Annotated in this window: 51 protein-coding genes (1 of these 51 only partly in view); 41 read left to right on the top strand and 10 right to left on the bottom strand. The window is 54.7% G+C overall.

What is annotated here, in order from left to right; genetic code table 11:
• The 9 genes from BUA44_RS12710 to BUA44_RS12670 all read left to right on the top strand — a co-directional run.
• On the top strand, nucleotides 1-444 hold the 3' portion of the coding sequence (locus BUA44_RS12710) for a hypothetical protein (protein WP_083535534.1). The gene continues 171 nt to the left of window position 1, outside the view; the window shows 444 of its 615 coding nt (coding positions 172-615); its start codon lies off the left edge, out of view; it ends in the stop codon at nucleotides 442-444.
• Between the two features lie 14 nt (nucleotides 445-458).
• Nucleotides 459-1,088 carry a nicotinate-nicotinamide nucleotide adenylyltransferase gene (locus tag BUA44_RS12705; RefSeq protein WP_072812668.1) on the top strand — a complete coding sequence of 210 codons (630 nt, stop codon included), beginning with the start codon at nucleotides 459-461 and terminating at the stop codon, nucleotides 1,086-1,088.
• A 15-nt stretch (nucleotides 1,089-1,103) separates the two neighbouring features.
• Nucleotides 1,104-2,561, top strand: a complete 1,458-nt coding sequence (locus BUA44_RS12700; protein ID WP_072812665.1) for a DUF2914 domain-containing protein — start codon at nucleotides 1,104-1,106, stop codon at nucleotides 2,559-2,561.
• Complete coding sequence (locus BUA44_RS12695) at nucleotides 2,561-3,523, top strand: pseudouridine synthase (protein ID WP_255370558.1); 963 nt, start codon at nucleotides 2,561-2,563, stop codon at nucleotides 3,521-3,523. The genes BUA44_RS12700 and BUA44_RS12695 overlap by 1 nt, the downstream gene beginning before the upstream one ends.
• A 118-nt stretch (nucleotides 3,524-3,641) precedes the next feature.
• Nucleotides 3,642-4,955 (top strand): FKBP-type peptidyl-prolyl cis-trans isomerase N-terminal domain-containing protein, encoded by a 1,314-nt coding sequence (locus BUA44_RS12690; RefSeq protein WP_083579617.1) that lies wholly within the window; start codon nucleotides 3,642-3,644, stop codon nucleotides 4,953-4,955.
• Nucleotides 4,955-6,874 carry a tRNA uridine-5-carboxymethylaminomethyl(34) synthesis enzyme MnmG gene (mnmG, locus tag BUA44_RS12685; RefSeq protein WP_072812659.1) on the top strand — a complete coding sequence of 640 codons (1,920 nt, stop codon included), beginning with the start codon at nucleotides 4,955-4,957 and terminating at the stop codon, nucleotides 6,872-6,874. Before BUA44_RS12690 ends, mnmG begins: the two co-directional genes overlap by 1 nt.
• Before the next feature lie 126 nt (nucleotides 6,875-7,000).
• Nucleotides 7,001-7,306, top strand: a complete 306-nt coding sequence (locus BUA44_RS12680; protein WP_072812656.1) for a hypothetical protein — start codon at nucleotides 7,001-7,003, stop codon at nucleotides 7,304-7,306.
• Nucleotides 7,307-7,369: 63 nt separating this feature from the next.
• Nucleotides 7,370-8,542, top strand: coding sequence for a putative heme d1 biosynthesis radical SAM protein NirJ1 (nirJ1, locus tag BUA44_RS12675; RefSeq protein WP_072812654.1), 1,173 nt, complete (start codon nucleotides 7,370-7,372; stop codon nucleotides 8,540-8,542).
• 73 nt (nucleotides 8,543-8,615) lie between these two features.
• Complete coding sequence (locus BUA44_RS12670) at nucleotides 8,616-9,653, top strand: Lrp/AsnC family transcriptional regulator (protein WP_072812652.1); 1,038 nt, start codon at nucleotides 8,616-8,618, stop codon at nucleotides 9,651-9,653.
• 7 nt (nucleotides 9,654-9,660) lie between these two features.
• Here BUA44_RS12670 and BUA44_RS12665 read toward each other — a convergent pair whose 3' ends face one another.
• Both BUA44_RS12665 and BUA44_RS12660 read right to left on the bottom strand, forming a co-directional pair.
• Complete coding sequence (locus BUA44_RS12665; protein WP_143152001.1) at nucleotides 9,661-10,221, bottom strand: hypothetical protein; 561 nt, start codon at nucleotides 10,219-10,221, stop codon at nucleotides 9,661-9,663.
• An 8-nt stretch (nucleotides 10,222-10,229) separates the two neighbouring features.
• Nucleotides 10,230-11,042: a hypothetical protein gene (locus tag BUA44_RS12660; protein WP_143152000.1), complete on the bottom strand. Its 813-nt coding sequence runs from the start codon at nucleotides 11,040-11,042 to the stop codon at nucleotides 10,230-10,232.
• A gap of 237 nt (nucleotides 11,043-11,279) precedes the next feature.
• On the opposite strand from BUA44_RS12660, the gene BUA44_RS12655 reads away from it, so the two are divergent.
• The 10 genes from BUA44_RS12655 to hemL all read left to right on the top strand — a co-directional run bounded on the left by BUA44_RS12655 (nucleotide 11,280) and on the right by hemL (nucleotide 23,543).
• Nucleotides 11,280-12,431 carry a CotH kinase family protein gene (locus BUA44_RS12655; protein WP_072812646.1) on the top strand — a complete coding sequence of 384 codons (1,152 nt, stop codon included), beginning with the start codon at nucleotides 11,280-11,282 and terminating at the stop codon, nucleotides 12,429-12,431.
• Nucleotides 12,432-12,526: 95 nt separating this feature from the next.
• Entirely contained in the window at nucleotides 12,527-13,957 is a 1,431-nt protein-coding gene (locus BUA44_RS12650; protein WP_143151998.1) for a hypothetical protein, read from the top strand.
• A 21-nt stretch (nucleotides 13,958-13,978) separates the two neighbouring features.
• Nucleotides 13,979-15,157, top strand: coding sequence for a hypothetical protein (locus BUA44_RS12645; RefSeq protein WP_143151997.1), 1,179 nt, complete (start codon nucleotides 13,979-13,981; stop codon nucleotides 15,155-15,157).
• A 27-nt stretch (nucleotides 15,158-15,184) separates the two neighbouring features.
• Nucleotides 15,185-16,471, top strand: a complete 1,287-nt coding sequence (gene hemA / locus BUA44_RS12640) for a glutamyl-tRNA reductase (RefSeq protein WP_072812640.1) — start codon at nucleotides 15,185-15,187, stop codon at nucleotides 16,469-16,471.
• Nucleotides 16,464-17,528: a hydroxymethylbilane synthase gene (hemC, locus tag BUA44_RS12635; RefSeq protein WP_072812638.1), complete on the top strand. Its 1,065-nt coding sequence runs from the start codon at nucleotides 16,464-16,466 to the stop codon at nucleotides 17,526-17,528. Before hemA ends, hemC begins: the two co-directional genes overlap by 8 nt.
• A 29-nt stretch (nucleotides 17,529-17,557) precedes the next feature.
• Nucleotides 17,558-19,303 (top strand): uroporphyrinogen-III C-methyltransferase, encoded by a 1,746-nt coding sequence (gene cobA, locus BUA44_RS12630; RefSeq protein WP_255370557.1) that lies wholly within the window; start codon nucleotides 17,558-17,560, stop codon nucleotides 19,301-19,303.
• 32 nt (nucleotides 19,304-19,335) lie between these two features.
• The gene (locus BUA44_RS12625; RefSeq protein WP_072812636.1) at nucleotides 19,336-20,223 is read left to right on the top strand and encodes an NAD(P)-dependent oxidoreductase; all 888 of its coding nucleotides are present in this window, start codon (nucleotides 19,336-19,338) and stop codon (nucleotides 20,221-20,223) included.
• 32 nt (nucleotides 20,224-20,255) lie between these two features.
• Nucleotides 20,256-21,272, top strand: coding sequence for a hypothetical protein (locus BUA44_RS12620; protein WP_072812634.1), 1,017 nt, complete (start codon nucleotides 20,256-20,258; stop codon nucleotides 21,270-21,272).
• A gap of 22 nt (nucleotides 21,273-21,294) precedes the next feature.
• Nucleotides 21,295-22,260, top strand: coding sequence for a porphobilinogen synthase (hemB, locus tag BUA44_RS12615; RefSeq protein WP_072812632.1), 966 nt, complete (start codon nucleotides 21,295-21,297; stop codon nucleotides 22,258-22,260).
• Nucleotides 22,257-23,543: a glutamate-1-semialdehyde 2,1-aminomutase gene (gene hemL, locus BUA44_RS12610; RefSeq protein ID WP_072812630.1), complete on the top strand. Its 1,287-nt coding sequence runs from the start codon at nucleotides 22,257-22,259 to the stop codon at nucleotides 23,541-23,543. The genes hemB and hemL overlap by 4 nt, the downstream gene beginning before the upstream one ends.
• A gap of 110 nt (nucleotides 23,544-23,653) precedes the next feature.
• Here the strand turns inward: hemL and BUA44_RS12605 are convergent, their stop codons facing one another.
• The 4 genes from BUA44_RS12605 to fabF form a co-directional block, all read right to left on the bottom strand.
• The gene (locus BUA44_RS12605; RefSeq protein WP_072812628.1) at nucleotides 23,654-25,399 is read right to left on the bottom strand and encodes an AMP-binding protein; all 1,746 of its coding nucleotides are present in this window, start codon (nucleotides 25,397-25,399) and stop codon (nucleotides 23,654-23,656) included.
• 23 nt (nucleotides 25,400-25,422) lie between these two features.
• Nucleotides 25,423-26,193, bottom strand: a complete 771-nt coding sequence (locus tag BUA44_RS12600) for a polysaccharide deacetylase family protein (protein ID WP_072812626.1) — start codon at nucleotides 26,191-26,193, stop codon at nucleotides 25,423-25,425.
• An 8-nt stretch (nucleotides 26,194-26,201) separates the two neighbouring features.
• On the bottom strand, nucleotides 26,202-26,330 hold the full coding sequence (locus BUA44_RS16005) for a hypothetical protein (RefSeq protein ID WP_255252241.1): 129 nt from the start codon (nucleotides 26,328-26,330) through the stop codon (nucleotides 26,202-26,204).
• Nucleotides 26,331-26,416: 86 nt separating this feature from the next.
• Complete coding sequence (gene fabF, locus BUA44_RS12595) at nucleotides 26,417-27,664, bottom strand: beta-ketoacyl-ACP synthase II (RefSeq protein WP_072812624.1); 1,248 nt, start codon at nucleotides 27,662-27,664, stop codon at nucleotides 26,417-26,419.
• 327 nt (nucleotides 27,665-27,991) lie between these two features.
• Here fabF and BUA44_RS12590 point away from each other — a divergent pair, with 327 nt between their 5' ends.
• From BUA44_RS12590 to BUA44_RS12540, 11 genes are all read left to right on the top strand, one after another.
• Nucleotides 27,992-28,258, top strand: coding sequence for a hypothetical protein (locus BUA44_RS12590; RefSeq protein WP_143151996.1), 267 nt, complete (start codon nucleotides 27,992-27,994; stop codon nucleotides 28,256-28,258).
• An 83-nt stretch (nucleotides 28,259-28,341) separates the two neighbouring features.
• The gene (locus BUA44_RS12585; protein ID WP_072812620.1) at nucleotides 28,342-28,728 is read left to right on the top strand and encodes a hypothetical protein; all 387 of its coding nucleotides are present in this window, start codon (nucleotides 28,342-28,344) and stop codon (nucleotides 28,726-28,728) included.
• Between the two features lie 41 nt (nucleotides 28,729-28,769).
• On the top strand, nucleotides 28,770-29,759 hold the full coding sequence (gene nirJ2, locus BUA44_RS12580; RefSeq protein WP_072812617.1) for a putative heme d1 biosynthesis radical SAM protein NirJ2: 990 nt from the start codon (nucleotides 28,770-28,772) through the stop codon (nucleotides 29,757-29,759).
• A gap of 40 nt (nucleotides 29,760-29,799) precedes the next feature.
• Nucleotides 29,800-30,333, top strand: coding sequence for a tRNA adenosine(34) deaminase TadA (gene tadA / locus BUA44_RS12575; RefSeq protein WP_072812731.1), 534 nt, complete (start codon nucleotides 29,800-29,802; stop codon nucleotides 30,331-30,333).
• A gap of 44 nt (nucleotides 30,334-30,377) precedes the next feature.
• Nucleotides 30,378-31,208 carry a hypothetical protein gene (locus BUA44_RS12570; protein WP_072812615.1) on the top strand — a complete coding sequence of 277 codons (831 nt, stop codon included), beginning with the start codon at nucleotides 30,378-30,380 and terminating at the stop codon, nucleotides 31,206-31,208.
• Nucleotides 31,208-31,927: a right-handed parallel beta-helix repeat-containing protein gene (locus BUA44_RS12565; protein ID WP_072812612.1), complete on the top strand. Its 720-nt coding sequence runs from the start codon at nucleotides 31,208-31,210 to the stop codon at nucleotides 31,925-31,927. Before BUA44_RS12570 ends, BUA44_RS12565 begins: the two co-directional genes overlap by 1 nt.
• A gap of 9 nt (nucleotides 31,928-31,936) precedes the next feature.
• Nucleotides 31,937-32,851 (top strand): hypothetical protein, encoded by a 915-nt coding sequence (locus BUA44_RS12560; RefSeq protein WP_072812610.1) that lies wholly within the window; start codon nucleotides 31,937-31,939, stop codon nucleotides 32,849-32,851.
• Nucleotides 32,852-32,859: 8 nt separating this feature from the next.
• On the top strand, nucleotides 32,860-34,566 hold the full coding sequence (locus BUA44_RS12555) for a fimbrial protein (RefSeq protein ID WP_072812607.1): 1,707 nt from the start codon (nucleotides 32,860-32,862) through the stop codon (nucleotides 34,564-34,566).
• A gap of 3 nt (nucleotides 34,567-34,569) precedes the next feature.
• Complete coding sequence (locus BUA44_RS12550) at nucleotides 34,570-35,205, top strand: OmpA/MotB family protein (RefSeq protein WP_072812605.1); 636 nt, start codon at nucleotides 34,570-34,572, stop codon at nucleotides 35,203-35,205.
• Nucleotides 35,205-35,861 (top strand): hypothetical protein, encoded by a 657-nt coding sequence (locus BUA44_RS12545; protein ID WP_072812603.1) that lies wholly within the window; start codon nucleotides 35,205-35,207, stop codon nucleotides 35,859-35,861. The genes BUA44_RS12550 and BUA44_RS12545 overlap by 1 nt, the downstream gene beginning before the upstream one ends.
• Before the next feature lie 40 nt (nucleotides 35,862-35,901).
• A complete protein-coding gene (locus BUA44_RS12540; RefSeq protein WP_072812600.1) occupies nucleotides 35,902-36,312 on the top strand; it encodes a hypothetical protein in 411 nt (136 codons plus the stop codon).
• Between the two features lie 211 nt (nucleotides 36,313-36,523).
• Here BUA44_RS12540 and ilvN read toward each other — a convergent pair whose 3' ends face one another.
• Nucleotides 36,524-37,018 (bottom strand): acetolactate synthase small subunit, encoded by a 495-nt coding sequence (ilvN, locus tag BUA44_RS12535; protein ID WP_072812598.1) that lies wholly within the window; start codon nucleotides 37,016-37,018, stop codon nucleotides 36,524-36,526.
• A 15-nt stretch (nucleotides 37,019-37,033) separates the two neighbouring features.
• Nucleotides 37,034-38,752: a biosynthetic-type acetolactate synthase large subunit gene (gene ilvB / locus BUA44_RS12530; RefSeq protein WP_072812597.1), complete on the bottom strand. Its 1,719-nt coding sequence runs from the start codon at nucleotides 38,750-38,752 to the stop codon at nucleotides 37,034-37,036.
• A gap of 449 nt (nucleotides 38,753-39,201) precedes the next feature.
• On the opposite strand from ilvB, the gene radC reads away from it, so the two are divergent.
• The 6 genes from radC (at nucleotide 39,202) to BUA44_RS12500 (ending at nucleotide 46,604) form a co-directional block, all read left to right on the top strand.
• Nucleotides 39,202-39,909, top strand: a complete 708-nt coding sequence (gene radC, locus BUA44_RS12525) for a RadC family protein (protein WP_072812595.1) — start codon at nucleotides 39,202-39,204, stop codon at nucleotides 39,907-39,909.
• A 180-nt stretch (nucleotides 39,910-40,089) separates the two neighbouring features.
• Entirely contained in the window at nucleotides 40,090-43,065 is a 2,976-nt protein-coding gene (locus BUA44_RS12520; RefSeq protein ID WP_143151995.1) for an OmpA family protein, read from the top strand.
• A 378-nt stretch (nucleotides 43,066-43,443) separates the two neighbouring features.
• Entirely contained in the window at nucleotides 43,444-43,683 is a 240-nt protein-coding gene (locus BUA44_RS12515; protein ID WP_072812729.1) for a hypothetical protein, read from the top strand.
• Nucleotides 43,684-43,782: 99 nt separating this feature from the next.
• Nucleotides 43,783-44,595, top strand: coding sequence for a thymidylate synthase (locus tag BUA44_RS12510; protein ID WP_072812591.1), 813 nt, complete (start codon nucleotides 43,783-43,785; stop codon nucleotides 44,593-44,595).
• Nucleotides 44,596-44,669: 74 nt separating this feature from the next.
• A complete protein-coding gene (locus BUA44_RS12505) occupies nucleotides 44,670-45,158 on the top strand; it encodes a dihydrofolate reductase (protein ID WP_072812589.1) in 489 nt (162 codons plus the stop codon).
• Between the two features lie 153 nt (nucleotides 45,159-45,311).
• Nucleotides 45,312-46,604, top strand: coding sequence for an MgtC/SapB family protein (locus tag BUA44_RS12500; protein ID WP_072812586.1), 1,293 nt, complete (start codon nucleotides 45,312-45,314; stop codon nucleotides 46,602-46,604).
• A gap of 120 nt (nucleotides 46,605-46,724) precedes the next feature.
• Here BUA44_RS12500 and BUA44_RS12495 read toward each other — a convergent pair whose 3' ends face one another.
• Nucleotides 46,725-48,389 carry a diphosphate--fructose-6-phosphate 1-phosphotransferase gene (locus BUA44_RS12495; protein ID WP_072812584.1) on the bottom strand — a complete coding sequence of 555 codons (1,665 nt, stop codon included), beginning with the start codon at nucleotides 48,387-48,389 and terminating at the stop codon, nucleotides 46,725-46,727.
• Nucleotides 48,390-48,560: 171 nt separating this feature from the next.
• Nucleotides 48,561-50,813 (bottom strand): CotH kinase family protein, encoded by a 2,253-nt coding sequence (locus tag BUA44_RS12490; RefSeq protein ID WP_072812581.1) that lies wholly within the window; start codon nucleotides 50,811-50,813, stop codon nucleotides 48,561-48,563.
• 219 nt (nucleotides 50,814-51,032) lie between these two features.
• Between BUA44_RS12490 and BUA44_RS12485 the strand changes: the two genes are divergently transcribed.
• The 5 genes from BUA44_RS12485 to BUA44_RS12465 all read left to right on the top strand — a co-directional run bounded on the left by BUA44_RS12485 (nucleotide 51,033) and on the right by BUA44_RS12465 (nucleotide 57,556).
• Nucleotides 51,033-52,976 (top strand): polysaccharide biosynthesis protein, encoded by a 1,944-nt coding sequence (locus BUA44_RS12485; RefSeq protein ID WP_083579615.1) that lies wholly within the window; start codon nucleotides 51,033-51,035, stop codon nucleotides 52,974-52,976.
• Between the two features lie 11 nt (nucleotides 52,977-52,987).
• Entirely contained in the window at nucleotides 52,988-54,217 is a 1,230-nt protein-coding gene (locus BUA44_RS12480) for a DegT/DnrJ/EryC1/StrS family aminotransferase (RefSeq protein ID WP_072812579.1), read from the top strand.
• Between the two features lie 246 nt (nucleotides 54,218-54,463).
• Nucleotides 54,464-55,192 carry a sugar transferase gene (locus tag BUA44_RS12475; RefSeq protein WP_304456033.1) on the top strand — a complete coding sequence of 243 codons (729 nt, stop codon included), beginning with the start codon at nucleotides 54,464-54,466 and terminating at the stop codon, nucleotides 55,190-55,192.
• Between the two features lie 5 nt (nucleotides 55,193-55,197).
• On the top strand, nucleotides 55,198-56,118 hold the full coding sequence (locus BUA44_RS12470) for a glycosyltransferase family 2 protein (protein WP_072812574.1): 921 nt from the start codon (nucleotides 55,198-55,200) through the stop codon (nucleotides 56,116-56,118).
• 79 nt (nucleotides 56,119-56,197) lie between these two features.
• The gene (locus tag BUA44_RS12465) at nucleotides 56,198-57,556 is read left to right on the top strand and encodes an RNA-binding domain-containing protein (RefSeq protein WP_072812571.1); all 1,359 of its coding nucleotides are present in this window, start codon (nucleotides 56,198-56,200) and stop codon (nucleotides 57,554-57,556) included.
• Nucleotides 57,557-57,671: the final 115 nt, after the last annotated feature.

Below are 57,671 nucleotides of genomic sequence, written 5' to 3'. Positions count from 1 at the left end.
GGTTTCGGTACGGGTACGGGCGTGGGGTCCGAGAGGGGTGTTGGCCTCAGACAGATTGAGCCCATGTTCGGGATATGGTTCCCGCACGTGGCGTTCTTCCGCGCAGGTTACGGATTCTTTGATTTTGATGGCGAAGGCGAAGACGGTTCCGAAACGGAAATCGAGCATTACAACCTCGACGTGGAACTGGGCGTTCACGTGTTTGGCGACTTGTACGTAGTCGGCAATTTCTCGAGGGCAAAGGAACTCTCCGATGTGGGCGATGTCTCGTGGAACGAATGGGGCGCCGGTTTCGGGACAATCTTCAGCATATTCTCGAAGACGATGCTCTTTGCCGATGTGGGCTACCGTTGGGTGCTTGACCACTACGACCCCTTCTTGAACAAGAATGTTTCGGGCAGCCGCCTGCAGATGAACCTGGGTTTCATCACTTACATTTACTAGGGCAAGGTTCCGCGATGAAGAATGTTGCCATTATGGGTGGTGCGTTTGATCCGGTTCACATGGACCATGTTGCGGTTGCGAGGCTCTGCCTGAAGCACGGGCTTTGCGACGAAGTGTGGTTTGTGCCAAGCCCTGACAGGTGGGACAAGACGCTCAACGCCTCTCCCGAAGACCGCTTCGCGATGCTTGAACTTGTAACCTCCGACGAACCGCGTTTTGTGCTTTCGGACGAAGAAATCCGGCAGGGAGATTTTCGCGGGTCTTACGTGTTTTTGAAGGGCCTTGCGGAAAAGTACCCCGAGGTGAACTTTCGCCTGCTTGTAGGGGCGGACAGTTACGAGAATATTCCGCACTGGCGCGACCCCCTGCATTTTTATGGCACGGAGTACAACGGCCACCTGCTGTTGCGCGACTTCAGCCTGATTGTTTTTGCGAGGAGCGGCTACCCGCAGATTGATATCGATGCGCATCTCGCTAAGGGGTATGCCCCGCTGTTCTGGCTCGGGGAAAAAGAAGGCTTTGTGGGAAAGTTCTCGAGTACGGCGATACGCAGGGAGTTGCTCTACAACAGGGGCGTAAGGCCTACGGGATTAGCCCCTGCGGTGTACGACTACATTCTGAAAAACGATTTGTATAGCGAATAATTTGGGGTAGGTCAAATGAAGTTTGTAGATAACTTGAGGCAGAAGCCCTTCGTGCAGAAGGTGGAGAAGTTTTTCCCGGCGATTGCTTTCCTCGGCGGTTTCGGCTGGGATTCCATAACGCTCGGGCGGCAAATAGACAATACCGACCTGCTGTTCCTGCTGGCATACTACACGGGTGCGTTTATACTCGTGATTCTGCTTTCGGCACACCTGGAGCATCCGGAGGGCTGGACCCGCGAACGCATTATGGCGGCGAAGGCATCAACGGGCGGTAACGCTCCGGCGAAACCCGCGGCTCCGCAAACGGCAGCACCTGCAAAGCCTGCCGCCCAGCCTGCGACGGCAAAGCAGCCTGCGGTTCAGGAGGCGAAGGCCCCGTCTCCGACGAACGCGAAACTTGCTGCCGTGGCGGGGAAGATGGCGAATATCGCAAAGCCCGCGACGACTGTGGTGGCCTCGAAAATCAAGAACGTGGCCGACGCATCGGCGACGAAAATCAAGAATGCTGCGGATGCCTCGACCGCCGAGGCGAAGAAACTTGCCGACAAGATTGGGTATGAATCCATGGCGGTTCCCAAGAACGCCATTGTGGTGGAACACCGCTTTTTGGACCGCGAGTGGAGCGAAGTGTGGAAGGACCGTTTCTCGTGGATGTTGCAGTTCCTGTTCGGCGGCATGTTCAGCGCGCTCGTGGTTTGCTACTTCAAGAGCAGCGGCTCGCTTGCGTCGCTCCTGCTCGTGATTGTCCTCGCGGCCCTTCTGGTGGGTAACGAATTCCTGAAGAAGAAATATGAAAGTTTCGGCGTGAGCCTCGCGTTTTTCTGCCTGCTGGGCACGATGTTCATGAACTTCACTATCCCGCACGTGGTCCACAGGATTGGCTTTATCTGGTTCCTTTTGAGTACCGTGGTCTCGTTCCTCATCTGCGTGGGAATCCAGAGGCTCTCGCACCACAAGAAGCGCGTGCTCATCGCCCCCGCAATCATCAGTTCTCTCCTGGTTATTGCCTATGTAATGAACTGGGTCCCGCCGGTCCCGCTCGTGCTCAAGCAGCAGATGGTGTGCCAGAACTTCGACCGCAAGACATATTCCTGCGATATCGACGCCCCGACATTCTTGCAGACATTGGGCATCAAGTTGCCTTCCGTTCACCGCACGGACAGTTCCGAGGTGTATTTCCTGTCGTCGGTCTACGCTCCTGCTGATTTGAAGGCCGAACTCGAATACCGCTGGTACTATATGGACCCCGCTACGGGCAAGTACAGCCTTACCGACAAGATATCCTCGGGCAGGATGACCATCGTGGGCGGGCGCGAGTCTGGCTACCGCAGCTTCACGAAGAAAAAGAACATTCCTGCGGGCCGCTACAATGTGGAGGTCGCCTACAAGAACGGCGCCGTCATCGGTTCGCAGAAGTTCGAAGTGTTTGAGGGCGAACCTCCGAAAGGCTTTGCCCGCGATACGTTGAGGTAGTGGCGTTCGTCATGAAGGCTCCCCGCGACATGTACTTCGAGAGCGTCGTCCGGCCCGAACACGACCGGATGCTCCTGCTCGATAGCCTCTGCTACCGCTTTACCTACCATAGCCGCGAGCAGTGGAAAGAAAACCTGGAGCGCGGGCTCGTTACCGTCAATGGGGAGGTCGCGGGGCCCGAAACGGTTGCCCGCAAGGGCGACAAGGTCGTGTACCATGTGGAAAATTACGACGAGCCCGAGGTGCCGACTGATTTTAGCACCGTGTTCGAGGACGAGGAATTCATGCTGGTCGCAAAGCCTGCGGGAATCCCGGTCCACCATACCGCCCGCATATTCTACAACACGTTTGTTTCCGTAGTGCGGCGCGAGACCGGCTACGAGACGGCGACCCCGATGCACCGCCTGGACCGCGATACGGGCGGGCTCATGCTATTTGCAAAATATGCGGAGTCGGCGGCGCGCTTCCAGAAGAACCTCGACCGCATACTGCTCCGCAAGTTCTACATGGCGGTGGTGCGCGGGGAATTCCCTCACGAGGAATACCGCTGCGACACGCCCCTTCGCGAAGACCCCGCAAGCAGAATCCGGCTCAAGATGTACCCGTTCGATGACGGCAAGCCCTGCACGACCATATTCCGGAAGGTGCGCTCGGTTGTTCGCGACGGCGAAACGTTCACGGCCATCGAATGCGAACTCCTGACCGGCCGCAAGCACCAGATACGAGCCCACCTCGCGAGCCTCGGGTTCCCGATTGTGGGGGACCGCCTTTATGCCTTCGATGGCCTGTACTACGAAAAGATGGCGGAAGGCGCCCTTACGGAAGACGATTTCCGCGTTTTAGGCGCGCATAGCCATATGCTCTATGCGTACAAGGTAGAACTCCTGCTCCCGTACTGGGATACACCGCGTACGTTTGTGTGCGAGAATTTCCCGACTGAAATGAAGGACTTAATCCGCTAAATTCGCTCAAAAACGTCTTTTGTGGAGGCTGAACCCGCGCAAATTCATGCTCCGGGCTCCCTGTTTTTTGTATCTTTTATGCGTAAAATTTTGAACCTACGGTTCAAGGAGTTGAAAAATGAAATCTAGAGTCCTGTTGGGCCTGGCCTGTGTCTCCATGATGATGGCCGCCTGTGATTTACAGAAAAACGATGCTCAGAATGCCGAAGCCAAGGTGACTGGTACCTCTACGGACGACCAGAAGTTCGCCTACATGCTGGGTGTGCAGTTCGGTATGCAGAATTTCAAGATGCTCCCGCTCCAGATGGGTGAGGAACTCGACGAGGACGTGGTCGTGCAGGGTGTTCTCGATGCCATGAAGGCTGAAAAGGACACGAACTTTAAACTGCAGATTCCCGTTGATACTTTGAGGCAGGTCAGTTTTGACTACAATTCCGTGGCTCGTACCCGTATGGAATCCATTCGCCCCGATAGCGCGACGAACGCTTCCTTCAACGGCGACCAGTCGAAGTTCCGTGCCTACATGGATTCTGCGATGAAGGCCCTTCCGGTGGTTCCTGCTCCTGCTCCGAAGAAGGCTCCGGTGACGATTGGTGAAACCCCGACCAAGAACCAGAAGCTCTCCTACTTTATCGGCGTGCAGTTCCAGAACCAGTTCAGCGCGATTGGTGGCCAGTTCCAGACGGAATTCGACGTGAACTACTTCGTGCTCGGTATCCGCGATGCCGGCGCCAAGACCCGCGATACCACGCTCACGAACGCCTTGCCGGATGATTCCCTCAGGGCTGTTGGCGAACGCTACAACGAGAAGATGAAGGTTCTCCGTGAAGAAGCTATCAAGAAGGCCCAGGAAGAAGAAGCCAAGCTGAAGGAAGAGGTGAAGGGCCTCCGTGGCGATACGCTTGCGAACGGCATGCCTGCCAAGATGAACTACAAGGTGAAGGTTACTGGCATCACGAACAAGGCCGAAAACCTCGAGACCTGGGCTGGCAAGCCTCTCCTGATTTTCTACTTCTCCGCGACCTGTGGCCACTGTGCACACGCCGCTCCGCAGATTCTCGACATCGCGAAGGAATTTGCCCCGAAGGGCCTGACCACGGTTGCCGTTGCCAGCGGTGGAAACAACAAGAGCGGCATCCGCAAGTTTGCCGACAATGCGAAGTTCGACGACACCATCAACATCGTGTGGGATGAAGCCCGCCAGTTCGGTGAACTCTACAGCGATGGCTATGTGCCGAAGGTCTACCTCGTGAACCCGGATGCATCGTACAAGGAATACGTTGCCTTCGAGGGCGAGAAGGAAACCCTCAAGGCCGAAATTGCCGCCCTCATGGATGGCAAGCAGGTTGTATGGAATCCGGAACCGCCGAAGCCGGCCGTGGTTGACACGCTCAAGCCCGCTGCCGCTACTGCACCGGCTGCCAAGAAGTAGTGTCTACAAACGCACAATTTGATGTCGTCGTAGTCGGTGGCGGCCATGCCGGCATTGAGGCGACGCATGCCGCCTGGAAGCTCGGCGTTAAGACCGCCATGCTCACGATGGATATTAACGCCATCGGGCGCATGAGCTGTAACCCGGCCGTAGGCGGGGTGGCGAAGGGCCAGATTGTGCGCGATATCGATGCGCTCGGTGGCCTGATGGGCCTTTTGACCGACAAGGCCGGGATCCAGTTCCGCATGCTCAACATGAGCAAGGGGCCCGCCGTGTGGGGCCCGCGCGCCCAGTGCGACATGAAGTATTATAGCGAGATTGCCCGAGAGGTCATTACGAACCTTCCCGGGCTTTCCGTTATCCAGGGGGAACTCGCCGCGTTCGAGCGCATGCCCGATGGCCGCCTGGAACTCACGCTTTTGAATGGCGAACGCTACGTGACCCGCGCGCTCGTGATTACGAGTGGAACCTTCCTTGCCTCCAAGATGTTCACCGGGCTTGAGACGAGCATCGGTGGGCGAGTGGGCGAGCCGAGTGCAGACAAACTTTCGGAATGCCTTGCGGCTAACGGCATTGCGCTGCGCAGGCTCAAGACGGGTACGCCGAGTCGACTCGACCCGGATACCATCGACTTTAATGAATGCGACGTGCAGCACGGCGACGATGTGGCCTGGCCCATGAGTGACCGCCATGTTGCAGAAACGGTCCCCGGTCGCGATGCGGATTATTTCTGGGGCGACGCTACGAACAAGTTTGTGCGTAACGATTGCGTGTGCTGGATTACACGTACGAATTTAAAGACTCACGATATATTGCGGAGTGGCTTCAAGGACAGCCCGATGTTCAGCGGTCGTATCCACGGCAAGGGCCCGCGCTACTGCCCGAGTATCGAGGACAAGATTAACCGCTTTGGCGACCGCGACGGTCACCAGCTGTTCCTTGAACCGGAACAGGCGGACATCGGTCGCGTGTACATCAACGGTTTCAGTTCCAGCCTCCCTGCAGATATCCAGCTTGCTGCAATCCACACGATTCCTGGCCTCACGCGCGCTCGCGTGTTGCAGATTGGCTATGCGGTGGAATACGATTCCGTAGATGCCACGCAGCTTTTCCCGACGTTTGAATGCAAGAAGGTTCCGGGCCTGTATTTTGCGGGCCAGGTCTGCGGTACGAGCGGCTACGAAGAGGCTGCGGGTCAGGGTCTTTTGGCCGGCATCAACGCGGCTCTGAAAATAAAGGGCGATGCGCCCTTTATTTTAGGTCGTTCCGACAGTTACCTCGGGGTGATGGCGGACGACCTTACGAACATCCTGCTCGACGAGCCGTACAGGATGTTCACGAGCCGCGCCGAATACAGGCTCTTCCTCCGGAGCGACAATGCGGAAACCCGCCTGAAGGAGCGCGCGCACGCAATCGGGATGATTTCGGACAGCGACTACACTGACTGGAAGCGCCGCTGCTCCCTTGTGGAAACGGCCCGCATGCGCCTCGCCGAAGAATCCGCGCTCCCCGAGCAGGCGAACCGCATTCTTGAGGCCGGTGGCCAGGCGCCCGCGACTGAGCGCACCCGCTGGATTAACGTGCTCCGTCGCCCGGGTATTGACCCCGAGCAGTTGTTCAATGTCGCCCTTCCGGATTTGCCGCTCACGCGCCGTGACCAGTGGTTTATGTACGCCGAGGAAATCTATGCGGGCTTCTTCGACAGGCAGGCCCGCGAAATCGAGGACCAGAAGAAGATGGAATCCGTGCGCCTGCCCGAAGATTTCGACTACATGCAGGTGACCGCCGTAAGTATCGAGAGCCGCCAGCGCCTGAACGCCCACAAGCCGCTCACGCTGGGGCAGGCAAGCCGCATTCCCGGTGTACGCCCTGCCGATATTACCGTGCTTGCGCACTGGCTCGAGAACAAGTCCTGCTAACTGCGGGCTTGTGTCTCAGAATTGCCAACTCGAGACACGCTCACTTGATAATTTCGGCAAAAATTGCTATCTTTGCGCCGTCAAATTAACATAATTGTCTAAAGACAAAATTCCAAGAGGTATATCATGGCAGAAGAAAAAGAAGTCAAATCCACAGAAGAAGTCAAGCCTCAGGAACCGAAATCTACAGAAAAATCTCAAGAAAAGAAGGCTCCGGCCAAGAAGAAACGCCCGATGAACGCAAAGCGCAAGGGTGCCGCTCCTGCTGCCAAGAAGCCCGCCATCTTCAGTGATTCCCTGGAAGACCGTTTCCCCAACCTCGCTGCTAAGCTCAAGAAGTCCATCGAGGACGGCATCAAGCAGAAAATCAAGGAAGCCCAGAACGACCCGAAGGTCAAGGCCGCATCCAAGAAGTTCGCTGCTGAAAAGTAATCTGACTTTTTAGACTTTAGAACACCCTCGGTTCGCCGAGGGTGTTTTTCTATATTTGCGCTCATGATTAGCATTACCAAGCTCTTGATGGATACCCCGAATTACGGGGATCAGCTGCGTTACGAACCTCGTGCCCACGAAAGCAAGAATGGCGTGGCGCCGGGACGCGGTCCCGTGGTGGTATGGAACTGCACCAAGACGTGCAACCTGAGTTGCGTGCACTGTTACGCCCGCTCCGAAGCCATCAAGTACCAGAATGAACTGACGCACGAAGAAGGCTTGGCGCTTATCGACCAGCTTGCCGATTTCAAGGTGCCGGTAATCCTCTTTAGCGGTGGCGAACCGCTGCTTCGCCCCGACTTTTTTGAACTTGCGAACTATGCGGCAAGCAAGGGAATTCGCCCGACCATCAGCACGAACGGCACCTGCATTACGCCCGACGTTGCAAAGAAGTTGAAAGACATGGGCGTGGGCTACGTGGGCATCAGCCTGGACGGCTGTGAGGCGACGCACGACAAGTTTCGCGGCAAGGAGGGCGCCTACAAGCTTGCGCTCCGCGGTATCCGTAACTGCGTGGCGACCGGCCAGAAGGTGGGGCTGCGCTTTACGATTACGCGCTACAACGTGCAGGATTTGAACGCTATTTTCGACCTGCTCGAAAGCGAGAATATTGACCGCGTGTGCTTCTACCACCTGGTCTATAGCGGGCGCGGTTCCGCGATGGTCGCAAATGACCTGAACCACGAAGAGAGCCGCAAGGCGATGGACCTGATTATTGACCGCACGCTCGACTTCAAGAAGCGCGGGATAAACAAGGAAATTCTGACCGTCGATAACCACGCCGATGCAGTCTACCTTTACTTGCGCATGAAACGCGAGGACCCTGCCCGAGCAGAGAAGGTGCTGGAACTTATCCAGCGTAATGGCGGTAACCGCAGCGGTATGGCCTTCGGGAACATCGACAGCATCGGGAATGTTCACCCCGACCAGTTCACGCAGTACATTACCCTCGGGAACGTGCGCGAAAGGAACTTCGGAGAAATCTGGAGCGACGAAAGCAACCCGATTATGGCGGGGCTCAAGAACAGGAAGCCGATTTTGAAGGGACGCTGCCCCAAGTGCGCCTACCTGAACCTGTGTAATGGCAACTTCCGCACCCGCGCCGAGGCCGTGACCGGAGATTTCTGGGAACAGGATCCGGCCTGCTACCTGACGGACGAGGAGATTAATGGATAATTGATAATGGATGATGTGAAATTATCAATTATCAATCATCAATCAGTTTTTCACTCCTCACTTCACATTGAATATGACTGAACTTGAACAGCGTCTTCTCTCTGTCATTCAGGACGCCTTCCCGCTGGAAGAACGCCCGTACAGGCGTTTGGCGGAGATGCTGAACGCGCAGGAAGCGTGTGCTGGCGGCGATGCTCGCGGGCATCTCACGGAACAAGCGGTCTTCGATGCTGTCGAGAACCTGCGACGCTCGGGCGTTATTCGCCGTATCGGTGGCATCTACGATTCCCGCAGGCTCGGGTTTATTTCGCGGCTCTGTGCGGGCAAGGTTACCGACCTCGACAAGTTCGCCTCTGCAGTTAACGAGATTCCCGCGATTACGCACAACTACGTGCGCTCCCACGAATACAACGTGTGGTTTACCGCCATTGCGGAGTCGGAAGGCGAAATCCGCGCAATCGTTGACGGGCTCTGCGCAAGTACGGGCCTGCACGACGTGCATATCCTTACCGCGACAAAGAAGTTCAAGATAAACACGGTAATGCGCGTCTTGAAAGAAAATGAAGATTCCCGCCTACGCGGGAATGACGATCAAGGCGCGCAATTCAAAACCGCCTTATCGTTGTCCGACAAGGCACGCATCCGCATCGCCTGTGACGATATCCCGCACACGCTCACGCCGTTTGCGGATTGGGGTGTTTCATGCGAAGCACTCCGCGACGACCTCGTGCAAAAGAGAATGCGCCGCTTCGGGGCAATCCTCCGGCATCAGGACGCCGGCTTCGCGTATAATGCTATGGTCTGCTTTAAATTAGACGAGAGACTAGAGACGAAAGACGAGAGAAGTGTTATCCTGAGCGACCCCTGGAAGGGGGAGTCGAAGGATCTTGCTGGTGCAATCCTTGCAAACAAGCCATACATTTCGCACTGCTACGAGCGCCCAGCCTTCGAAGGCTTCCCGTACACACTCTATGTGATGATGCACGCGCAGTCCGCCGAAGAACTGGATGCGTTCATAAAGGATGCCGCTGTCTCTATCGGCAATCCCGAATACGCAGTGCTCCATTCCGTCAGGGAACTCAAGAAGACGAGTTTCAGGTTCTTCGCGTGATTCCTGACTAGAACTTGCAGCCGAGCGAGGCGTAGAATATGCCTCGCTGCCCGAAACTCAGCAAGTTTAGGGTCAGGGGTAGAGTCTTTCCCAGTTCAAGCCCGAGCAGGGTCGCATGGAACATGGGGGCAGCGCCATTCCCGTTGAAGGCAACGCCCGCATCCAGTTCCATAAACGGATTCACGAACCCGTTTACGTTGAAATTCAGTTTTGCCCTTGGCATGATGGTGTAGAGCGACTCGTCCTTGATAGGCATGGAGTAGTTGAAGACGAGGCCTGTTTCAAATATTTCATTGACCTTGTAGCCGTAGTCTATGGAAACTGCGCCCAGGATTCCAAAGGAGTCTTCTTCGCCGAATATGCTTATGATTGCTGAGCCAACTATGCCGACAAAGTCCGAAATGGTCAAGATGCCGTAGCCGATGCTTATGGAATGGCGCTTGAATTCGGGTTCATTTTTGACGGACTTTTCTGTGTCGGGCTGTACGTCGGTATAGTTCTCCGGTTCCTGTGCGAAAGACATTGCAGCGGAAAGCATGAGTGACAAGAGAATGACTTTAAGTTTCATATATCCTCCTAATACAATTTAGTTTCTATTGCGATGCGGTGGCCGGCCTCGAAGCCAAAAATCGTGCCGTCGTGAATCTCGTAGTTTATACCGAACCCGACGGAGCGCCCGAACATGCGGAAAAACCGCGTGACGTCGAACTTCATCTTGTAACCGTGGTACTTGTCGTCCATCTTGCGGTACGCGCGGGCGAGGTTCCTGTTTTCGGATTCCTCGATGCGCGCCTGGTACAGGAATACCTCGCTGAGTTGCCAACCCGTATGGAGGGTGTCGTTCCAGCCGAGTTTCCACACGAGCGATGCCTTGAACCCGATTTCGTCACCGGGCTTGTAGTTCTTGTCTTCGAGGAAGGCATTGTACCGGAACGCCGTCCCGAGCGAAAGCGTTCTCGAAAATTGCAAATAACTGAACGGTTCGATATTCAGGCGGTGGAAGCGGTTCTTTTGCGAGCCCTCGCCGGGAGGGGACCGCCAGCCCGCATTGAGCCCCAGGAAAGATACGGGTAGGACCCTTATTCCGGCGTATGTCTCGTTGAACCCGTTTACGTGCAGGTTGCAGTAGTTGTGGAGATACCCTTCTGTTGAATACTCGTAACTCACGCCCAGGAATCTGAATGCCCCGTCCACATAGAGGCTCAGGTATCGCGGGATTATCGCGTATTCCGCCGCAACGTCCATATCGAGGCTGTACACGTCTTCGTCGAGCTCAAACGCCCCCTGCACGGCAATTCCCGTTGTAGGCGGCAAAATCGGGTGCAGGTTCTCTGTGGCCAAGGCAGCCACACAGAGAAACGGTAATATGCATCCGAAAACTTTGCTCATGTATGGAAATATATCAAATTTTTGTTGCAGTGCATCTTGTATATATTATATTTCTTGCAGATGCTTTCATTTATCCTGCATAGGGCGGCCGCGCATTTTAAACCTGCGTTACAATCGCGTTTTAAACCCGCGTTGCATGCGCATTTTTATCCCGCGCAACTCGTCGTAGTCACGGCGTTATTTTGTCTGTGCGCCTGCCTGGACGAGCCCACCGAATCATCGCCGGATTTTCTCCCGATGGACGATTCCGTGTACCCGTATGCGAATCTGCCCCGCATTGTCATCGAGACGGAGAATTTCGCCGGAATCCGTGACCGCGAAACGGAAATCCCTTCACGCCTGCAGATATACGGCAAGGACGCCCCCGAAAGCGAAGTCTACGAACTCACCGTGCGCGGGCGCGGCAATTCCAGTTTCAAGATGCCCAAGTACGGCATGAAACTTGAATTTAAGGACAAAGTAAGCTTGTTCGGGATGCCCAAGAATCGTGATTGGGCGCTCGTGGCGAATTTCGGTGACAAGAGTCACCTGCGGAACTATATGGCGACCCGCCTTTCGGAATGGCTGGGCATGCCCTATACCCCGCGATGCAAGTTTGTCGAGGTGTACCTGAACCGCAATTATGTGGGCCTCTACCTTCTCATGGAAACTGTGAAGGTGGCTCGCGAACGCGTGAATATTCCCGAAAACGATACCACTTTCCTCTTCGAGAAGGAAAACGACAAGAAAATCGATGAACCGTTTATCCGCTCGAGCATCGGGTATGCGTTCCATGTAAAGTCCCCGAAGAATCCTTCCGAGGAATCGCTTGAACTCTTGCGCAGCCATCTCGCCGATTTCGAGGATGTCTTGCTGCATTTCAGTACCTCCGATACGGGGGCTATCGCGCGGTGGATTGACATGGACGACTTCAAGCCTTACTACTGGGTGCAGGAATTTTCCAAGAACGAGGATGCCATTTTTGCCAGGAGCATTTTTATGACTTGGCAGAAGGGGAGCCCGATCCATTTTGGCCCCATCTGGGATTTTGACATTTCGTTCGGCAACGAGTCTCGTGAGCTCAATCGCAAGTTTGAAAACTGGCATATCCGCAGTTATCGCTGGTTCTACTATTTCTTCAGGGACGATGCTATCCGTTCGCAAATAAGGGAGTACTGGTTCGAACACCGCGAAACCTTCCGTGCCCTGGTAGATAGCGTGCCGTTGTACAGGTCTATTATCGAGGATGCCGTAAAGAACGAGTACCGGCGCTGGCCTATCATGAGTAATACCGAGAACTGGGCGCTCAAGGACCCCTACGAGGATTACGACGAGGCCATCGATGTCATGGTCCGGTGGATGAAGGACCGCTTTGACTGGATAGAAACGACACTGAAAGAGGAAAAATAAAGAAAAAGTCGGAAATTTTTAAGAAAAAAGTAGGCCCTAATCTGAGCGGTTATGGAAATAAATTAGTTTTATGCTATAACAATATGGAGCAATTTATGCTTTTTAAACGTTTGTCCCTTCTCGTTTCATTCTTTGCCGTTATGGTGTTTGCGCAGGAGCCAGCCTCCTTCACGGAAGTGCCCCTGCAGGCTTCGGCCAACGTCGAAAAGAAGGACGATAATTCCTCCACGATATCGGTGTTCGTCAAGAACCCCGAAGAAATCCGTGCATTGCAGGAGGACTTGAAGAACTTGCAGACCATGGTGGGGGATTCGAACCCCGAGGTCGCGGCTCTTTTGAAGAGGGCGAACCGCGTAGCGGAGATGAACGACCGATGCGCCTCCATTTCGCTGAACGACCTCCTGGATACGACATGTGCCCGCTTCTATGAAGTGGAACTCCCCGCGTTCGAAAACGAGTACATGGAAGTGACGGGCGAGGTCAGGCTCGGTTCCATGCGCATGGCGACCACCCTTGAGGAACGTACCCGCCAGTTGGCGAGCTGCTCCGAAGCGTTGACCAGCATTATCATTAGCCGTGAACAGTTGCTCCGCCTTCGCGGTAACGTGTACCTGGAACCCATCAACTTCGATGGCGATTTTGATGCCGAATACATCTTCTCGCTTTCCTATGACCCGGCGCGTGTGGAACAGCAACAGCGCCTAGCGAGCCTCTGGATTGAAAAGTGCGGCCCTATCGTGGTTCGCCAGTCCGGGTCGGAATTTGCCCCGATGTTTATCGCCACGTTGAAGGTAAAGAACGATTCCTTGAAGAAGGCGGGCTCGAACGTGAAATTCATGCTGAACAAGAAGACGCTTATGCTCCGCATAGATATGCGTAGGCCGGTGAGTGGCGCTTACTACCTGAACGGCGTGCGCCTTTTCGAAAAGACCATCGACGCTGACCAGAAGCAGTCGAACCTCCTCTTCGATATCAAGAACAAGAAGGCCGTTCTGAACCAGCCCAAGGATGCCGAAATCCAGAAGTTCCATGGCAAGGAAGTCTTCAAGAAGTTGAAGAAGATGGAAATGGTTGGCCGCTGGGCTTGGGACGAGGAAAAGTTGCCCGATGAAGTTGTCAAGACGGAAGTTCACGAAGAATCCGAAGTCATGACGGCCGAAGACTCCCTTACGTACAAGCAGGGAATTGCTGAACTTGAACGTGCCATCGCCGAAGAAAACAATGAAACAGCCGCTGCCGAGGCTTCTGCTGCCGAGGCGGCAAGTGATGCCGCTGGAGGTGAAGGCAAGAAGAAGTCTATCCACTGGATTCCGCTTGCGATTTCGGGAGCCGTACTTGCGGGCGGTGTCGCCATTGCGTACGTGTTCAACAAGAAGGCGAAGGATGAAAGGGATGCGTTTGAAAATGGTAGCACCGGCTATGAAGAAAGCAAGAAGGCCGTGCAGGATTACCAACGAAATCGTACAATCGGTGTGAGCTTCGCGATTATCGGTGCAGTCGGTGTTGGTCTTTCATTTGTTTTCTAAGGCAGGAGTGTCGAGGTGAATATGAAAAAGATTCGTTTGTCTGTTGTGATGCTCTCCGCAGCCATGATGACTGCCTGTACGGACTATGTGGCTGAAATTGAGGATATTCAGCAAGAACGCGCGGATAATCTAAATGCTATGTACGAAAATAGTCAAACAAATGATCCGTCGGAACTCATTTTCTTCTCGGGATGTACCTGTGAAGTGAACAGGGGAAACCTTATCGAGGTGGGTGGGCGGCTGTATTACAATACGGCGTCCAATTTCCCAACGATTTCCTACGCTCTCGTAAATTGTGCAAACATGCCGGATAAGGTTGAACGCCTAACGGGATACTACGAAAACATGTTCATAGAATCCTACAGTGTTTATCAAAAGGAGGGTGTCTGGTGGGCGGAGCTTCAACTGAACGGAACTGCACAGAACGCTTTACTTGGTGGTACGGTTTCCACAGCTTTGAGTACGTATGGTAATAGTAAGCCTATGGCTAGCTCTGTTGAATGTCCCTCGGTAAGTTTCGGATACAAGAATACGGTTGAAGAAACTGCTCCGGTACAGAACCCGTCGTCAGTTCAACCATCTTTATCCAGTAAAATTCCCTGTGGTGACCTGTGGTGCGGACCTACGGATACGGAAGGCAAGGTTGAAACAGGCTCTGATGATGAAACAGCCGGTTACTGGTTTGAATTCAATGATGCTAACGACTACGGTACGTCTTCTATCTCTTATCCGCCCGATGTCTCGGTGAATGAATATGATAATTTCTTCGGCCCACTCACTGAAGCGTATCAAGGAATCAAGGGTACTGTTATGATAGGTGCTGGCTATGATTACCCTTATGTCGGCTTGGGCTTTAATCTTGTGAGCGGAGATCAGGAGGGCACGAATATCTCCCGTTGGGACGGAATCTGCCTGGTCTATTCATCCAACTTGAATTTTGCAATAGAATTGCAAGTAGAAGATGAGGCCACAGTTACGGAATACAATAACTATAAGGCATCCGTTGCACGCTCGGCAAATATGACTACCATTGACTACCCTTGGTCTAAATTTAAGCAAGAGGTCGGTTGGGGTAAAACGGTTGTAATTGATTCTGTACTTAGAAAGACAGCTGCAATCAAGCTAAAGTACCAAGGCGTAGCCGGTTCTACGGGTGATTTCGTATTCTATTCCATCGGCCGCTTGGGAACCTGCAAATAGTCTAGCCTCTTTTTCTATCTTTGGGCCATGCGCAAAATCTACATGGCAGGCATGAGCCACAAGGTGGCCGAAATCGCAGTCCGCGAAAAGTTCTACATCCCGATGGATGTGAAGACGGAAGCGCTCGGCCATTCTCCGTTTGACGAACTCCTGATTCTTGCGACGTGCAACCGTACCGAAGTCTACGTGGCATCGGACAGGGAAATTGCCGAGGCGGAACTCGTGCAGTACGTGTGCAAGCTTGCGGGGCAAAGGTTCGAGGATTTTGCGAAGTTCTTTTACTTCAAGGCGGGTGATGACGTTGCGCATCATGTGATGAACGTGTGTGCGGGGCTCGATTCGGTAGCGGTGGGCGAGGACCAGATTCTGCACCAGATTGGCCGTGCCTACGAGACGGCGCACAGCCTGCATGCGACGGGCAACAGCCTCAACAAGTTGTTCCAGGGTGCAATCCACACAACCAAGCGCATCAAGACAGAAACAAACCTGAGCAAGCTCAGCTGCAACATCCCGTTTTTGGCGATGAAGCAGGTGCAGCGCACGTTCGATGACCTCGAAAACCGCTCCGTGTATATCGTGGGTCTAGGCGAGATGGGTTCCCTGATGCTCAAATACGTGCAGGAATACACCACGAACATCTTCGCGAGCAGCAGGACTTTCGCGAATGCCGAAAAGTTTGCGGACGTGCTCACCCCCGTAAAACTCGAGGACCGCTACAAGGTGCTGGGCAAGTGCGATGTTGTCGTACTGTGCAGCATCTGCCAGGAACCCCTTATCACGAAGGATGAATTCGAGAACGCTTTGTCAGAGTGTCATTCTGAGCCCTTCGGCAAGCTCAGGGCAGGCTCCGCAGCTAGCGGAGCGATAGAATCCAAGCGTCTAATCATTGACCTCGGTAGCCCGCGCAATGCGGAAGCCTCCATTGGCGAAATTCCCGGTGTGCAGTACGTGTGCGTCGATGACCTCGAAAAGATTGTTTCGGAGAATCGCCGCCTGCGCATGGTGGAACTTGAGGCCGCACAGAAAATTTTGAAGGAAGGTCTGGACGAGTTCTTGCAGTGGTACCGCATGGACGAGGTTTCGAAGGATATCCGCGTGCATGCCGACAGGATGGTTGCAACCGCGAACGAGGAATCCGAAAAGCTGTTGCGCTCGATGCCCGACTTGCCGGAAAATGAACGCGAACGCATCCGCATGATGTACGAACGCTTTGCGAAGAAGATGGCGAACGATTACCTGTACAAGGTAAAGGCGGGCAATTCTCCCGAAGACGTGAAGGTGTTCCTCAAGTGTCTGGAGGCAAGCGATGAATAATGCCGTTTTTTCGCAGGGCGGAGATGTGCGCCCGCTGCGGATTGCGACGCGCAAGAGCGCCCTTGCCGTGGCGCAGACTACGCTTGCCGCCAACGCCCTCGTGTCGGCGAACCCGGACCTTACTTACGAACTCGTGACGATGACGACCGAGGGCGACCGAAGGCTCGACAAGTCCCTTGCGAGTTTCGGTGGCAAGGGCGTGTTCATCAAGGAACTCGAAGTCGCCCTGCTTGAAGGTCGTGCCGATATTGCGGTCCACAGCCTGAAGGACATGCCGGCAGAAGTCTTGCCGGAATTCAGGCTGGCCGCTGTCCTCAAGCGCGAAGACCCGCGCGATGCGTTTATTGCCCGCGAGGGTGCAGACGGCGTGCACTTTATGGACTTGCCCTCGGGTGCCCGCGTCGGTACGGGCAGCATCCGCAGGGTGGTGCAGCTCAAGGCGCTCCGTCCGGACTTGGAATACGTGCCCATCCGCGGGAATATCCAGACGCGCCTCTCGAAACTTGATGAACTTGACGGAGTCGTGCTGGCGGCTGCAGGCCTCAAGCGCATGGGCCTTGCAGACCAGGTGACGGAATACTTCGATACCGATAAAGTTTTGCCTGCATCTGGCCAGGGAATCCTCGCGATTGAGACTTTGTCCGATTGTCATTCTGGAGGGAGCCTTGCGACCGATAGAATCCAGACAATCCTCTCCCGTGTGAACGACGTTCCCACCTATTGTATCGCGGTTGCCGAGATGGCCTTCCTCAAGGCGCTCAATGCGGGCTGCCAGTTCCCGGTGGCGAGTTTCGCCGAATTCGTTTCTCCGGCAGGGAAAGACGAATTTGCGAACGATTCGCAAATCCATGGCGGGGAGGAAGGCTGCCAGCAGGTTATGAAAATCCACGGCATCTACTGGGACGAATCTCCACAGCGGTTGCTTCGTGCGGAACATGGCGTGCAGTTTGGCGCGCTTGAATCCGGTATGGGCGATTCGTTTGAAAATGCTGTGACGCAGGCCCGCGAGGCGGGAATTGCTCTTGCGGGTAAAATCCGCGAACAGCTTGCGCGCTGATTCCCTGTAACTTTCTATTTTTACACTCGATGAAAGGAACCGTTTATTTAATCGGTGCAGGTCCCGGCGATCCCGGGCTATTGACGCTCCGTGGCAAGGAAATTCTGGAAAAGGCCGACGTGGTGGTCTATGACCGCCTGGTTTCGCCTGCAATTCTTGGCATGTGCAATCCGAAGGCCAAGATGGTGGACGTGGGCAAGATGCCGACGCACCATAAGGTCAAGCAGTCCGAAATCAACAGACTCCTGGTGCAATTTGCTTGCGAATTTCCCGGCGGTGTGATAGCGCGCCTCAAGGGCGGCGACCCGTTCGTGTTCGGGCGTGGCGGCGAGGAGGCTTTGGAACTTGTTGCTGCCGGTGTCGAATTCGAGGTGGTTCCGGGCATTACGTCTGCTATCTCCGTGCCTGCGTATGCGGGCATACCTGTAAGCCATCGCGGGATTGCGACGAGTTTTCACATCATCACCGGGCATGAGCGTGCAGATAAAGTGGACCGTATTGCTGCGCTCCAGAGTGACAGTCATTCTGGAGCCGAAGGCGATAGAATCCATGGCAATCTCTCTCTTGACTTCGAGACTCTCGCGAAGTGCCCCGGCACGCTCATATTCCTGATGGGCGTCGCCAACATGGATTTTATTGCCCGCCGGCTTATGGAATGCGGGAAGGACCCGAAAACTCCGCTCGCCTTTATCGAGAAGGGCACGACCCCGTACCAGCGCACCGTCATGGCGACGCTCGAGACTGCGGGGGAGACGATTGCCCGCGAAAACGTGACTGCCCCCGCGATTACGATTATGGGTGGCGTCGTGGAACTCGGGAACACGCTTGCGTGGAAAAAGAACTTGCCTCTTGCCGGCAAGCGCCTCGTGGTGACCCGTGCCGCAAAGCAGGCCAGCGGGATTACCGCACGCCTCACGGCCCTCGGCGCCGAAGTCATCGAAACTCCGATGATTGAAACCAGGGATGTCATCCCCGCGACTTCATCTGTCATCCCCGCGAAGGCGGGGATCTCCTCAGCCGATTTCAATGCCCTCGCGAATTTCGACATCCTCGCCTTCACGAGCACGAACGGCGTGGAAAGTTTCTTCAGGCAGCTGTTCGCCGCAGGTTACGACGTGCGCGTGCTTGCCGGCAAGAAGATTGCGAGCGTCGGCAAAATTACCGAAAAGAAGTTGCTTGAATACGGCATCCGCTGCGACTACGTGCCCGAAGACCACACCGGCGAAGGACTAGGTCGTTTGTTACGTGATGTGGTTAACAAGGAGGAACGTGTCATCCTGAGCGGAGAGCGTAGCTCGGAGTCGAAGGATCTCATTGAATCCCGCATTCTCCTCCTGCAGGGCAATCTCGCTGACGATACCCTGCTCAAACTGCTCCCGCAGGCGACCCGCTGGGTGGTCTACGAAACGCTCCCGGTCGCTGAACTCCCCGAATGGAAACGCGAGGCCGTTGTCGGCGCCGATGCCGTCGTGTTTGCGAGCACCAGCGCCGTCGAAAATTTCTGCAGTGTCATCCTGAGCTATACGACACTAGGGGCTTCGCCCCTTAGTGGCAGTTATGCCCTTTGGGTAGGAGAGCGTAGCTCGGAGTCGAAGGATCTTAATAGAGAATCTTTGACTACGCCTGCTTCTTGTTCTCCCCGTCTCGCATTCTGCATCGGCCGCATGACTGAATCTGCCGCCCGCAAGCACGGCTTTGAAACGGTCACCTCCGACGAGACGACGATGGATTCCCTCGTAAAAAAGATTGTGGAGCATTACAAAAAAGAATCCTAATCTCACATTCCACACCTCACACTCCACATTGTATGAAAGCTATCCTGATTATTGCGCATCATTGCATTTTGCCTGGGGCCTACAAGGGCTTCGAAGGTATTTTGGACAAACTTCATCATGATTTGCCCGGTACGCGTGTGGCAAGCACGAGCTTGCTCGATTTGGAAAACGACCTGCGCACGCTCCTCCGCGAAGATGTGGAATCGGTGACGCTCCTGCCGTTCCTGCTTTTGAACGGCCAGCATACGAAAAACGACGTTCCCCGCGTGGTCGCTAAGCTACAGGAGGAATTTCCGCAGATTCCTATAACGCTTATGCCCTGCCTCGGCGACTGGAAGGAATTCTCCGACATGGTCGTCGCCGGCATCCGCAATGCTCAGAAGGAAACTGTACGTCAGTCGTCAAATTCCACATTGCACACTACACATTCCACATCTCACACATCAAACCTTTTCTCCATCGAACTGAATCTCGAAGGCCGTAACGTTCTCGTTGTGGGCGGTGGCCGCATTGCACTGCGCAAGGTCAAGACGCTCCTCCCGACAGGCGCGCACATTACCGTTGTCGCCCCGCAAATCGATCCTGAATTTACCACGATCCCGTCTATCGTCTTGAAAAATCGTCCCTACGAACCGCTCGACCTTCGCGGAATCTTCATGGTCTTTATCTGCACCGACAAGCCCGCTGTCAATGCACGGGTCAGCAACGATGCCCGTGCCCGCCGCATTCTGGTCAACAACGCCTGTGATTACCTCGATGGAGACTTTATCGTGCCCGCCCGCATGGATTTCGGCGAAAACATCGCCGTGACCGTCTCCACGCAGGGCCGCGCCCCCTCACTTGCCAAGAAACTCAAGCAGAAAATCCAATCCGAATGGGCCGAAGGCCTCGAACAGGTCGAACGGGAATTCGGCAAGTAATTTTTCGTTCTATTCTTTTGTATATATAGGCTATGGTGCGCCTAGTTTTTGCGATTCTTTTATTGAATGTTGCTCTGTTTGCACAGGTGTCGCGTCCTACGGAAGCGACTCGTCTTCCTGATGGCTTTGAGGATATTTTTGAAACAATCGCAAAAGATGCAGAAAAATTGCGTATCAACAAGAAGTTTTGTGAAGCCAATACATACGGCATGAACGTCCTTGTCCTAGACGGCTATTTTGTCGTGAAGTACAACCAGCCATTTTCTGTAACGACCGTTGATGTTTTAAACACCCGAATCTTTACGAGTGATACGACTCGCGAGCGCCCTGTCTGGGCTAGGGTCTATAATGTCTTTCAGGCATCGCCCGATTCCGTTGTCCATTTTTTGAAGGAACTGCGCAAGAATAACGCAGGGAAGTTGGACCAGAACGAACTGAATTTCTCGTTCCCTTATCAGGACGAAAGCATCTATAAATACAAGAAGTTTCTCGGTAAGTTAAAGGCGGCCGGGTTTACCAAGATTCGTCTCCTGGCAAGGCATGAGGAATTTGGTGCCGAGGTGTATAGAAAGTTGCAACTCAAAAAATACAGTAAAAAAGAAATTGATTTGCGTGAAAGTATAAAGCATCGCTGCAATACAAGCTGGCTGCGTATTACGGATTCGCACCTTTCTTTTTCTGCGTATAAGCCTATTTCTCAAATAGAAATGGTTGTGGGGAAGGGGTCTCGCTCTATTAAAGGTGTACGCGATGTCGTTTCAAAGAATCGGCCGCTGATGGATAAGATCCACAAAAAGTTCGCAAAGCTTTTGCCCCGTCTAAAGGATGTCAAGAACCCTGAACATCCCGATGCACCAGTTCAGATTGAGGTCTTTGTGAAATTCACTATAGACGCGGATGGCAAGGTTACGAAGGTGGAAAAGCAATCCTCGAATTCCGAAAATGAGGAATTTGACAAGGCTATTTGTGATGAACTTGCTACCTGGACATTCGAAAAGGCTGATTTTGAATCTAAGGTAACGGTTCCTTTCAAATTCAAGAAGAGATGAACTTTTTTATATTTTTGATACTATGATTATCCGTCCTCGTCGCTTACGCAAGAATGAAACAATCCGCAACATGGTTGCGGAAACCGCAGTGAATCCCGATTCCCTCGTGTACCCGATGTTCGTGGTCGAGGGGGAGGGCGTCAAGGAAGAAATCCCGTCGATGCCCGGCCAGTTCCGGTTCTCCATCGATGAAATCCTCCAGGAACTCGAATCCTGCGTCATCGCGGGCATCAAGTCCATCCTCCTGTTCGGCATTCCCGATTCCAAGGACGAGATGGCGACTTCGGCTTACGACGACGATGGCATTGTGCAGCGTGCGGTGCGCTCCATCAAGGCGAAGTTCCCTGCGCTCTACGTGATTACGGACGTGTGCCTCTGCGAGTACATGAGCCACGGCCATTGCGGGATTATTAAGGACGGCGACGTGGATAACGACCCGACGCTCGAACTCCTGGCGAAGACTGCGGTTTCGCACGCGCGTGCGGGTGCCGACATGGTTGCCCCGAGCGACATGATGGATGGCCGCGTGGCAGCAATCCGTGAAAAGCTGGATGCGAACGGATTCGCGAACACCCCGATTATGGCCTACAGCGCGAAGTTTGCAAGCGCCTACTACGGTCCGTTCCGCGATGCGGCGGATTCTGCCCCGCATTTCGGTAACCGCAAGAGTTACCAGATGGACGTGCGCAACGGTCGCGAGGCTATGCGCGAGGTGGCCCTCGATATCGAGGAAGGTGCCGACATCGTGATGGTGAAGCCCGGGCTTGCCTTCCTCGACGTGCTGCGTGCAACGGCCGAGATGAGCGACGTGCCTGTCGCGGTCTATAACGTGAGCGGCGAGTACTCGATGGTGAAGGCTGCCGCGAAGATGGGCTGGATTGACGAGAATTCCATCATCCGCGAGAACCTGCTTGCAATGAAGCGTGCCGGTGCTGACATCATTATTACCTACCACGCGAAGGAAGCGCTGGAGAAGGGCTTGGTATGAACCACTCCTTGAGCGAAAAACTTTTTGCCGAAGCCAAGAACCTGATGCCCGGTGGCGTGAACAGCCCGGTGCGTGCCTACGGTAACGTGGGGGCCACTCCTCCGTTTATCGCCCGTGCGAAGGGTAGCCACATCTACGATGTGGACGGCAACGACTATATCGATTACGTGGGCAGCTGGGGCCCGATGCTCCTGGGGCATGCGCACGACGCGGTAATCAGTGCTGTTGCAGAAACGGCGAAGAACGGCCTCAGTTTCGGGGCTCCGTGCGGGCTCGAATCCGAACTTGCAAAACTCGTGATGAGCCTCGTGCCGAGTGTGGAGATGATTCGCATGGTGAACAGCGGGACCGAGGCGACGATGAGCGCCATCCGTGCTGCCCGCGGGTTTACCGGTCGCGACAAGATTGTGAAGTTTGAGGGCTGTTACCACGGCCATAGCGATAGCCTGCTCATCAAGGCAGGCTCGGGCATGCTCACGACGGGCAAGCCGAGCAGCAAGGGCGTTCCGGCGGACCTCGCGAAGTACACGCTCACGCTCCAGTACAACGATGTGGCGGGCGTGAAGGAACTTTTCGACAAGATTGGCGACGAAATCGCTGGTGTCATCGTGGAGCCTGTGGCAGGGAATATGGGCGTGGTGCCCGCGAAGCCAGAATTCTTGCAGACGCTTTCCGCAGAAACCAAGAAGCACGGTGCGCTCCTGATTGTGGACGAGGTCATGACGGGTTTCCGCGTGGGTATCCACTGCGCGCAGGGCCTTTATGGCATCAAGCCCGACCTCACGACCTTCGGGAAGATTATCGGCGGCGGTATGCCCGTAGGTGCATACGGCGGCCGACTCGACGTGATGCAGCAGATTGCACCGCTCGGCGGTATATACCAGGCGGGTACGCTTTCGGGTAACCCGGTCGCGATGGCGGCGGGGCTTTCCACTATGCGTGAACTGCATACTCACCCGGAGTACTACGTTCACGCCGAAGCGATGACCAAGCGCCTGATTACGGGCCTCCAGGATGCGGCAAAGTCTGCGGGTATCCCGCTGGCTGCAAATCAGGTGGGTTCCATGGGGTGCATCTTCTTTACGGAAGGCCCGGTCACGTGCTTTGCCGACGTGCAGAAATCCGACCTGGAACTCTTCCGCAGGTACTTCCTCGGGATGCTAGATGAGGGCATCTACCTTGCCCCGAGCCAGTTCGAGGCAATCTTCGTGAGTGCCGCGCATACGGAAAGCGACATTGACCGTACCGTCGATGCCGCCAGGAAAGTCTTCAAGACTCTTTAGAATTCTGCGCCGCTAGAGCCTTGCATCGACTTGTCATCCCCGCGTAGGCGGGCGGACAGCACTTAACAACTTGTTGTTTAGTGCGCATGGCCACCAAGGTGGGGATTTTTTCAAGTTTCTGTGTTGTTGTCAGTCGAAGCATCTGCATTTTGCGTTGCTTCGGTTGCTGAGCTTGCCGAAGCATCCGCCTTTTGCGCTTCGGCATCCTTGTCGCGGATGGTGGCGCGGCGAATCTTTCCGCTAATCGTCTTGGGCAGTTCCGTCACGAAGTCGATGATGCGCGGGCTCTTGTAAGAGGCCGCGACGTTCTTCGCGAACAGCTGCATTTCTTTCGCGAGTTCCTTCGATGCCTCGTAGCCCTTCTTCAAGACGACTGTCGCTTTCACGGCCTGGCCGCGGTCCTTGTCCTCGACGCCCGTTACCGCTACTTCAAGGACGGCGGGGTGCTTGTGGAGCACTTCTTCCACCTCGAAGGGGCTGATGCGGTAACCCGAACTCTTGATGAGGTCGTCGGTGCGGCCCACGAACCACAGGTATCCATCCTTGTCGCGGGTGGCGGTGTCGCCTGTATGGTAGACTCCGCCCTCGAACACCTTCTCGGTGCGTTCCGGGTCGCGGTAGTAGCCGCCGAACATGCCGAAGGGTTTCCCTTGGTCAATCTTGATGATGAGTTCGCCCACCTCGTCGGTGGCGCAGGGCTTGCCTTCGGCATCCACGATTTCCATGCGGTAGCCCGGGGAGGGCATGCCGATGGAACCCGGACGCGGTTCGGTGAACCCGAAGTTGCCTGTGGTAAGCGTGAGTTCCGTCTGGCCGTAGCCTTCCTGCAAGCGGATTCCCGTCTGCTCGTAGAACTTGTTGTAGATGTCGGTGTTGAGCGATTCGCCTGCGGTGGTGCAGTACTGGAGGCTCGAAAGGTCGTAACGGCTCAGTCCGTGGTGCAATATGTAGCGGTAGACGGTGGGCGGCGCGCAGAACGTGGTCACCTTGTATTCCGCCATCTTCTCGAGCAGCTTGCCCGGGATGAACACCTTCATGTCGTAGGTGAACACTGCGCTACCCGCAATCCACTGCCCGTAAATCTTGCCCCAGAGGGCCTTGGCCCAGCCGGTCTCCGCGACGGTGAGGTGCCTGCCCCCGTCCACTACGTGCTGCCAGTACTTTGCCGTCACGATGTGGCCGAGCGGGTAGGTGAACGTGTGCGCCACCATCTTCGGGTTCGAACTCGTACCGCTCGTGAAGTACACGATCATGATGTCGTCGTTGTGGGTCGCCTCTTCGCCTTGCGGGCGCGGGAACTTCGCGGGGTAGATTTCGTAGTCGTCGTAGAAGCTCACCCAGTTCTGGCGGGCGGTCTGGCCTACGGTCACGAGCTTTTCGACGGACGGGCATTTTGTTTTTGCCTTGTCCACTTCCTTTTGCAGCGAGGGTTCGTCGTAACTCACGACCATCTTGATTTCGGCCGCGTTGAAACGGTATTCCAGGTCTTCTTCGGCGAGCATGTTCGTCGCGGGTATTGCAATCGCGCCAATGCGGTGGAGCGCCAGGAGGAAGAACCAGAACTCGTAGCGGCGGCGCAGGATGAGCATCACGCGGTCGCCCTTCTTGATTCCCTGTTCGCAGAGGAAGTTCGCCGTGCGCATGGAGGCAAGCGAGAGGTCCTTGAACGTAAAGATGTGGTCTTCGTCGTTGTCGTCGCACCACACGAGGGCTTCGCGCTTGGGTTCGGTCTTCGCGTATTCGTCAACCACGTCGTAGGCGAAGTTGAAGTCTTCCGGGATAGTTATCTTGAAATTCTTGTAGAGGTCCTCGTACGAATCGAATTCGATACGGGAAAGAAACTTGCTTAACATCATGTTCGAATCCTGTCGTATTGGTTTTAGAGATCCCTGTACATGATTTTTTCTCGCATGGTGGAAACGTAGCGCACCATGTTCAGAATACGTTTTTCGCCGATGGTCCTGAAATCCTTGTCGTGGAACACCAGGCGGTGCGTGCCACCCGGCAGGAGCATGCGGAGGCAGGCGTAGGTCTGCACGATTCCGAGCATTGCGGGCGGGTAGATGGAAAAACTGAGCGGCCTTGACTTGGTCTTCTTGATTCCGCTTTCCGTCTTCTGGTAGATGCCGTGGTAATCCTCGTAGTAGTCGAAGATGTCGAGGGCGAGGTTCTTGAGGTACTTGTTGCCGAACCAGATGGGCGGAATGAACCCGGAGGGCTTCTCGGTGCCGTGGGCGTTCCAGAGGGCGAGGCTACGCTTGAGGAGCGTCTGCGTGAGTCGCTCGTTCAGGCCTGCGAATTCGGCCTCGTTGTTCGAAATCCAGAGGGCGAACTTGCCCTGCAGGCTACGCTTGATAAAGAGGTCGGCGCGGTGGCGTGCCCCGTGGAGCATAATCTCGTAGCCTTCCTGCACGAACTTCTCGAGTTCTTCGCGGAATTCGTCCGCCTCGGATTCGGGCACGGCCCCGATGGAGGGCACGACTGCGATGCTGATAGGCGCACCCGCGGCGTCCGCGAGTTTGCGAATTTGCGTGCGGGCCCTCTTGAAGTTTGTCGCGCTGAAGCTGTGGTAGCACAAGATGAACTTTTTCTTCTTGTGCTGGTTCGCTTCGGCTGCCTGGATGTCGAGGATGTCCTTGTTCTGTTCCATGGGGTTACCTACTTGTCCTTGTTGGAGGTGAAGGATTCTTCCTCGAGTTTCTGAGAAATGAAAAGATGATAAAAGAAGAACAGGATTGCCGTCAGTGCGGAAATCTTGAGCCACGATTTAAACAGCCAGTCGGACATGGTCCACTCCTTGGTTCGGTGCGGTACAATGCCCGCACTCTAACCGAAAAATACATAATTTGGCCTGGAAAAGCGCAAAACTTGCTCTATTCCTTGAATTTCTTGATGACAACCACGCCGTTGTGGCCGCCGAACCCGAGCGATGCGGAAACGGCGACTTCGATATTCCCTTCGATGCCCTTGTGCGGCACGTAGTCGAGGTCGCATTCCGGGTCGGGGTTGTCGAGGTTGATGGTCGCGGGGTAGAACGAGTTCTGCACGGCGAGTGTCGAGATGATGGCCTCGATGACGCCGGCGGCGCCCACGCAGTGGCCCGTCATGCTCTTGGTGCTAGACACCTTGATCTTGTAGGCGTGTTCACCGAGCGCGATTTTCAGCATCTGGGTCTCGGTGAGGTCGTTCAGGTGCGTCGAGGTGCCGTGCGCGTTGTAGTAGTCCACGTCGGTAGGCGCGATTCCGGCATCCTTCAGGGCGCGGGTCATGGCCTTCGCGCAGGTTTCTCCACCCGGGCGCGGGCTCGTGATGTGGTATGCGTCCGCAGAGGCGCCATAGCCCGCAAGTTCCGCGTAGATCTTTGCCCCGCGGGCCTTTGCGTGCTCGAGTTCTTCCAGCACCATTACGGCACCGCCTTCGCCCATGACAAAGCCGCTCCGGTCTTTGTCGAACGGGCGCGACGCCTTCGTGGGGTCGTCGTTGAACTTGTCGGTGAGGGCGTGCATGCCCGCAAAACTCTTGATGGAGTATTCCGTAATCCCGCTCTCGGAACCGCCGGCAAGGCACACGTCGAGCCTGCCACTGCGGATGGCGTCCAGGGCGACCCCGATGGCGTCGGTGCCGGAGGCACAGGCGGTGCAGACGGTATGGGCGAGTCCCGTAATCCCGAGGGCGATGGAAACGTTCGCGCACGCCTCGTTCGGGATGAGTTCCGGCATGGCAAGCGGCGAAACCCTGCGCTTGCCGCCTTCGATATACTTGTTGTACGTCTCGTCGAGCACATCCATTCCCGAAAGGCCGTTGCCGGCGACGATGCCCGTGGTATCGGCGGCGAGCTCTTCGCGGGTGAGCCCCGCATCCTGGACGGCCTCGTTCGCTGCCCCCATCAGGAACTGCGTGAAGCGTGCCATGCGGCGGGCTTCCTTCGGGTCTATCCCGTGTTCCTCGGGCTTGAAGTCCTTGATTTCTGCGGCAATCTTCACCGGGCAGTTGCTGGCGTCGAACAGCGTGATGGGGCCTATCCCGCACTTGCCCTCGCGGATGGAGTTCCACATGTCGGGGACGGACTTGCCTACGGGGGCCACGGCGCCAAGGCCGGTAATGACGATTCTTCTATTCATGAAAACCTTTGATTATTGTTTTTTAACGCGTAAAAAATAGTTTTTTTTGCCGTTTTTTGAAAATTTTTTAGAGTGTTTTCGTCTTGTACAACAAAAAAAACAAATTTTTTAACGTTTGTTAAGTTTTTTTTTATTATATTCTATACACACGAAAAAAAAAGGACGTAATTATGAAAAAACTTCTCCTCCTCGGCTGCAGCTTTCGCTGCAGCTTCTCTTTTCACAGCCTGTGAATCCTCTGATACCTCCGATGTCACTTCTTGTGAAATCAAGGTTCTGGGTGTCAGCTATGCATGTACGGAATCTTCCGACGCTGCTGTCGCAGATGTGTGCAGAGACGTCAAGGAAGAATCCATGGGCTTGGGCGAAGGCACTATCGGTTCTGGCTGCCCGGGTGGCGCTGTGAAGACCTGCACTGGCACGAGCGACGGCATTACTGGAACGTTCTTCTTCTACACCTCTGCCGCTAATGAAGCTACTTGTGAAGAACTTCTCTCGGATGAAGAAGATTACGATGACGAAGACGATTACGGCTTCACACCGGACGATGACGAGTACTACATGAAGGCGCTCAAGAAGGCTGCCAAGAAGTAAGGCTTGTTGAACGAAACTGGGACCCGGCTTTGTCCGGGTCTTTTTTTATATTTGGGCAAAGAGTCTTTAACAAAGGATTGGATATGAAGAAGGTTTTGGTTGGACTGCTGGTTGCCGCTGCCGCTGTTTTCACTGCCTGTGGCGATGACGATTCCTCGAGCGCACCCGAGAGCACGTATTCTTGCAACGTCGACCTCGATCTTGGCGTTCTCGGTAACATTCACATTTGTGCGGAATCCTTTGACCAGGCCAAGATTGAGAGTGCCTGCGGTAAGGCGAACGAGATGGCCAAGGCTCTTGAATCTATCGAGAATGCGGGCACGCTGGGTTCCGTTTGCCCTGGTGGCGCAAAGAAGGTGTGTGAAGGTAAGCTTAGCGGTGTGCCATACACGGCCTATTTCTACGAGGAAGATTCCGCAGAAGAATCTTGCGACGACTTGCTCGCCGGTGTTGACGGCTTTGGATTCTAGTTATTGCCGTTTGCGCAACGACCACTCAATTTTAGGTAAATATGATAGTATCTTGGATGACCACCAACAAGTGTAACCTGACCTGCAAGCACTGCTACCAGGACGCGGGCGAGAACAAGGCTGCAGAACTCACGACGCCGGAGGCCCTCAAGCTGATTGACGAAATCGCGAAGGCGGGGTTCAAGATCATGATTTTTAGCGGTGGCGAGCCGATGACCCGCCCGGACATCGTGGAACTGGTGGCACACGCCTCGAGCAAGGGACTTCGCCCGGTGTTCGGCACCAACGGCACGCTCATCACGCACGACCTGGCCTTTGAACTCAAGAAGGCGGGCGCCATGGCGATGGGCATCAGCATCGACAGTATCGACCCTAAGCGCCACAACGACTTCCGCGGGCTCCCGAACGCCTTCGAACTCACGATGATGGGCATCGAGAATTGCAAGGCGGCGGGCCTCCCGTTCCAAATCCACACGACCATCATGGACTGGAACCAGAACGAAATTTTTGACATCATGAACTGGGTCAAGGAAATCGGTGCGGTGAACCACCAGATTTTCTTCTTGATTCCCGTGGGTCGCGGCAAGGAAATTGAAGGCCACGCCCTGCGCGTTGCCGAATACGAAGGCCTGCTCCGCAAGATTATGGAAAAGAGCCGCACGCTCGGTATCCCCGTCAAACCCACCTGCGCTCCGCAGTTCCTGCGCATTGCAGACCAATTGGATATCAAGACCCGCTACAGCCGTGGCTGCCTTGCCGGTATCGACTACTGCATCGTAAGCCCCATCGGGAAGGTGCGCCCCTGCGCCTACATGATGGAAGAGGCTGGCGATGTGCACGACACGCCTTTCGACGAAATCTGGGCGAATGCGGATGTGTTCAAGAAGCTCCGCACCAAGGCCTATTCCGGTGCCTGCGGCAAGTGCAAGTTCAACGACCGCTGTGGCGGCTGCCGCGCCCGAGCCGCTTACTACCACGACGGCGACTACATGCAAGAAGACTCTTACTGCGCCTACGGGAGAGGGCTGTAGGAATTAGGAATGCGGAATTATGAATTAGGAGCAAATGAATATGGAAGAACTTTCTACTAAAAACTCCGAAATCCGAAATTCTAATTCCGAATTGGATCAACGTTATATGCGCATGGCGCTTCGCGAGGCGGAGAAGGCTTTCGATGAGAAGGAAATTCCCATCGGTTGCGTTATCGTGAAGGACGGCGTGGTGATAGGGAAGGGCCATAACCAGATTGAGATGCTGAGGGACGCCACCGCCCATGCCGAAATCCTTTCCATCGGGACTGCCGCGGGCAAGCTTGAAAACTGGCGCCTGGACGGCTGTACTTTGTATGTAACGCTCGAACCTTGCCCGATGTGCGCGGGGGCTATCCTCAACAGCCGCGTTTCCCGCGTGGTCTACGGCTCTCCGGATACCCGCTTTGGCGGTTGCGGCACGACCATAGACGTAATCTCGAACAACGCCCTCAAGCGCGAGGTCGAAGTTGTGGGCGGAGTGCTCGCTGACGAGTGCCTGGGCCTGCTGAAGGCCTTCTTCCAGCGGATGCGACTTGAAAAGGGCGATTCTGGCAACAAGGGCCCCCAGAACTAAGTTCTGTGGGCAGCCAACTGCCAACTATTTACTACATTCAAGGTATGAATTTTATCAAATTTTGCGCTTCTTCTGCGGCGCTCCTTTTCTTGTGTTCTTGCGATAGCAATGAAGTTTCCCTGGCGTTCAATACCGAGAACGCTCCCGTCCAAAAGTATTTCCTGGAATCCTCGCTCGATGCCATGCTCCCGAGCGATTCCGGCGTAACCGTCCCCGAGGCGATGGAAACGCACCTGAAGGTGCAGGCCACGCTTTCCGAACTGGTTGCCTATGACAACGGTTCGGGCCGTTTCGAGATGAAAATTGATTCTGTCGAGTACAAGAGCGACAAGCGTACCGTGGAAGACTACCTCTACATCCAGAAGTACCTGCTCACCCAGCATTTCCAGTACAAGATGGCTCCCGACGGTTCCGTGAGTGAACCTGCTGTCGAAGACGTGGCTCTCCAACCGGGTACCGAGGAACTCAACCTGCTCAAGCTGTTCATGAAGGTGCAGCCGATTCTTCCGGGCACCCCCACGAAGGTCGGTTCCACATGGGAACGCGAGGTGCAGATTCCCGAAAGCGGCAAGACGACCTCGGTCTACAAGTCGTTTACGCTCGAGGAAGTGTTCATGCACGATGGCGCCCAGATGGCAAAGATTGGTATGAACGTCAAGTACCGCGAGGTTGCAGATTCCAGCGCGAACGTGCAGATGGAAAGCAAGGGATTCATTGTCGGTACGGGTTCTATCCTGTTCGATATGACGCATGGCGTTATCTCTACGGTGAATCTCGACCTTCAGGGCCACGTGAACGTGACGGACCTCGTTGCGGGTAGCGTCATTCCCGACATGCACATCCTCCAGAAAATCAAGCTGAGGAGCGAGTTCTAATGTTCAGGTGCGGTTTAAGGCAAGTCATTTGTGGTACGCTTCTGCTGGCAGTCGCGGTTATTGCGAGCGACATGCCGTTCCCGCACCCGGAGAACGGCGCGGTCCGCCTGACGGAGAAGGACAGCCCTTACGTGCTTGAACAGGGAATCGTGATTTCTGCCGCCGACACGCTGTTTATTGAGCCGGGGGTTACCGTGCTCATGGGTGAATACGCGAAGATTACGGTCCGCGGTCCGGTGCATATCCTCGGGAGCGAGTCCAAGCCGGTCGTGTTCCGCAGTGCCGATTCTAGCGAGAGCTGGAACGGGCTCCATTTTGTTTCGACGAACCGCCCCTTCGAGGTCAAGAACTTCGTGGTAGAAAACGCATTCCGCAATACGGTATTCCGTTCCCGCGGGATTTTCGAGAACGTGAAGTTCGTGAACAACTACTACGGCCTCTGGGTCGACGACGTTCCCGAGGTGTTTCTCGCGCGTTGCGATTTCGTGCGCAACAGGTTCGCGCTTTCTGTCCGTGCGGGCAAGGTGATTTCTGCTGACACGAAGATTTCGGGCAACGTCTATGGTCTCTACCTGGAAGCGGGCGGGGACTTCAATGGCGACAAGTCCATGATCAAGGACAATCTCGAATCGGATGTCCGTAAGGAATCCGATGAACTTGCGGGTAGCGGCAAGCGCGTAAGCCGGAGCGTCTGGCACCGCATAGAGACTGGTTTCTAAGGGGTAGATGTGGAAGAATCGTTCCGTCGTTCCATACGCAAGATGACCGGTGCAAGCATTCGCCTGAATGCCTGCCCGAACCGTTCGTCTATGGTGGCGGAACTTTCGCAGTCCATGATGGTTACCTGGTCCATCGCCTTGTTCGAACACCTAGACGCGATGCTCAACAACCTGGACCCTTCTGTAGGCAATTCCGAGCAGATATCGTTTAGCGAGACGGCGTGGAAACTTGCGGATACGAGCTTCCCGCAGATTGCCGAAGCGGCGAACAAGCTTTATGACGAGTTCCGTGCCAAGTGGATGCAGCGCTTTTCGACCGATGAGGTCTTGCGCCTGCTGCTTGAAGGCGGCGACTTTATCCATCACGACGAGGAGAAGGGCTGGGCCCTTACGGTCAAGAACAACAAGCAGGATATAAACGCTTTCTATTCTGCGACCATACACCTGTTGGTGAGCGATGCCGAACCGCTGTTCGTGCGCATGCACGGCCGCGTGATGCAGCTGCAAGAAAAGTTGTGCAAGTACTGGCATTCCGAGAGTGCCGTGGATGCGGTATCCAAGTTGCTCCCGTGTCTGGAATCCTCGCTCCGCGACAAGGAGAACGCGATGATTACGTCGTTGCGTTCTTCGCTCAATGTGCTTGCCAAAAAGCACTTTGCGCTTGCCTTCACGGGCAAGGGGCCGCAGCGCTATTACCGCAGCGCCGCATCTTGTGCGCGTAATGTGGGCAGGTTCTGGAACCCGCACTACGCCTACGAGAACGGCTTCCTCGCTTTTACCGATGAATTTTGTGACTACGCGCGTGACTTGACACTCTATATTATAGATTGGTATCACGACAAGTGGTCTGTTTTCCTCCGCGGGTTCTCCCGTGGTCAATTGAACTTGTTTGAAACAACGGCCTCGGCCGAGGCTAAAAATTAAGGATAAACATGAAGAACGCATATAACTCGATTCTGGTTCTTACCGTCGTCGGACTGCTTGTACTGGTTGCGGGCGCCCTCTACTTCGGAGCCCCGCTCTTCGGCTGGATTATAATGGCGGCAATATTTGCAGTGTTCTTTATCGACCAGTTCAAGTTGCTTTCTGCTCTCAAGAGTATCCGTTGCGAAGAAGCCGAGATAGAATCCTGCGAAAGGTCGGGCATGTATGCTGTTGCCGGCGAAGGCATTGTGGCGCGCCGCCTCAAGCTTGCCCGCGACCTGATGGGCAAGGGCGTGCGTCTAGATTCCGCGATTGCGTTCGAGGTGCTTTCGAACAATGCGACGGTTTCTACTCCGCGCAGCTCGGGCGGTACGGTGATTCTCCTCGGCCTTATGGGTACGTTCTTCGGCCTCATGTATTCTGTCGCTACTGCGGGTGTTGCTATCGACAATTCCTCCACGCAGGGCACGCTCGATACCATCCAGGTGCTGTTCGGCAACATGAAGGGCATTTTCGGTACTAGCCTTTGCGGCCTGTTTGCTGCCCTCGTGCTCGGCGCTTCCCGCGGGCTTTTCCTGAATTCGCGCGATGCGTTTATCGCTCGCCTCGATACGCTTACGCTTGGCCTGCAGGGCGAATCTGCGGGCGAGAACGAGAAGAGCAAGGATGAACTTGGTCGCCTGTTCGATTCTGTCGAGAAGAACCTGTCCGCTGTGGCCGCTTCTGTACAACAGGGGCTGAATGGTATTGTTTCCAAGGTGGGCGAGGAACTTTCTTCGACAACCGCCAAGCTGAATTCTGACCTCGGCTCGATGGTTGCAAAACTGGAAGGCACGCTTGGCAACCTGGGCGGTACTGTGGGTGCGGATGTCGCTAATGCGCTCAATCCGCTGAACGACTACATGAAGAACCTCCAGGCCTCCGTGGAATCCCTGCCTTCCAAGCTGGACGAAAAACTGAATGCGATTTCTTCTGGCCTGAACTCTAGCCTGGATACAATCTCTGCAAGCGTGAAGGATGGTCTTTCGGGCGTTGCCGCATCTACCGAGAAGTCGATGGATGGCGCGGTAAAGAACATCGCCGAATCTGTTGCCGCTCAGGTCAAGCAGTCCGACGACCAGTGGAAAACCTTTATGGACAAACTCGCGTCCGAGACGAGCGCGAATGTGGATGCTCAGAAGGAAGGCCTCGAAACGCTCAAGAACGTGGCTCTCCAGGTGGCAGAGAAGGCGCAGGCGGGTTCTGCCGAACTTTCGCAGTCCGTTGCCGAAAAGCTCAGCGCGCTTTCGACCGATATCCTCGCTGCGTTCCAGAAACTTTCCGATACGTCCGCCGTGCTGCTTGAAGCCCAGAAGGCGCTTACCGAGAGCATTGACAACCGCGTGGTGAAGGAGAAGGAAGCGACCGACGCGCTTGGCGGAAACATCGTGGAAACGGCAGAACTCATGCGCGTGAACCAGAGCGAACTCAGCGCGAACCTCGAGATGCTCCGTGCGGGCCTCGAGACGATTCTCGAAAAGCTCAGCGGCGATACTGCCGAACACGAAGACGAAGAGAACTTTGTGGAACACCTCAACCAGTCTCTGGAAGCGTTCCACGAGCGTGCAAGCGAAGTGCTTATGGAAAACGCGGTCAAGACTCAGGAAATCCTCCTGGAGGTCCTCGAGCAGACGCAACGCGCCGCAAGGCAGGCAACCCCGAAGGCAGAGGGCTAAGGTATGCGCTTACGTCGCGAAGAAGGCAGCAATCCCTGGATGGCCTATACCGACTTGGGCATCGCGCTCGTGTCGCTGTTCATCCTTGCGTTTGTCGCCATGGCTACCCTCAAGGAGCAGAAGGCGGAAGACCTTACCCGCACCGAGGAAGAGGTATTGAGCTGCCAGGAAGAAATGCGCAAGATTGCCGCCGAACGCAATGCGCTTTTGGCGAAGAGCCTGCAGACCTCTATCGAGGCGGGCCTTATCGCGCTCGAAGACGGCAAGATTCAGATTCAGGCATCGTTCCTTTTCCCGACAAACGGCGCTAAGCTCACTACGGAAGGCGAGGGTGTTATCAAGGGAATCAGCAAGGGCCTGCTCGACGCGCTCGATACGGGCGACGTGATTATGGTGAGCGGCTTTACCGACGATATCCCGTTCAGCGGGTCTACCACCTACACGAACTGGAACCTTTCTACCGAACGTGCCGTGAACGTGGTGAAGATGCTTATCAAGGAAGGGTTCCCTTCCGACCGTATATTTGCAGCGGGTTTCGGCGAATTCCAGCCCAAGTACCCGAACGATACCGAAGAACACCGCCGCCTCAACCGTCGCGTAGAAATTGGCGTTACTCCGCTTAGACTGGAGAAGCATTGATGCAGGAACGCGTTGATTCCATAAGGCGATCGATTGATTCTATCCGCAAGACGGGGACGATGCCGCATTGGCGTATGGCCTATGCCGAAAATCTCCTGACGCGCGCGGGTGAATACATCGCCGTGGATCGCGAACCCGAGGCACGCATGGTTTTGGATAAACTAGTGCGCTGGGTGGAAACGCATACCCCGAAGGTGGCAGAAAGTTCCGCGATGGAAAAGAACCCCATGATGTTCTGGAATGCAGACATGCTCCGGGGTATAATCGCGCAGGTTCGCAAAACGCTTACCGACAAGAAGATGCTCGTGCCTTCCATGGAACGGGATGCCATCTCGCGTCGTTTGGACCTGGTGGAAAAGTGGATTGCGGAAAACAACATTCTTGACGCTCACCAGGAACTGCTTGCGCTCCGCGGCGCTCTGATTGCCCGCCTGCGCCGTTCGTACAGGGCGCGCCTTGCCTCAAGCGATTACCGTTCCGGTACCTTCGTGCAGCCCGCGGGCACGCTTGTGGGCCCGTACAATGCCCGCCATACGCTCGAAGAAACGTTCCAGGTGGTGGGTGAACGCGACCCGATTTGGGTAGAAGACTTTCTGGATATTTACAACGACCTGTTCCGCATTGTGGAAAGGCTCGTGCCGCAAGACAAAAAGTAGGGATCTGCGCGGGTGAACTGCGCCAAAGGTGGGAGGCTTTATGGAAACGAGATTCTTGATGCGCTTTATCGGGAGCCGCACCGAACTTGCCCAGATATGGGACGAGATTATGGAGCAGTTTCCGGAGGCTGACCTGCCCAGCGAAGATACGGGAGACTGGTACACCGTCAACGACGTGATGGTCGACGAGTACGAGTGCCGTTTCGAGGAATTGCCCGAAGAGGAACTCATCGCGATGGATGGAAGCCTGCTTGTGGAAGAATTCCCGGAAGATTTCCTTACCGACCTGATGGAACGCTACGAGCGCGTCTATGGCGTGTTCAAGTGGGCTTCGATGGATGTCGGGGTGGGCTGCGGCGAGAGTGAAGGCTGGGGCGAGTTTACCGCCGATTTCGTGGACGACTACTCCGACGAGGCGAACGAAATCTCCGAAGCTGTCCTCGGGTTTTGATGTTGCTGTCATCCCCGCGAAGGCGGGGATCTCCCTTGTGACTGTTAGTCCCTGCGGGCTTCTCGAGATTCGGGTAATGTATTAAACTGCAGAAGCAGGCATTTCGCACGCTCACACATAGCAAAAACCGCCTGGACTTGCATCCAGACGGTTTAATTTTTGCATTTTCTAGTAACTAATAACTAGTGACTAGTAACTGCGGCGGAGCCGCTTACGTCTTGTCTTCACCGCGGAGCATGATGACCTTGCCCGTGCGGATGTACTCGACGATTTCGAACTTCTGCAAGAGGCTCTTGAGCGTGTCGACTTTCTGGCTGTTGCCCGTAATCTGGATGATCATCGAGGTGGCAGTCATGTCCACGGTATTCGCGTGGAAGTGGTCGCACAGCTGCAGGATTTCCGTACGCTGGTCGGGAGTGCAACGCACCTTGATGAGCGCGAGTTCCTTCTCTACGGCGTCCGTGCCGGTATGGTCCTTCGCCTGCACCACGTCCACGAGTTTCTCGAGCTGCTTGATGATCTGCATCAAGATTTCGGGATTGCCGTGGGCGATGATGTTCATGCGGCTGAAGTTCGGGTCGAGCGTGGGGGAGACAACGAGGGAGTCGATGTTGTAGCCACGGCGGGAGAACACGAGGGCGATACGCACGAGCACGCCCGGGCGGTTCGCAACCAACAAACTAATAGAATGTGCAATGTCTTTCATTTTTAAAACCTCCTGTTACGTCGATCCCGTGGGCTTTTCGAGTTTTGCCTTGGGTGCTTCTGTAAGCATGGCGGTAAGCGGTGCGCCTGCCGGAATCATCGGGAACACGTTGTCTTCCTTTTCGCATTCGCAGTGAATGAGAATCGGGCCGTCGTTGTAGCTGAGCGCCTTCTGGATAACGCGTTCGGCATCGGCGGGGCGCTTGATGCGGAGCCCAGGAATGCCGTAGGCTTCGGCGAGCTTCACGAAGTCGGGGTTGCCCATCATGTCCACGCTGGAGTAGCGGTGGTCATAGAAGAGTTCCTGCCACTGGCGCACCATGCCCAGGTACTTGTTGTCCATCACGAAAATCTTGATGGGCAGCTTGTGGATGGCTGCAGTCGCGAGTTCCGCTTCCGTCATCTGGAAACCGCCGTCGCCGCTGAAGCTGAGCACTGGCCAGCCGGTCTCGTTACCGAATGCGGCACCGATAGCGGCGGGGAAGCCGAAGCCCATCGTGCCTGCGCCACCGCTGGAGTGCAACTGGCGCGGATAGTTTATATGGAAGAACTGTGCAACCCACATCTGGTGCTGGCCCACGTCGGTCGTGACGATGGCCTTGCCGCCGGTGAGTTCGCTTGCAGTCGCAATCACGTGCTGCATGCGGAGGCCGCCCTGCTTCGCGTAGGTAAGCGGGAAGCGCTTCTTCCAGGTCTGGCAGGTCTTGATCCATTCGGCGGTATCGAGCCTGTTCACCATCGGGAGCAGCTGCTCGAGCACGAGCTTCGCGTCGCCGCACATGAACACGTCGGGCTGCAGAACCTTGCCTTCTTCGGCGGGGTCGATATCGATGTGCATCTTCACCGCGTTCTTGCAGAATTCATCGAGCTTGCCGGTAATGCGGTCATCCCAGCGGCTACCGATGGAAAGAATCAGGTCGCAGTCGAGCACGGCCTTGTTCGCGTACACGGTGCCATGCATGCCGAGCATGCCGAGCGAAAGCTCGTGATCAACGGGGAACACGCCGAGACCGAGCATGGTGCAGCACACCGGAGCGCCAATCTTTTCGGCGAGTTCGCGCACCTGGCGGCTGGCCCCGCTGATCATGGCGCCGTGGCCCACGAGAAGCAACGGCTTCTTGGACTTGCGGAGGAATTCCGCCGCCTTCTCGACGCTTTCTGCGGAGGCGTAGGTGGGAATCTTGTAACCCGGAAGGTCCATCTGGTCGGTGAACGGGGCGGTGCATGCACCTGCGGTCACGTCCTTCGGGAGATCGATGAGCACCGGGCCCGGGCGGCCAGTGCGGGCGATGTGGAAAGCTTCCTTCATCACGCGTGGGAGGTCGTTGGAATCCTTTACCAGGTAGGAATGCTTGACGGCCGCGAACGTCATGCCGCTCGTATCGCATTCCTGGAAGGCGTCCTTGCCGAGGTTCGGGGTCGTTGTCTGTGCGGCGAGCACCACGATGGGGCTCGAATCCATGAGTGCCGTGTAGATGCCGGTGAACGTGTTTGTTGCACCCGGGCCGCTCGTGACGAGGGCGACGCCCACCTTGCCGGTCTGGCGTGCATAGCCGTCGGCCATGTGGGTCGCACCCTGCTCGTGGCGGGAAAGCACTACTTTAATATTGGAATCAAGGATCGCGTCGAACATCGGGATGGCGGATCCACCGGGGTAGCCGAAAATCGTGTCGATGCCTTCGCGTTTGAGGCATTCGATAATCACTTCGGCACCATTCAAGACCTTGTTTGCCATAGATTTTCCTGGTTGAATTTGAAAGTCTGTTAAAAAGATTGTTGAAAATATAGGTGTTTTTGTGCTTTACGGCAAGATGAATTTGCTGAAAATCTTAAAAAACTTTAAAATTTTCTGAAAACTTTTGACTTTTATTTAGGCGTGCTTTGAAAAATGTTAAAAATTTGCATAATTTTTGCTGTGTTTTGAAAAATTATGTCTAAAAATTGGTGGTTTTTTCTAATAAAATTGTATAAATGGGGGCGAAGATGCTTTGAAAACTTGAATATTTGCCCTGAATTGATGCCCATGTCCCTCAAAATACGTCCCTTTCCCTCAATTTTACGCCATCTTTATAAAAAATATGCCCTTTTGGCCGATTTCCCGGTTTTCGGCGTTTATAGAAGTAGAGACTTCAACATAGACTTTCAAAATGGAGACTCTAGATAGACTACCTCAAAGGACATCTCATGGAAAACGGACTAATCGAAACCGAAATTCTCCCGCGCGAAAAGCTCCAGCAATGCGGGGCGACGGCACTCTCGAACGAGGAACTCATCGCGCTCATTCTCGGCAGCGGCACGCGCGAAAGCAGCGTGTTCGAACTTTCGCGGCATGTTTCGGACTACCTTTCTTCGGCAACATCCATCCCGACGGTCGAGAACCTGCGCCATATCCGCGGGCTCGGTACGGTAAAGGCGACCCAGATTCTTGCGTGTCTCGAACTTTCGAGCCGGTATATCCTCACGTCGCGTGCGGTTTCTGTCATTGCGCCCGAAGACCTGCTCTCGCGCCTTGCGGGTCTCAAGTTCGAGCAGCAGGAGCATTTCGTGGTGGTGACGCTCAATTCGGCGAATTACGTGATAAACGTGCACGATGTCACCTCGGGGCTCGTGAACCAGGCCCCCATTGCCCCGCGGGAGGCTTTCGCGAAGGCCATCGAGGACCGCGCCGTATCTGTCGTGCTTGCTCACAACCATCCCTCGGGTTCCACCGAACCTTCCGAACAGGACTTCGCGATAACCCGCTTGCTGTGTGCGGCGGGGAAGGTGCTCCAGATTCCCGTAATCGACCACATCATCGTGGGCAGGGGCGGCTACACCAGCATGTGCAGGCTCGATCCGGATATGTTCGAGAAGGGCGTGCGGCACGCGAATATCGATTCTTTGGCGGTCTAGAAGGGCTTTTTCGCAAAAAAAACGGAAAATTGCTGTAAAAAATGCGAAACAAACGCCGAAAAGTGCGAAATTCTGTGTTTTTTGTCGCTTTTTGGGAGGGCGTTCAATATAACGTTTGTTAAAAAAATTATATTAATGGTAGTTTAGTTTAGGGATCACCCTGTTTTTTAAGGAGACTCTATGAAGAGAGTAGTAGCAGGATTGGCGCTTGCAATGGCCGTGCAGGCTTTTGCAGACCATCCGCAGACAATCAACAAGACAGGTTTTGTTGGTGTCAACAAGACTCAGTCCGCCCAGTCGCTCGGGCATTCCAAGTTGTCGTTCTACGGCTTGATGGATGCCACGACTGATGTGCAAAATATAGCCCCAGAAGGTGTTCGTGAAAGGTATACGGGTATGTATTTGCCGGCAGACCAGAACAACGGTATGCAGTATGGCCTCGAATATAACACCCTCATGCGTCAGGGCATGGTCGAAGACTATGTCGCCCTGGGCGCGCAGGTCGGTTTCGGTATCGGTATATGGCATTACTTTGACTTGGGTGTCGGCATCCCGGTCTACTACGACAAGTTTACCGTGAACAATACGGGCTGTCCGTACGATCCGTATGTTGGACCCAAGAATGAAGTTGGTCCGGATGGCCAGCCGATGGTTTGCCAGCAGGGCCAGATTTCCGGTACCAATATCGGATACATCGGCAACCTCAAGGCCGACTTGAAGATTAGGCTTCCGCTCCCCGAAGACCAGCCGGTCGACATCGCGTTCTTCGGCGAAGGCAACTTTGGTACGTCTAACCCTGAAAAGGACGGTCTCTGGATTCGTGAGGCCGAATTCATCAACAAGGGTGAACCGACTGATGGTGGCGGATCCGCCCAGGCTTACGGCGTGCGCTCTACCATCGCGAAGGGCGGTGTTGCCTTGACCCTCGACTTCGACAAGATTGACGCGGTCCCGTTCCTCATCCACGTGAACGGCGGTTACGTCTACTCGACGAACAAGAACTACCTCTCGTACCCGTACATGACTGCGGCTGCTGAAATCTACTTCATGGATTTCCTCTCGCTCTTTGCGGAATACTACATGATGTTCCAGCTGGATGAATACCGCGATGCCGTGAAGCTCGACGTGAAGGACCTGACTGGCGCAATCGTGTTCCACCTCCCGATTGGTCTTGACCTCCACCTGGGTGGTTCCTACTCCCTGGGTAGCACCGACATCGAAAAGTACACGACTGTCCGTGCCATGGAAAACAACAACCGCACCCTCGAGTACAAGACGACGATCAATCCGAAGTACAAGGTCTACGGCGGTATCACGTGGAGCGGATTCCTGCTCCCGCAGGACCGCGACGGCGATGGCGTGACGGATGATGAAGATAACTGCCCCGACGACTTTGGTCATCGCCTCAACAAGGGCTGCCCGCTCGGCAATCCTGACGTTGACGAAGATGGCGTTTGCGATGCTTGGGTTTCCGAGAAGGGCTTCGGATCTGAATTCCAGGATGTGTGCGAAGGCATCGACGCTTGCCCGAACGAACAGGGCGAAGGCGAAGATGGCTGCCCGCTCGACGAACCGGACCCGGATGGCGACCATGTGTGCGACGCCTGGGTATCTAAGAAGAAACTCCAGAAGAAGTTCAAGGACGTTTGCGAAGGCATCGATAGCTGCCCGACTGAAAAGGGTACTGTTGCCAACAAGGGCTGCCCCGAAGACAATCCGGACCCGGATTCTGACGGTATGTGCTCTCCGTGGGTGACCGACAAGAATAAGCTTGGCGATTACGCGAACGTCTGTAAGGGTTACGATATGTGTCCGGGCGAAGCCGGTTCTAAGGCCAATAAGGGTTGTCCGTGGGATGATCCGGATAGCGACGGCGACGGCCTCTGTGACGAATGGGTGACCCAGAAGAAGATGGGCTTCTACTTCGAGAAGGCTGCCGAAGACGACAAGATTAAGAACGAATGGTTCATCGAGAAGACCTGTAAGGGTATCGACAAGTGCCCGACCGAATTCGGCCCGGCCACCAACGAAGGTTGCCCGCTTGGCGACCCCGATACCGACAAGGACGGCATCTGTGATGAATGGGTGACGCAGAAGAACATGCTCGACCAGTACGACGGCATCTGCACTGGCATTGACAAGTGCCCGACCGAACCTGGTGAAGCATGGGCCAACGGCTGCCCGATGGACAACCCGGATATTGACGGTGACAGCCTCTGTGCCGACTGGGTTGCCGAGAAGAACATGCAGGAACAGTTCAAGGATATCTGCCACGGCATCGACAAGTGCCCGACCGAAAATGGCCCGGCCTGGAACAAGGGTTGCCCGGCCGAAGATCCGGATAGCGATAAGGACAGCGTCTGCGATGCCTGGGTCTCCAAGCAGAAGATGACTGAACAGTTCAAGGATGTTTGTACCGGCATCGACCGTTGCCCGGATGAAAGCGGCCCGGCCTGGAACAAGGGCTGCCCGGCTGAAAATCCGGATTCCGACGGCGACAGCCTGTGCGACGCCTGGGTTGGCAAGCAGAAGATGTTCGACCAGTTCAAGGATGTCTGCCACGGTACTGACCGTTGCCCGGACGAAGCCGGTCCTGAATGGAACAAGGGTTGCCCGATGGACGACGATCCGGATGCCGATAAGGATGGCGTCTGCTCTGAATGGGTGTCCACCAAGAAGCTCCTCAAGCAGTTCGAAGGCGTCTGCACTGGCCTCGACCGTTGCCCGGATGTTGCGGGTGATGACGGCCACGGCTGCCCGAAGAAGGCTGTCGAGAAGCTCACCGGCGTGACCTTCAAGCCGGGTAAGGCAACGCTCGAATCCAACGCCAAGAGCATCCTCAAGGCTGTTGCGAAGAAGCTGAACGAAGATGATAGCTACAAGGAACTGAAGATTGTTATCCAGGGCCACACCGACAACAAGGGTAAGGACAAGACTAACCAGAAGCTCTCTGAAAAGCGTGCTAAGGAAGTCATGAAGACCCTCATCAAGTACGGCGTGAAGAAGAACCGCATCAAGGCCGTGGGTCTCGGTGCAAGCTGCCCGGTTGAGGACAACAGCACCGAAGACGGTCGCGAAATGAACCGCCGTATCGAAATGCACTTCGCTACGCCGGAGAACGACGGTACCAAGTGTGAGTCCGAGTTCCAGCAATAGAGTCTGATCAACAGCTAAACTAAAATCCCTGGCCGAAAGGCTGGGGATTTTTTTATTGTTGGTCATCCCCGCCTCGGTGGGAATCTCTCATGTAGAGACTGAATTTGTAAAAATAGCAGACTAAATGCCTGGTTGGCTGTCTTTTGGTCTGTATAAAATTAGTTTGTCTGCAATAAATATGGGCTGTTTGAGGCGTTTCTGCGCAGATTCTGTGTTAAATGTGCTTGTGATGGCCTTGTTTTTCTAAAAAAGTTGACAAATATTGTTACTTTATCTGCAAAATAGCAGACCAACTGACCGCTTTTAATTGATTTAGTCTGCTAAAATGCCTAAATGAAGGTATTACGCACACATTTTTCTTTTTTTATATTTACCCGCATGACAAAACTTGACGAGATTTTGCAGGCGCTTGGCGCATCGAACCACGACCTGGTGGAAAAACTCCCCACGAACTTGAACCACAAGATGGTGCAGAAGGCGCGCCTCGGCAAGAAGCCCGTGCCCAAGCACACGCAAGACCTGATTTTGCAGGCGGTGAACATGCTCATGCGCGAGAAGGCGGTTGCCGAGGACAAGGCGGTAAAGCAGTACAAGCGTGTGGAACTGTTCGGGGAATAAACTTTAATAGATGTGTGATGTGGAATGTGTAGTGTGTAATGATTGATTCTTAATCTCACATTTCACACCTCACATTTCACATTTTATTAAATTACAGATATGCAGCAATACTTAGACTTACTCAGAGATATTCTTGAAAATGGCGTGGACCGTTCCGACCGTACGGGTACGGGCACGCGCTCCGTGTTTGGCCGCCAGTGCCGTTACGACCTTTCGCAGGGGTTCCCTTGCCTTACCACAAAGAAATTGCACCTGCGCTCGATTATTCATGAGCTGCTGTGGTTCTTGAAGGGCGACACGAACATCAAGTACCTGCACGACAACAAGGTGACCATCTGGGACGAGTGGGCCGATGAGAACGGTGACCTGGGCCCGGTTTACGGCCACCAGTGGCGCAGCTGGCCGACCCCCGATGGCGGGCACATCGACCAGATCCAGAACCTGATCAACAGCCTCAAGAACAATCCCGATTCGCGCCGCCACCTGGTGTGTGCATGGAATGTGGCCGAAGTCGACAAGATGGCCCTGCCGCCTTGCCACTGCCTGTTCCAGTTCTACGTGGGTGGGGTAGGCAAGTCCGGCAAGCGCAAACTCAGTTGCCAGCTTTACCAGCGCAGTGCCGATACGTTCCTCGGCGTGCCCTTCAATATCGCGTCGTACGCGCTCTTGACGCTTATGCTCGCGCAGGTATGCGACTACGAGCCGGGTGAATTTATCCATACTCTCGGCGATACGCACCTGTACTCCAACCACTTCGAGCAGGCCCGCGAGCAGTTGACCCGCACGCCGCGCAAGCTCCCTACCATGAAACTCAATCCCGAAATCAAGGACCTTTTCGAATTCAAGTTCGAGGACTTTGAGCTCGTGGATTATGACCCGTGGCCGACCATTAAGGCCCCGATTGCAGTTTAATTTGTAATGTGTAGTGTGAAATGTGTAATTAATTGCATCTCACATCTCACATTTCACATCCCACATTTCACATTATGTTAATATCCGCTATTGTCGCAATTTCCAAGAACAACGTCATCGGGCGTGACGGGCACCTGCCGTGGCACCTGTCTGCCGACCTCAAGCGTTTCAAGGCCATCACGACGGGGCATTCCATTATCCTCGGGCGCAAGAACTACGATGATATCGGGAGGCCGCTCCCGAACCGCACGAACTACGTGCTCACGCGGAACACGGCGTTCGAGGCTCCGGGTTGCATCGTTTGCAGTAGCCTCGAACTGGCCTTGAACAAGGCTAGCGCCGCCGGCGAGAGTGAGTGCTTTATCATTGGCGGCGCCGCCGTGTACCGCGACGCGATGCCCCTCGTGAAAAAGCTGTACGTGACCCGCGTGCTTGCCGATGTCGATGGCGACGTGTTCTTCCCGGAATGGGGCGAGGGCTGGCACAAGGTGAGCGAAGAGCAGTTCGGCGCAGATGAGAAGAATGATTTCCCGACTGTGTTCGAAGTCTGGGAACGGGAATAAGATGTGTAGTGTGTAATGTGGAATGTGGAGTGTGAAATTCACATTTCACATGTCGCAATCATATATTCGTTTTTGCTACAAGTTGGAATAATTTTTAAAGAATTTATTTCCCCGCATTTTGTCGGGGACTTTTTTTTAGTATAGATTAATGTTATGCTGGATTTTAACGTGTTTTACCGCTTGGCGGCTGCAATCGGTATCGGGCTGATTATCGGCCTGCAGCGCGAGCATACGTATTCGGACCAGTCGGATAGGCACCCGGCGGGTGTTCGCTCGTTTACGCTCGTAGGCCTTGCGGGTGCGATGACGGCGCTCCTTTCGGGAGAAATGGGCGGAGTGGCTCCGTTCGTGACCGGCTTTGTCATCATCGGAATGTTGCTTGTCGCGTCGCACATATCGTTTGCCATCGCGCACAAGCCGCAGGAGGGCCGCCCTTTGGTGGGGAGTGACGGTGTCACTACGAGTGTCGCTGTGCTGGTCGTGTACCTGCTGGGGGCGCTCTCGATGTACGGTAGGCTTCTCGAATCTTGCGTCGTTGTGGTCGTGATGCTCTGGGTGCTTTCGGCGAAGGAGCAATTGCACGCGTTCGCGCAGAAACTCTCGAAAGAAGATATCCTTGCGGCGGTGAAGTTTGCGGTAATATCGCTGTTGATTCTGCCGTTCTTGCCGAACCAGGCGTATGGCCCGCCGGGGCTCGAGGTGCTGAACCCGCACACGATATGGCTCTTCGTGGTGTTTATTTCGGGCATCGGCTTTGTGGGCTACGTGCTGATAAAGCTTGTTGGCCCGGGGAAGGGAATCTGGCTGACCGGCCTCCTGGGCGGGCTTGCTAGCAGTACCGCCCTCACGCTAAACCTGGCGGGCCGCAGTCGCGAAAACGAGGGCTATGCGCCCGATTTTACGCTCGGGATTGTGCTCAGCTGGGCGGTGATGTACGTGCGGCTCTACCTGATTTGCGTGTTCCTGAGTGCATCGCTTGCGCGCCCGCTCGCGCTGCCGCTCCTGTTGCCCGCGGTCCCTGCGCTAGGGTACGCCGCGTACCTCAAGTTCAAGGCGGCGCGCGACCACAGGGAGAACGCCGCTGGATTTTCGAACCCGTTCAAGCTGTTGCCCGCAATAAAGTTCGGCGTGGTGTTTACCTGCGTGATGTTTGTCGCGAACGCCGCCCGCGTGTATCTGGGTGCGGGGGCGCTCCTGGCGTGCAGTTTCATTGGTGGTGCCGCCGAGATGGATGCGGTTGCGTTTTCTGTGATAGACATGAACCTGAAGGCGGGGCTCCCGGTGCGCGAACTCGTGCTTGCGCTGATGCTTGCGAGTATCGCGAATACGCTGACCAAGGGCGGCCTGGTGCTTTTCCTCGGGGCGAAATCCATGCGCAAGCCTATCGCGCTGGCGGTCGCGCTCATTAGCGTGGTGACCCTCGGACTAATTGGTTTGTATATATGACAATGGAGGGGGCCAAACCCTCCGCTCCTTCACTCACCGTAGTAAAAAAAATCCCCGGCCGAAGCCAGGGACTTTTCAATGCTTGGAGATCCCCGCCTTCGCGGGGATGACTTCAGTCAATTACTTGACTTTCAAAGCGCCGCGTTCCAACTTAATCGTGAAGTTGGTAACATCACAAACCTCAGACGGACCCCAGTACTGGATCGGACCCGGGTAGGTGTAGCTTTCAGTCTTGGCCCAGACTTCACGGTTCTTGGCGAAGAACTTGAACGGAGCACCGTCGAGTTCCACGAGAGCCTTCTGGATCACCGGCTTGTCGGCACCGTGACGACGTTCGATGTTCATCATCATGGTGATAGGAATGCCACCGGCAGTCCACTTTTCGATGCCCTTCGTGAGGTCGCGCACAGAGCTCATGTAGCCGTTCATCTTGTTGAAGGCGAGCACGGAGGCGGTGAAGCCGAGGCTGTAGCAGTAGTCGGCGTCGAAGTTCGACGGAGCGGCGCAGCGGCCTTCGTAACCGAAGAAGTGGTTGAGGGCGCTGAACTTGCCCTTGAAGTTCTTGCGGCTCTTGAGTTCCTTCTTCACCATTTCGATGACGAGCTTTTCGGTTTCGATGAGGGAAACCTGCACGTTGCCGTGGCTGTCGCGGTCGAGCATCAGCTGGCCCTGAGTGGTGGAGGGGAGGCTCTTGAGGACTTCGGCAGAAGCCTTGGAAATCCACTTGCAGAGCAGTTCCACCTTGGCGGCGGTGTCGAGGCCTTCGACTTCCTTTTCGTGGTGGGCGAGGGCTTCGGAGAGTTCGGAAATGAGCACGCCCACATCCGGGATGAATTCGAGGAGGCCTTCCGGAATCAGGCAGACGCCGAAGTTCTTGCCGTCAGCAGCACGGGCAGCGACGATGTCTGCAACGTACTTGATGACCTGCTTGAGCTTCATCTTCTTGGCCTTGACTTCTTCAGAAATCAGGCAGATGTTCGGGTGGGTCTGGAGAGCGGCTTCGAGAGCAATGTGAGAAGCGCTACGGCCCATGAGCTTGATGAAGTGCCAGTACTTCTGAGCGGAGTTGGCATCGCGCATGATGTTGCCGATGAGTTCGGAATAGGTCTTGACGGCAGTGTCGAAACCGAAGGAGGTTTCGATGTATTCGTTCTTGAGGTCGCCGTCGATGGTCTTCGGGCAGCCGCAAACCACGCAGCTTGCGCCGTTGGCCTGGAAGTATTCACCGAGAACAGCAGCGTTGGTGTTGGAGTCGTCACCACCGATGATCACGATAGCGTCGAGCTTCTGGGCCTTGGCCACAGCCATGCACTTCTTGAACTGTTCTTCAGTTTCGAGCTTGGTACGGCCGGACTGGATGATGTCGAATCCACCAGTGTTGCGGTAAGCGTCCATGATCTTTTCGTTGATCACGATGAACTTGCCGTTCTCGAGGCCGGAGGGGCCGCCGAGGAAGCCGAGGAGCTTGGAATTCTTGCTGATGCTCTTGATACCGTCGAAGATACCCGCGATCACGTTGTGTCCACCAGGAGCCTGGCCACCGGAGAGCACCACGCCCACGTTGAGAGCCTTACCGGCAGCGGCCTTGGTAGCCTTCTTCATGCCGATGTACGGAGCGCCGTAGGTGTTCGGGAACAGAGCCTTGATCTTGGCCTGGTCGCGCACGGATTCGGTAGCCTTACCCTTGTTGAGGGAGACCTTGAGAGCGCCGTCACGGAGAGCGGCGGGGAGTTTCGGCTGGTAGGCCTTGCGGGCCTTGCCGAGGACGGACAGATTGTCAGCCATTGTTGTTTCCTTTTGAGTTTGCGACGGCTTGCGGGAAGGCGAAGCGTCGGCTTTGGGTTAAAAAATTACGGGAGTAAATATAGAAAAATTTTTTGTGACAACGCCACGTTAAAAAAAGATCCCCGGTCAAGCCGGGGATGACAAGAATGAGGCTCAGGATGACGCTTCGCGTCACTTAAACTGCGCGGTGATGCTTGCGGAGCCGCCGTTCAGCTGGAACTTGCGCGGGTTTTCTGTCGAACCGTCGCTCCAGCCGGTAAACACGGAGCCGTTGCTCGGCACTGCCTGCAACAACAGGTCGTTACCTGCGTAGAACTTGCCCTGGTAATTGCTCTTCGGGAGTTTCATGCCGTCAACCGTCACGCTGCCGCTCCCGCTCACGTTGATGCTCACGTTCACTGCATTCTGCAGGCCAAAGTACTGCTCCATTTCCTGGCGGACCGTCTGGGTGCGGTTCTGGGCATACTGAATAAGGTCGCTACCGTCGGGAGACCAATGGAAACTGCCCTGGTTGCGCGGCCATCTCTGCTGGTCACGCTGCTGCTCGCTCGCGGGAATTGCTGCCATCATCTCCTGCACTTTCTTCTGCACATTTTCGTAGGTCAGGTAGTTGTCGAGCAATATACATGCGTTGTTGATGAACAGGCGCTTGAAATCGTTGTTGTCGAGAAGCTTGTTGAGCATCTGCGCGGGGCCCTGCTTTGCGCCGCCAAAACCCCATCCGCCGCCGATATCCCAACCGCCCATGCCGGGGAACTGGCCCTGACCGGGCTGTTGCTGGCCGGGGTTCTGCTGGCCGCCCTGCTGGCTGTTGTCCCTCGTGGCAGAGCCCAGCGCCCACTGGAACATGTTCTGGCTCGTTACGTCAAACCCGCTGATACCCGGCGAGAAACCGAAACCGTGGTCGGTATCGAATGCAACAAACTTGAACGGATTGCCGTTGCCGCCCCAGGCGCGGATGTTGTTTTCGGGCCAGTCGCCGTTGTGGAAGTAGAATTCGGCGAGCATGTATTGCGCGAAGCTGTTCATGTTGACCTTCTGCTTCATTTGTTCGTAACTCTGGTTGTTGTCGCCGGCAAAGTTGCCGTTGATAATCTGGTTCGCGATGTTCTTGTATTCGTCGGCGGAGGCCCCCTTGGTGCCGCTAGCCTCGGCGCTGTTGCCCTTGATGTTAATCATGTTGATGGACTTGCTGTCGATACCGTAGTTCGTCTCGACAAAGCTCCTGTTCAGGCGTTCGCGCAGGTCGTGAATTCCGAAGTATTCGCCGTTGTAGAACACCACCACCTGCAGGCTGCGCTGGTAATCCACGTCGGTGCCTTCCATGAGGCTCGTCATCATGGCATCGCCGATGTAGTCCGTCCAAAAGCGGTTGCCGTTGTTGCGCAGGTTGAAGCTCTTCATCTTCTTTGCTTCGGGGCGCGTCTTGAAGAACGAGTACTTGAGCACCTTGTCGCCCCATTCGTCGTTGTCCATCTTGATGGCGACGCTCTTCTTGGGCTTGTAGCGGCTCCAGTTACCGATAAGCGAAATGCCCGCATCGATTTCCCACGTCTTTTCGGTGGTAGAACTGCCCTTCTCGAAGTATTCCACGTGCACGGGAAGGGAATCTTCGCACCAGAAGTTCGCCTTGAAGCAGGGCTCGGAGCACTTGGAATTGTTGTTGTCGGTCTGGTTGCCGCCCATGCTCATCTGGTTGAAGTTCGGGTTGTTGCAGCGGAGCTGGTTCATGGGGCCGGTCGCATAAAGGCCGTCGGTCGAGTCGAACAAGTCGTGGTGATTCACGGTGAGCGCCACCACCGGCATCGAGACGTTTTCGCCGATAAAGTAAGTCTGCGTCGTGGTATCGGCGGGCTGGCCGTTCACGAACTCGCTACAGCGCACCACGGTGCTTTTGGTAATCTGCATCGCCGAGGTAATCTGCTGGGAACCCTGCGTGGGGAATGAACCGTCGAACGTGCAGTAGATTTGCCCGCCCTTCGTGGGGGTCGGCGGTTCAATGGTCAGGTTAGAGTAGAAGCCCGCCTTGGGGAGGAACGTCGCTTTTGCCTTGTGGTTGTCTTCGTATTCCTGGAGCCCTGCGGAAGAAGATTTCGGGTCCTTCGCCTTGGAAGAACTCGAATTTGCGGGCATGACCCCCGAACTGTTCGGGTTCTGGAACGGGTTCACGCCGGAACTCAGGCCCGGATCGGTCAGCGCGAATGAGGATGAGCTGCCGAACGGGATTGCTCCGGAACTCAGGTCGCCACCGATGCCCGGATTGTAGGGGTCGACACCCGGGTTATTCGGGTCTACATACGGATTGTTCGGATCCTGCAAGTCGCCGTAGGGGGAAATGACGGAATTTTCTGCTGGGTCTTCGGAACAGCCCAAAATGAGGGCGCAGGCGGCAACGAACGGGAATGCTATGTATTTTTTCTGCATATGGATCCTTGAGCATTTGAAAAATGCCTAATCCATACACCAAACGTTAAATTATAAAGTTTTTGGGTGTTTTCAAGCATTTTTAAGGTATTATTTACATTGAAAAAAGCCCGAAAAATGGGGTGTTTTGACCCAAATCACGCTAGTTTGCAAAATGCTGTAACAAAACGTCCCGATAATCAAAAAAAACTAATTTTGTAATGTTTCGGGCGAGTATAAATGAAGGAAATCCGTAAACTATTCACGAACTTTAGGCTAAGGAAGCGTCTTTTGGCTCTTTCTGATGCTTTTATTGTCGTGATTGCCGGCCTGCTCGCCAATTTTCCCATACCTATTTACGCAGAACGTATCGGCCGCCCCGAACTTTTAGCCTTCCTTTCGACATGCGTGGTGTGCTGCCTGGCAGCCCTGCTCCTGACCGGGGCGTACAACAAACTTTGGCGTTACTTTTCCCGGAACGATTACATTAGCTGCATTATTGGCGTGGTGCTCGGCTATGCCGTCGCCATTTGCCTTTACTACATCATTACCGATGTTTCGTACCTGCGTTTTTCTGCGCTTTCGTGCCTGCTTACTGCGATAGGGATTTGCCTGTTCCGTTTTGCGTTCCGCGATGCGTTCCTGACCATTGCAGAAGTCGGCCGCAAGGATGCCGAACGCAAGCGCACCATGATTATCGGTGCGGGCGAGGCGGGGAAACTCCTCATTACGGAGATAAACAGGCTGCCCGCTGTGGCGGGGGCGCCCAAGATTGAACCCGTATGCCTAATCGACGATGACCGCAACAAGATTGGCTCTACCGTCTGCGGGGTGCTTGTAACAGGCGGTACTCGCGATATCGTGAAGGTAGCGAAGGCCGAGAATGTAGAACAAATTATCTTTGCCATCCCGAGTTGCCCGCCCAAGGACCGCAAGGCGATTCTTTCGATATGCAGCAAGACCGGGCTCCCCGTGAAGGTTTTGCCGTTTATCGGCAGCCTGCTCGATTCTTCCAGCGTTGGTGACGGATCAACCAGCTTTGTGGAGCAGATTCGAGATATCAAGTTCGAGGACCTCCTGGGGCGCGACCCCGTTACCTTCGACAACAAGGATGTGCGCGGCTTTATCGAGGGCAAGGTCTGCATGGTTACGGGCGGAGGCGGCTCCATCGGGAGCGAACTCGTGCGCCAGATTGCAAAATACGACCCGAAGCGGATTGTGCTTGTGGATATCTACGAGAACAACGCCTACGAAATCCAGCAGGAACTCCTCATGGAATACGGGAGTGCGCTTGACCTGGTGACGCTTATTGCGAGCGTGCGCGACTACAACCGCATGAACCAGATTTTCAAGAAGTACACGCCCGACGTTGTGTTCCACGCGGCAGCCCACAAACACGTGCCCCTGATGGAAAATAGCCCCATGGAGGCGATTAAGAACAACGTAGCGGGGACGTTCAACGTGGCGTTCCTCTCGCTGTTCAACAAGGTAAAGAAGTTCGTGATGATTAGCACCGACAAGGCGGTGAACCCCACGAACGTGATGGGTGCAAGCAAGCGCTGCTGCGAGATGATTGTGCAGTACCTTGCCCAGCACAAGATGAGCAATACTGAATTTGTATGTACCCGGTTCGGCAACGTGCTCGGCAGCAACGGGAGCGTTATCCCGCTGTTCAAACGTCAAATTGAGCAGGGCAAGCCCGTGACCGTGACGCACCCCGACATTATCCGCTACTTTATGACCATTCCCGAGGCGGTGAGCCTGGTGCTCGAGGCGGCAAGCATTGCGCACGGCGGCGAAATCTTTGTGCTCGACATGGGTGAACCCGTGAAGATACTGACGCTTGCCGAAAACCTTATCCGCATGTACGGCAAGGAGCCTTACAAGGATGTGCCGATAAAGTTTACGGGACTCAGGCCTGGCGAAAAGCTCAAGGAAGAACTCCTGATGAACGAGGAAGGCCTGCAGAAGACCAACAATAAACTTATCTTTATCGGGAAGCAGATTGAGATAGACAGTAGCAAGTTTATCCAGCAACTGCGCAAGCTGAGGGATGCCGCGTTCGAGAACGATGAACTTGGAACCGTGCAGGCGCTCCACGAGATTGTACCGACGTTCGTGAAACCCGAGGAATACAACAAGAAGGCGACCGCATCGATGAAGGCGGTACAGGAGACCGCGTAAAGGAATTGCCCATGAAGCGCTTTGAAAAGAGAGTCTGGCTTGCGAGCCCCACCATGCATGGTGACGAACTCCGTTACATGCAGGAGGCCTACGAGACCAACTGGATGAGCACCGTCGGGAAGAATATCGACGAGGTGGAGCGCCTGGTGGCCGAGAAAGTGGGCGTGAAGTATGCCGTGGCGCTTTCTGCGGGGACTGCCGCGCTGCATCTGGGCACGCGCCTTGCGGGTGTCCGTCTGTTCGGGGTGCCCAGGGCGGGCGAGGGTGCGCTGCGTGGGCAGAAGGTATTCTGCAGCGACATGACGTTTGCCGCGACACTCAACCCGGTGGCCTACGAGAACGGCGAGGCTGTGTTTATCGACAGCGAACGCGATACCTGGAACATGGACCCCGTGGCGCTTGAGAAGGCTTTCAAAATTTACCCTGACGTGCGGCTCGTTGTGCTTGTTCACTTGTATGGAACGCCCGCGAAGGTCGATGAGATTCGCGAAATATGCTCCCGCCACAATGCCCTCCTGGTCGAAGATGCCGCCGAAAGCTTCGGGGCTAGCTACAAGGGAGTGCAGACCGGAAGTTTTGGCGACTTCAACGCCATCAGCTTTAACGGGAACAAGATTATCACCGGTTCCAGCGGCGGCATGTACCTTACCGACAGCAAGGAAGATGCGGACCGTGTGCGCAAGTGGAGCACGCAGAGCCGTGAACCCGCGCCGTGGTACCAGCACGAGGAAATCGGGTACAACTACCGCATGAGCAACGTGATTGCGGGCGTGGTGCGCGGGCAGCTGCCGCACCTCGAGGAACATATCGCGCAGAAGCGTGCCATTTACGAGCGCTACAAGGCGGGTCTTGCCGGGTGGCCCGTGCAGATGAATCCCTACGATGCGGCGAATTCCGTGCCGAACTTCTGGCTCAGCTGCATGATTATCGATGGATGTGCGGTGGGCGAGGGTAGAGGCAAGGCGACGCCCGCGAAAATCCTGGAAAGCCTCGCCGACATGAACGCCGAGGGTCGCCCCATCTGGAAACCCATGCACATGCAACCGGTTTACCGGGGACACGCCTTCGTGACCGCTGCGGGGAAGGAAGGCGACAGGGCTTTTTCGGGGAAGGAAGGCGCGGACACCTCCGTGGGCGCCGACATTTTCGCCCGCGGGCTCTGCCTCCCCAGCGACAACAAGATGACCCCCGACCAGCAAGATGCCATCATCGCTGCCATAAGGGAATGCTTTGAGGGGTAGCGTTGGTTGACCTATGCTGTCATCCCCGCGCAGGCGGGGATCTATCAAAAAACTTTATTATATTGAATTAAAATGTACCCCCGCTTCCTTAAACGCCCGATGTGTCATCCTCGCGAAGGCGAGGATCTAAATGAAAAAACTTTATTATATTGAATTAAAATGTACCCCCGCTTCCTTAAACGCCCGATGTGTCATCCTCGCGAAGGCGAGGATCCAGACTAGAAATTTAATATGTATGCAAACAACTTGAAAAGAATTCTGGACTTCTTCTGTGCCCTGGCGGCAATCTGCTGCCTGAGCCCGCTGCTTGTGATGCTCACGGTCGTTGGCGCGTTCAAGATGAAGGGGAATCCGTTCTTTACGCAGCCTCGCCCCGGTAAAGACGAAAAAATCTTTAGGCTCGTCAAGTTCCGCACCATGACTAATGCGCGCGACGCTTCTGGAAAACTGCTCCCCGATGACGTGCGCCTTACCGCGTACGGCAAGTTCCTGCGCAGTACCAGCCTCGACGAACTCCCCGAACTATTCAACATTTTAAAAGGCGACATGGCGGTAATCGGCCCGAGGCCGCAGCTCGTGCGCGACATGGTCTTTATGACCCCCGAACAGCGCAAGCGCCACACTGTACGGCAGGGCCTGAGCGGGCTTGCCCAAATCAACGGCAGGAACGCCGTGACTTGGGAAAAGAAAATCGAGTACGACCTCGAGTACATCAAGAAAATCACCTTCCTGGGTGACGTGAAGATAATACTCACTACGCTGAACAAGGCCTTTATCAAGCGTTCCGACATCACCGAAGAAGGCTCCGACACCGCGACCGACCTCGGCGACTACTTGCTGGCAAGCGGCCGCATCACCCGCGAGGAATACGACCGCGGGCAAGAAGAAGCGAAAAGGCTGATTGCAATGTCTGAATGTCATTCTGGAGCCGAAGGCGATAGAATCCACGAAGTCGAAGGATCCAGGGGAGGCTGAATAGAATGTCTTCCTTGGTGTCGATTATCATGCCCAGCTACAACACGGCCCCGTATATCGCGGAGTCCATACGCTCCGTGATTGCGCAGACATACACCGACTGGGAATTGATTATCGTTGACGACGCCAGCACCGACAGCACCGATGACGTCGTAGGCAAGTTCACTGAGCTTGCCGAAGTGAACTCGAACGGTTGTCATCCCCGCGAATTTACTTGTCATCCCCGCGAATTTAATAGTCATCCCCGCGAATTTAATTGTCATCCCCGCGAAGGCGGGGATCTCTCTTCGAAAATCCGTTACCTAAAAAACGACCGCAATCGCGGTGCCGCCTACAGCCGCAACCGCGCCCTCCGCGAGGCAAAAGGCAAGTGGATAGCCTTCCTCGACAGCGATGACCTGTGGGCAGCCGACAAGTTGGAAAAGCAGATAGCCTTCATGGAAAAGAACGGCTATGCCTTCAGTTATACGCGCTACGAGGAAATGGATGAGAATGGCAGGCCCACGGGAACGATTGTCGGTGGCCCGAAACGCATTACCAAGACGGGAATGTATAACTACTGCTGGCCCGGATGCCTTACCGTAATATACGACCGTGAGGTGGTGGGCGACATCCAGATTGCTGAAATCCAGAAGAACAACGATTACGCCATGTGGCTGAAAATCTGTCGCAAGGCCGACTGCTACCTCCTGGACGAAAACCTGGCCCGCTACCGCAAACGCACCGGCTCGATAACACACTCCTGTCATCCCCGCGCAGGCGGGGATCTCCCATTGGGGCAATCTCGCCATCTTTCTTTGATCAAGTGGCATTACAAACTCTACCGCGAAGCCGAAGGAATGAACCCGGTCGCATCCCTGTTTAATACCGGCCGAAACCTCTTCTTTGGCGTATGGAAGAAGATGAAGTACGTGGGGAGAGGATGATTATTGCATTTCAAAATGTTTTTTATTATGTTTAGAATTGTACCTAAAAACAAGTTTTTTTAGATAGGGTGTAACGCTGATGCTGCTTGAAAAAATGATTTCCAAGGGCGAAAACAGTAAGGTTGAGTTCAAATCGTCCTTTAATCAAGAGACGATAGAATCTGTCTGTGCCTTTGCGAATAAAAAAGGCGGCACCATATTTGTCGGGTTAAAATCGCTAACGAAAGTACATGGTGTGCAAATTGGCGAAGAAAGTGTGCAGAACTGGCTGAATGAAATAAAAAGTAAGACCGAGCCCGAGCAAATACCTGATGTTGAGCTGATTGAGTATAAGGGCAAAAAGTTGGTCGCCTTAATTGTTCGTGAAAGCGCAATTAAGCCCGTGTCTGTTCAGGGGCGTTGCTTTATGCGTCATGAGAATAGCAACCATCTGATGTCTCCGTCTGAAATTGGCGACTGTACCTTGCAAACGCAGAACTCTAGCTGGGATTATGTCCTTGATGAATCTGGGAGAATGGACGACATATCGTTAAGGAAGGTCAAGCAAAGCATTGAACGCATAAACCGCCGTGGCTACCATTTGCCCATGGATCCGGTTGATTTTTTGCGGAAAAATCGCCTGTTGCGTGATGGAAAACTGACGTTTGCTGCGGAAATGCTCTTTGCCAAGGACTGGCATATAAATACCGCAGTACAGATGGGTTTCTTCCAGACACCGACGATAATCAAGGATAGGGATGAGGCCCATGGCGACCTGGTGAGTCAGGTAGATCATATTTTTGAATTTGTAAAAAAACATATCAATTGTGCTGTCGTAATAACAGGTAAACCTGAAAACGACTTGGTTTGGGACTATCCGTTAGACGCTCTGCGTGAAATAATCTTGAATATGATAGTCCATAGGGATTATCGTTCTCCGTCTGAATCTTGTGTGAAGGTGTTTTCGGATTATATTGAGTTCTTTAATCCTGGAATACTTCCTGGAGATATAAGCGTTGACGATTTAGTGCACAACCGTTATCTTTCAACACTCCGTAATAAGGCTATAGCTAATCATTTTCACTTGCTTGGAGAAATTGAAAAATATGGCTCGGGCGTTACTCGCGTTATTCAGTTGTTCCGTGATGCAGGCTTGCAGGAGCCGAAGTTCGAAATTTTAGGAGGAGGTCTCAAAGTGACTGTATCCTCAAAAAAAGTAGCGGATAAAGTAGCGGATAAAGTGGCGGATAAAGTGGCGGATAAACCTGAGAAACAATCTCCTGCCAGAGCCCGTCTGTTGTCATTCGTTAAGCAAAATCCTGGTTGCAGTATAGGAGACATGATGAATGCAACAGGTTTTTCTGATAGTTATGTTCGGAAAAATTTGAGTATTCTTGCTAAAGAAGGCGAAGTGGAGCATCGGGGAAGTCGAAAAACCGGTGGGTATTATGCAGAATAATATTCAGTTCCTATCTCTGTTTAATACCGGTCGAAACCTGTTCTTTGGCGTATGGAAGAAAATTAAGTACGTGGGGAGGGGGTGATGTTTATATTTAAATGGCTTTATGAGAAAA

Origin of the sequence: Fibrobacter sp. UWR3, assembly GCF_900143055.1 — a bacterium.
Taxonomy (GTDB): domain Bacteria; phylum Fibrobacterota; class Fibrobacteria; order Fibrobacterales; family Fibrobacteraceae; genus Fibrobacter.
Note: the sequence above shows the minus strand (reverse complement) of the source record. Positions and strands in the feature narration are given on the sequence as shown.

Coding starts and splice junctions, on each gene's coding strand:
- BUA44_RS12620 (WP_072812634.1), top strand. CDS start 20,256: ATGGTGCGCCTAGTTTTTGCGATTCTTTTATTGAATGTTGCTCTGTTT.
- BUA44_RS12700 (WP_072812665.1), top strand. CDS start 1,104: ATGAAGTTTGTAGATAACTTGAGGCAGAAGCCCTTCGTGCAGAAGGTG.
- hemB (WP_072812632.1), top strand. CDS start 21,295: ATGATTATCCGTCCTCGTCGCTTACGCAAGAATGAAACAATCCGCAAC.
- BUA44_RS12645 (WP_143151997.1), top strand. CDS start 13,979: ATGAAAAAGATTCGTTTGTCTGTTGTGATGCTCTCCGCAGCCATGATG.
- BUA44_RS12540 (WP_072812600.1), top strand. CDS start 35,902: ATGGAAACGAGATTCTTGATGCGCTTTATCGGGAGCCGCACCGAACTT.
- BUA44_RS12585 (WP_072812620.1), top strand. CDS start 28,342: ATGAAGAAGGTTTTGGTTGGACTGCTGGTTGCCGCTGCCGCTGTTTTC.
- BUA44_RS12570 (WP_072812615.1), top strand. CDS start 30,378: ATGAATTTTATCAAATTTTGCGCTTCTTCTGCGGCGCTCCTTTTCTTG.
- BUA44_RS12555 (WP_072812607.1), top strand. CDS start 32,860: ATGAAGAACGCATATAACTCGATTCTGGTTCTTACCGTCGTCGGACTG.
- BUA44_RS12500 (WP_072812586.1), top strand. CDS start 45,312: ATGCTGGATTTTAACGTGTTTTACCGCTTGGCGGCTGCAATCGGTATC.
- radC (WP_072812595.1), top strand. CDS start 39,202: ATGGAAAACGGACTAATCGAAACCGAAATTCTCCCGCGCGAAAAGCTC.
- BUA44_RS12505 (WP_072812589.1), top strand. CDS start 44,670: ATGTTAATATCCGCTATTGTCGCAATTTCCAAGAACAACGTCATCGGG.
- BUA44_RS12680 (WP_072812656.1), top strand. CDS start 7,001: ATGGCAGAAGAAAAAGAAGTCAAATCCACAGAAGAAGTCAAGCCTCAG.
- BUA44_RS12485 (WP_083579615.1), top strand. CDS start 51,033: ATGAAGGAAATCCGTAAACTATTCACGAACTTTAGGCTAAGGAAGCGT.
- BUA44_RS12705 (WP_072812668.1), top strand. CDS start 459: ATGAAGAATGTTGCCATTATGGGTGGTGCGTTTGATCCGGTTCACATG.
- tadA (WP_072812731.1), top strand. CDS start 29,800: ATGGAAGAACTTTCTACTAAAAACTCCGAAATCCGAAATTCTAATTCC.
- BUA44_RS12470 (WP_072812574.1), top strand. CDS start 55,198: ATGTCTTCCTTGGTGTCGATTATCATGCCCAGCTACAACACGGCCCCG.
- BUA44_RS12495 (WP_072812584.1), bottom strand. CDS start 48,389: ATGGCTGACAATCTGTCCGTCCTCGGCAAGGCCCGCAAGGCCTACCAG.
- ilvB (WP_072812597.1), bottom strand. CDS start 38,752: ATGGCAAACAAGGTCTTGAATGGTGCCGAAGTGATTATCGAATGCCTC.
- hemL (WP_072812630.1), top strand. CDS start 22,257: ATGAACCACTCCTTGAGCGAAAAACTTTTTGCCGAAGCCAAGAACCTG.
- nirJ1 (WP_072812654.1), top strand. CDS start 7,370: ATGATTAGCATTACCAAGCTCTTGATGGATACCCCGAATTACGGGGAT.
- BUA44_RS12665 (WP_143152001.1), bottom strand. CDS start 10,221: ATGAAACTTAAAGTCATTCTCTTGTCACTCATGCTTTCCGCTGCAATG.
- BUA44_RS12670 (WP_072812652.1), top strand. CDS start 8,616: ATGACTGAACTTGAACAGCGTCTTCTCTCTGTCATTCAGGACGCCTTC.
- BUA44_RS12480 (WP_072812579.1), top strand. CDS start 52,988: ATGAAGCGCTTTGAAAAGAGAGTCTGGCTTGCGAGCCCCACCATGCAT.
- BUA44_RS12660 (WP_143152000.1), bottom strand. CDS start 11,042: ATGAGCAAAGTTTTCGGATGCATATTACCGTTTCTCTGTGTGGCTGCC.
- BUA44_RS12690 (WP_083579617.1), top strand. CDS start 3,642: ATGAAATCTAGAGTCCTGTTGGGCCTGGCCTGTGTCTCCATGATGATG.
- BUA44_RS12655 (WP_072812646.1), top strand. CDS start 11,280: ATGGACGATTCCGTGTACCCGTATGCGAATCTGCCCCGCATTGTCATC.
- BUA44_RS12510 (WP_072812591.1), top strand. CDS start 43,783: ATGCAGCAATACTTAGACTTACTCAGAGATATTCTTGAAAATGGCGTG.
- BUA44_RS16005 (WP_255252241.1), bottom strand. CDS start 26,330: ATGTCCGACTGGCTGTTTAAATCGTGGCTCAAGATTTCCGCACTGACG.
- BUA44_RS12625 (WP_072812636.1), top strand. CDS start 19,336: ATGAAAGCTATCCTGATTATTGCGCATCATTGCATTTTGCCTGGGGCC.
- BUA44_RS12465 (WP_072812571.1), top strand. CDS start 56,198: ATGCTGCTTGAAAAAATGATTTCCAAGGGCGAAAACAGTAAGGTTGAG.
- hemA (WP_072812640.1), top strand. CDS start 15,185: ATGCGCAAAATCTACATGGCAGGCATGAGCCACAAGGTGGCCGAAATC.
- BUA44_RS12520 (WP_143151995.1), top strand. CDS start 40,090: ATGAAGAGAGTAGTAGCAGGATTGGCGCTTGCAATGGCCGTGCAGGCT.
- BUA44_RS12545 (WP_072812603.1), top strand. CDS start 35,205: ATGCAGGAACGCGTTGATTCCATAAGGCGATCGATTGATTCTATCCGC.
- BUA44_RS12565 (WP_072812612.1), top strand. CDS start 31,208: ATGTTCAGGTGCGGTTTAAGGCAAGTCATTTGTGGTACGCTTCTGCTG.
- fabF (WP_072812624.1), bottom strand. CDS start 27,664: ATGAATAGAAGAATCGTCATTACCGGCCTTGGCGCCGTGGCCCCCGTA.
- nirJ2 (WP_072812617.1), top strand. CDS start 28,770: ATGATAGTATCTTGGATGACCACCAACAAGTGTAACCTGACCTGCAAG.
- hemC (WP_072812638.1), top strand. CDS start 16,464: ATGAATAATGCCGTTTTTTCGCAGGGCGGAGATGTGCGCCCGCTGCGG.
- BUA44_RS12650 (WP_143151998.1), top strand. CDS start 12,527: ATGCTTTTTAAACGTTTGTCCCTTCTCGTTTCATTCTTTGCCGTTATG.
- BUA44_RS12600 (WP_072812626.1), bottom strand. CDS start 26,193: ATGGAACAGAACAAGGACATCCTCGACATCCAGGCAGCCGAAGCGAAC.
- ilvN (WP_072812598.1), bottom strand. CDS start 37,018: ATGAAAGACATTGCACATTCTATTAGTTTGTTGGTTGCGAACCGCCCG.
- BUA44_RS12515 (WP_072812729.1), top strand. CDS start 43,444: ATGACAAAACTTGACGAGATTTTGCAGGCGCTTGGCGCATCGAACCAC.
- BUA44_RS12605 (WP_072812628.1), bottom strand. CDS start 25,399: ATGATGTTAAGCAAGTTTCTTTCCCGTATCGAATTCGATTCGTACGAG.
- BUA44_RS12550 (WP_072812605.1), top strand. CDS start 34,570: ATGCGCTTACGTCGCGAAGAAGGCAGCAATCCCTGGATGGCCTATACC.
- BUA44_RS12490 (WP_072812581.1), bottom strand. CDS start 50,813: ATGCAGAAAAAATACATAGCATTCCCGTTCGTTGCCGCCTGCGCCCTC.
- cobA (WP_255370557.1), top strand. CDS start 17,558: ATGAAAGGAACCGTTTATTTAATCGGTGCAGGTCCCGGCGATCCCGGG.